The sequence below is a fragment of the Psychromonas sp. SR45-3 genome (genome assembly GCF_014163575.1).
GTDB lineage: Bacteria > Pseudomonadota > Gammaproteobacteria > Enterobacterales > Psychromonadaceae > Psychromonas > Psychromonas arctica.
Genome location: NZ_JACJDP010000016.1, coordinates 1 through 57,671, shown reverse-complemented (window position 1 = coordinate 57,671; position 57,671 = coordinate 1). Strand labels below are relative to the sequence as shown.

At 37.4% G+C, this 57,671-nt stretch carries 40 protein-coding genes (1 of these 40 running past the window's edge); 29 read left to right on the top strand and 11 right to left on the bottom strand.

Annotated elements, in window-relative coordinates; genetic code table 11:
* A protein-coding gene (locus tag H5084_RS10480; protein ID WP_182690407.1) for a sensor domain-containing diguanylate cyclase crosses the window boundary here: on the top strand, positions 1 to 412 show its final stretch. 545 nt of this gene lie to the left of the window's left edge; the window shows 412 of its 957 coding nt (coding positions 546-957); the start codon falls outside the window, past its left edge; the stop codon is at positions 410 to 412.
* A 155-nt stretch (positions 413 to 567) separates the two neighbouring features.
* On the opposite strand, the gene H5084_RS10475 is transcribed toward H5084_RS10480, so the two are convergent.
* Positions 568 to 1,161, bottom strand: a complete 594-nt coding sequence (locus H5084_RS10475; protein WP_028869593.1) for a phosphoribosyltransferase — start codon at positions 1,159 to 1,161, stop codon at positions 568 to 570.
* Positions 1,162 to 1,280: 119 nt separating this feature from the next.
* On the opposite strand from H5084_RS10475, the gene H5084_RS10470 reads away from it, so the two are divergent.
* Positions 1,281 to 1,859: a phosphoribosyltransferase gene (locus H5084_RS10470; RefSeq protein ID WP_028869594.1), complete on the top strand. Its 579-nt coding sequence runs from the start codon at positions 1,281 to 1,283 to the stop codon at positions 1,857 to 1,859.
* 543 nt (positions 1,860 to 2,402) lie between these two features.
* Positions 2,403 to 4,028: a methyl-accepting chemotaxis protein gene (locus H5084_RS10465; RefSeq protein WP_182690406.1), complete on the top strand. Its 1,626-nt coding sequence runs from the start codon at positions 2,403 to 2,405 to the stop codon at positions 4,026 to 4,028.
* A gap of 259 nt (positions 4,029 to 4,287) precedes the next feature.
* Here H5084_RS10465 and hflX read toward each other — a convergent pair whose 3' ends face one another.
* From hflX to H5084_RS10440, 5 genes are all read right to left on the bottom strand, one after another.
* On the bottom strand, positions 4,288 to 5,649 hold the full coding sequence (gene hflX, locus H5084_RS10460; RefSeq protein WP_182690405.1) for a GTPase HflX: 1,362 nt from the start codon (positions 5,647 to 5,649) through the stop codon (positions 4,288 to 4,290).
* A 350-nt stretch (positions 5,650 to 5,999) separates the two neighbouring features.
* The gene (locus H5084_RS10455) at positions 6,000 to 7,580 is read right to left on the bottom strand and encodes a BCCT family transporter (protein WP_028869597.1); all 1,581 of its coding nucleotides are present in this window, start codon (positions 7,578 to 7,580) and stop codon (positions 6,000 to 6,002) included.
* A 481-nt stretch (positions 7,581 to 8,061) separates the two neighbouring features.
* The gene (locus tag H5084_RS10450) at positions 8,062 to 8,307 is read right to left on the bottom strand and encodes a hypothetical protein (protein ID WP_028869598.1); all 246 of its coding nucleotides are present in this window, start codon (positions 8,305 to 8,307) and stop codon (positions 8,062 to 8,064) included.
* Positions 8,308 to 8,475: 168 nt separating this feature from the next.
* Positions 8,476 to 8,898: a hypothetical protein gene (locus tag H5084_RS10445; protein WP_028869599.1), complete on the bottom strand. Its 423-nt coding sequence runs from the start codon at positions 8,896 to 8,898 to the stop codon at positions 8,476 to 8,478.
* 17 nt (positions 8,899 to 8,915) lie between these two features.
* The gene (locus tag H5084_RS10440; RefSeq protein WP_051369207.1) at positions 8,916 to 9,230 is read right to left on the bottom strand and encodes a hypothetical protein; all 315 of its coding nucleotides are present in this window, start codon (positions 9,228 to 9,230) and stop codon (positions 8,916 to 8,918) included.
* Between the two features lie 259 nt (positions 9,231 to 9,489).
* Here H5084_RS10440 and H5084_RS10435 point away from each other — a divergent pair, with 259 nt between their 5' ends.
* The 5 genes from H5084_RS10435 (at position 9,490) to H5084_RS10415 (ending at position 14,907) form a co-directional block, all read left to right on the top strand.
* Complete coding sequence (locus H5084_RS10435; RefSeq protein ID WP_259396752.1) at positions 9,490 to 9,882, top strand: amidase family protein; 393 nt, start codon at positions 9,490 to 9,492, stop codon at positions 9,880 to 9,882.
* 946 nt (positions 9,883 to 10,828) lie between these two features.
* Positions 10,829 to 11,785: a TRAP transporter substrate-binding protein gene (locus tag H5084_RS10430; RefSeq protein WP_182690404.1), complete on the top strand. Its 957-nt coding sequence runs from the start codon at positions 10,829 to 10,831 to the stop codon at positions 11,783 to 11,785.
* Between the two features lie 68 nt (positions 11,786 to 11,853).
* A complete protein-coding gene (locus H5084_RS10425) occupies positions 11,854 to 12,333 on the top strand; it encodes a TRAP transporter small permease (protein WP_028869603.1) in 480 nt (159 codons plus the stop codon).
* Positions 12,334 to 12,353: 20 nt separating this feature from the next.
* On the top strand, positions 12,354 to 13,661 hold the full coding sequence (locus tag H5084_RS10420) for a TRAP transporter large permease (RefSeq protein WP_182690403.1): 1,308 nt from the start codon (positions 12,354 to 12,356) through the stop codon (positions 13,659 to 13,661).
* A 298-nt stretch (positions 13,662 to 13,959) separates the two neighbouring features.
* A complete protein-coding gene (locus H5084_RS10415; RefSeq protein WP_182690402.1) occupies positions 13,960 to 14,907 on the top strand; it encodes a LysR family transcriptional regulator in 948 nt (315 codons plus the stop codon).
* Between the two features lie 157 nt (positions 14,908 to 15,064).
* Here H5084_RS10415 and H5084_RS10410 read toward each other — a convergent pair whose 3' ends face one another.
* Entirely contained in the window at positions 15,065 to 16,072 is a 1,008-nt protein-coding gene (locus H5084_RS10410) for a zinc-binding alcohol dehydrogenase family protein (RefSeq protein WP_182690401.1), read from the bottom strand.
* Positions 16,073 to 16,501: 429 nt separating this feature from the next.
* Here H5084_RS10410 and H5084_RS10405 point away from each other — a divergent pair, with 429 nt between their 5' ends.
* The 13 genes from H5084_RS10405 to H5084_RS10345 all read left to right on the top strand — a co-directional run bounded on the left by H5084_RS10405 (position 16,502) and on the right by H5084_RS10345 (position 38,529).
* A complete protein-coding gene (locus H5084_RS10405; RefSeq protein WP_182690400.1) occupies positions 16,502 to 21,478 on the top strand; it encodes an alpha-2-macroglobulin in 4,977 nt (1,658 codons plus the stop codon).
* A 97-nt stretch (positions 21,479 to 21,575) separates the two neighbouring features.
* A complete protein-coding gene (pbpC, locus tag H5084_RS10400) occupies positions 21,576 to 23,921 on the top strand; it encodes a penicillin-binding protein 1C (RefSeq protein WP_182690399.1) in 2,346 nt (781 codons plus the stop codon).
* 257 nt (positions 23,922 to 24,178) lie between these two features.
* Positions 24,179 to 25,846, top strand: coding sequence for a methyl-accepting chemotaxis protein (locus tag H5084_RS10395; protein WP_028869609.1), 1,668 nt, complete (start codon positions 24,179 to 24,181; stop codon positions 25,844 to 25,846).
* Between the two features lie 198 nt (positions 25,847 to 26,044).
* Positions 26,045 to 26,464 (top strand): ATP-binding protein, encoded by a 420-nt coding sequence (locus H5084_RS10390; protein WP_182690398.1) that lies wholly within the window; start codon positions 26,045 to 26,047, stop codon positions 26,462 to 26,464.
* A 334-nt stretch (positions 26,465 to 26,798) separates the two neighbouring features.
* On the top strand, positions 26,799 to 30,197 hold the full coding sequence (locus tag H5084_RS10385) for an EAL domain-containing protein (RefSeq protein WP_182690397.1): 3,399 nt from the start codon (positions 26,799 to 26,801) through the stop codon (positions 30,195 to 30,197).
* Positions 30,198 to 31,313: 1,116 nt separating this feature from the next.
* A complete protein-coding gene (locus H5084_RS10380; RefSeq protein WP_028869612.1) occupies positions 31,314 to 31,889 on the top strand; it encodes a TerD family protein in 576 nt (191 codons plus the stop codon).
* Positions 31,890 to 31,981: 92 nt separating this feature from the next.
* Positions 31,982 to 32,587 carry a TerD family protein gene (locus H5084_RS10375; protein ID WP_028869613.1) on the top strand — a complete coding sequence of 202 codons (606 nt, stop codon included), beginning with the start codon at positions 31,982 to 31,984 and terminating at the stop codon, positions 32,585 to 32,587.
* A gap of 535 nt (positions 32,588 to 33,122) precedes the next feature.
* Positions 33,123 to 34,199, top strand: coding sequence for a sodium:calcium antiporter (locus H5084_RS10370; RefSeq protein ID WP_259396750.1), 1,077 nt, complete (start codon positions 33,123 to 33,125; stop codon positions 34,197 to 34,199).
* Between the two features lie 274 nt (positions 34,200 to 34,473).
* Positions 34,474 to 35,544 (top strand): phosphoribosyltransferase domain-containing protein, encoded by a 1,071-nt coding sequence (locus H5084_RS10365; protein WP_028869615.1) that lies wholly within the window; start codon positions 34,474 to 34,476, stop codon positions 35,542 to 35,544.
* Positions 35,523 to 36,302: an HAD hydrolase family protein gene (locus H5084_RS10360; protein WP_084296306.1), complete on the top strand. Its 780-nt coding sequence runs from the start codon at positions 35,523 to 35,525 to the stop codon at positions 36,300 to 36,302. The genes H5084_RS10365 and H5084_RS10360 overlap by 22 nt, the downstream gene beginning before the upstream one ends.
* A gap of 4 nt (positions 36,303 to 36,306) precedes the next feature.
* Positions 36,307 to 37,395 carry a cysteine protease StiP family protein gene (locus H5084_RS10355; RefSeq protein ID WP_182690395.1) on the top strand — a complete coding sequence of 363 codons (1,089 nt, stop codon included), beginning with the start codon at positions 36,307 to 36,309 and terminating at the stop codon, positions 37,393 to 37,395.
* On the top strand, positions 37,392 to 38,009 hold the full coding sequence (locus H5084_RS10350; protein WP_028869618.1) for an HAD family hydrolase: 618 nt from the start codon (positions 37,392 to 37,394) through the stop codon (positions 38,007 to 38,009). Before H5084_RS10355 ends, H5084_RS10350 begins: the two co-directional genes overlap by 4 nt.
* 64 nt (positions 38,010 to 38,073) lie before the next feature.
* Positions 38,074 to 38,529, top strand: coding sequence for a tellurite resistance TerB family protein (locus H5084_RS10345; RefSeq protein WP_028869619.1), 456 nt, complete (start codon positions 38,074 to 38,076; stop codon positions 38,527 to 38,529).
* A 199-nt stretch (positions 38,530 to 38,728) separates the two neighbouring features.
* Here H5084_RS10345 and H5084_RS10340 read toward each other — a convergent pair whose 3' ends face one another.
* The 3 genes from H5084_RS10340 to H5084_RS10330 form a co-directional block, all read right to left on the bottom strand.
* Positions 38,729 to 39,892, bottom strand: a complete 1,164-nt coding sequence (locus H5084_RS10340; protein ID WP_220485943.1) for a carboxylesterase — start codon at positions 39,890 to 39,892, stop codon at positions 38,729 to 38,731.
* Between the two features lie 76 nt (positions 39,893 to 39,968).
* Positions 39,969 to 40,394, bottom strand: a complete 426-nt coding sequence (locus tag H5084_RS10335) for a DUF4174 domain-containing protein (RefSeq protein WP_182690394.1) — start codon at positions 40,392 to 40,394, stop codon at positions 39,969 to 39,971.
* Between the two features lie 483 nt (positions 40,395 to 40,877).
* A complete protein-coding gene (locus H5084_RS10330; protein ID WP_259396748.1) occupies positions 40,878 to 42,329 on the bottom strand; it encodes a glyceraldehyde-3-phosphate dehydrogenase in 1,452 nt (483 codons plus the stop codon).
* A gap of 465 nt (positions 42,330 to 42,794) precedes the next feature.
* Here H5084_RS10330 and H5084_RS10325 point away from each other — a divergent pair, with 465 nt between their 5' ends.
* The 5 genes from H5084_RS10325 to H5084_RS10305 all read left to right on the top strand — a co-directional run bounded on the left by H5084_RS10325 (position 42,795) and on the right by H5084_RS10305 (position 51,427).
* Positions 42,795 to 43,928 (top strand): TerD family protein, encoded by a 1,134-nt coding sequence (locus tag H5084_RS10325; RefSeq protein WP_182690392.1) that lies wholly within the window; start codon positions 42,795 to 42,797, stop codon positions 43,926 to 43,928.
* A gap of 557 nt (positions 43,929 to 44,485) precedes the next feature.
* A complete protein-coding gene (locus H5084_RS10320) occupies positions 44,486 to 45,127 on the top strand; it encodes an RpiB/LacA/LacB family sugar-phosphate isomerase (protein ID WP_182690391.1) in 642 nt (213 codons plus the stop codon).
* A gap of 373 nt (positions 45,128 to 45,500) precedes the next feature.
* Complete coding sequence (locus H5084_RS10315) at positions 45,501 to 46,598, top strand: YcjF family protein (RefSeq protein ID WP_182690390.1); 1,098 nt, start codon at positions 45,501 to 45,503, stop codon at positions 46,596 to 46,598.
* Positions 46,585 to 48,234, top strand: coding sequence for a GTPase family protein (locus H5084_RS10310; RefSeq protein ID WP_182690389.1), 1,650 nt, complete (start codon positions 46,585 to 46,587; stop codon positions 48,232 to 48,234). The genes H5084_RS10315 and H5084_RS10310 overlap by 14 nt, the downstream gene beginning before the upstream one ends.
* A 253-nt stretch (positions 48,235 to 48,487) precedes the next feature.
* Positions 48,488 to 51,427 (top strand): UvrD-helicase domain-containing protein, encoded by a 2,940-nt coding sequence (locus tag H5084_RS10305; RefSeq protein ID WP_182690388.1) that lies wholly within the window; start codon positions 48,488 to 48,490, stop codon positions 51,425 to 51,427.
* A gap of 92 nt (positions 51,428 to 51,519) precedes the next feature.
* On the opposite strand, the gene H5084_RS10300 is transcribed toward H5084_RS10305, so the two are convergent.
* Entirely contained in the window at positions 51,520 to 52,899 is a 1,380-nt protein-coding gene (locus H5084_RS10300) for an ATP-binding cassette domain-containing protein (protein WP_182690387.1), read from the bottom strand.
* A gap of 492 nt (positions 52,900 to 53,391) precedes the next feature.
* On the opposite strand from H5084_RS10300, the gene H5084_RS10295 reads away from it, so the two are divergent.
* From H5084_RS10295 to H5084_RS10285, 3 genes are all read left to right on the top strand, one after another.
* A complete protein-coding gene (locus tag H5084_RS10295; RefSeq protein ID WP_182690386.1) occupies positions 53,392 to 54,396 on the top strand; it encodes an ABC transporter substrate-binding protein in 1,005 nt (334 codons plus the stop codon).
* Positions 54,397 to 54,535: 139 nt separating this feature from the next.
* The gene (locus tag H5084_RS10290) at positions 54,536 to 55,426 is read left to right on the top strand and encodes a proline/glycine betaine ABC transporter permease (protein ID WP_028869629.1); all 891 of its coding nucleotides are present in this window, start codon (positions 54,536 to 54,538) and stop codon (positions 55,424 to 55,426) included.
* 1 nt (position 55,427) lies between these two features.
* On the top strand, positions 55,428 to 56,660 hold the full coding sequence (locus tag H5084_RS10285; protein ID WP_028869630.1) for a glycine betaine/L-proline ABC transporter ATP-binding protein: 1,233 nt from the start codon (positions 55,428 to 55,430) through the stop codon (positions 56,658 to 56,660).
* Positions 56,661 to 57,671: the final 1,011 nt, after the last annotated feature.

The following is a 57,671-nucleotide window of genomic DNA, read 5'->3' as shown; positions in this document are numbered from 1 at the left end:
AAATAGTTTAAATCTAAGCGTAAGAGATGGAGTTACTTGTACACTTGTTTATTTAGATTTAGATGATTTTAAGCTTATTAATGATAACTTTGGGCATGAGGTTGGAGATAAAATATTACATTCATTTGCTGCTTTCTTAAATCGCTCGTTTCGTGATTCAGATATTGTTGCTCGACTTGCCGGGGATGAGTTTGTGTTGCTTTTAAATAATGCTTCACAGCAAGATGCACAAAAAATAATGGTGAACTTTAAGCAGTCGCTTTTAGACCACCTGCAACAAAGTGAAATGCGCTGTAATGTTTCGTTTTCAATGGGCTTTGTTGAGTTTAATCTTAATAAACATAGCTCCATAGACCTATTATTATCAGAGGCAGATCAGCAAATGTATGTCTGTAAAGGTGCTAAAAGGTAAAGCTTAGAATAGGTAGTTAATACAGTCGATTGAATATGAAAGTTTTACTAAACGCTGTCAATTCAACAAATAAAAAAGGACCAATATTATATTAGCCCTTTAGTAAGCTGTTATTAATGTTTGATTATTAATACTGTTTATTAATGCTTCATTAATTAACTTTTAACAAATGATTTAGTGTCTATATGGTTAAAAGCAAATGATTTATGAGTTTTTATCTCTTCAAGTGATAACCCTTGTAACTCATAGGGAAATACAACCCAATCATCTGTCTGATTGACAAAGTAGTCTGGGCCTATATTTTCCGGTAATGATGCTTTTTTCCAAACAGTTGCAATACGGACATCAGAAGGCATGTTTCGCTTGAGTCTGACTTTAAGCTCGTTGATCACGGCATCAGCATTTTTACCTGAACGATACATATCATCTACAATCAGTAATTTATCATCAGCATTTAACTGTTTTACTAAGTAAGTTAAACCATGCACATGGATGGGTTGGTTGACACTATCTTGATCATGATAACTATCAAAACCACCATAGGAAGTACGGATAGAGATATGATCGGTTTTGACACCTAGTGTTTGTAAACATTCCTGCACATAGATACCTACCGAACTACCTCCGCGCCATAAGCCAACAATAAAGGTCGGCTTAAAATCACTTGCCATAATTTGCGTTGCTAATTGAAAGGATTCTTCGATTAGCGTGTCTTCATCTAAAAAGATTTTTTCACTGTATTTAGCCAAGAAATTACCAACTTAATGTGTTAAATTTACAAAATAATTAATCGAAAAATTAGAACATAAACAAGATTTTAATTCAATCTTTAGTGGCACTATCTTTAAATGTTTTACTGGGAAATAACATGTCAGACAAACAGTATTTAACCGCACAAACCCTATTAGAAGATTCCTATGCTTTAGCGCGTAAAATTTTAGATAGCGAGTTTAAACCTACTTTTATTGTTGCTATCTGGCGTGGTGGGGCGCCAATTGGTATTGCGGTGCAGGAGTTCTTAGCCGTACACGGAACTCAATCGGATCATATTGCTATCAGAACCTCTTCTTATGCTGCTGCCATCGATCAACAACAAAAAGAAGTGCGTGTGCATGGTTTGAATTATTTAGTTAAAAACTTACAACATCACGATAAATTACTATTGGTAGATGATGTTTTTGATACGGGTCGCTCTATTGAAGCGATTATTCAAGAGCTACAAAGAAAAACAAGACTTAACATGCCTGAAGATGTAAGAGTTGCTGTTCCTTATTACAAACCTTCTCGTAATTTAACAGATCGTGTTCCTGATTATTATATTCATGAAACTAATGCTTGGTTAAAATACCCGCATTCACTTGAAGGTTTGAGCGCGCAGGAAATTTCAGCACAACGACCTCGTTTATATGAAATTATTAAAGACTTCTTACCATCAGAAGAGAAATAACCCACACCTAGATAGTACTGCGATATGTGACTGCTATCTACGTGGGGTTATTGGTTAAATTATCGTATCAATATTAACTATAGATACGATAATTTACTGAAATAAATTAATCCCATCTTAATGGCGATGTACCTCGCATTTATTTGGTTTATAAATATAGAGATTGACTAATACCATTAATCACACTAATTATTGATCTATTTTACTTGTTAAAATAACTTATTTCTTTGTTCTAATTTTTACATGTAGAACAAGCATTTAGCTTGATTCTAGCCTTGAGCTAAGTCATCTTTCCTAAGCAAAATTTAGATCACTTATTTCATGTAATCGATATAACATACGTTTTATCCGATGATTACACTCCACGTTTATCCTGCTCTCGCATTGTAAATAAAGCTTTTTTTGATTAATACCTTATGCGGATAACTTCATAAGTACTACTTTTGTTATTATTTTTAATATTTAATGGCGATATCTTGAATTCCACACTAGGCTAAAGCGATTAAAATCATTCACTTCTTTCCATTTTCTGAGTAAAACTATATGACTATCAATTTACGTTTAATTATTGGTTTTGGCGTCGTTCTTTTAATGATGTTAATTTTGACAGTTATCAGCACATTCCGCGTTAATTTTATCGATGCTAAGATCACCGAAATGACAGATGTTAATTCAGTTAAACAACGTTACGCTATTAATTTCCGTGGTAGTGTTCATGATCGTGCTATTGCCGTTCGAGATGTTGTGTTTGCAAGGACCGAAAGTGAACTGAATAACGATATTGCTAATATACAAAAACTGGATAAATTTTATCAAGTATCTGCAGTGGCGATGCGCTCACAAATGTCATCTGAACATGTTAGCGCAGAAGAAAAACGTATTTACACTTCAATTAATCAAATTGAACAGAAAACCATGCCGTTAATAGAGCAAGTGATCGCTGCTAAACAAAGTGGCAACCTTGCATTAGCAAATGATCTGTTATTGAATCAAGCGAGAGGCGCATTTGTTGAATGGCTTAGTATTATCAACGAATTTATTGATTATCAAGAAGCGTTGAATCAGCAGGCCACTAAAGAAGTCCGAGAAGTGGCAAGCTCATTTCAAAATTGGATGATTATATTAACTAGCATTGCGATAGCGATCGGTTTAGCAGTTGCTTACCGCATTAGTTTCCAAGTGAGGCAATCAGTGGGCGGAGATCCCCTGGAAGCAGCTAAAGTTGTGGCCAGAATTTCAAAAGGGGATCTTACGGGACAGATCAACTCATGTTGTCCAAATAGCATGTTGGCATCGGTTGGTTTGATGCAACAGCAATTAAAAACAACTGTGAATAGCATTGTGGCTTCCTCGAAAGAGTTATCTGAACGTGCAATATCAGTAACTGCTGGTTCTTTACAAGCATTAAATGCTGCTGATAAACAAGTTGTGCAAACCAATCATGCTAAAGATGATTTGGACTTAATGAGTTACAGTATTCACAATGTCGTTGATACCGTGAAGCAAACTGAAAGTAATTCTCAAGCCACGGTAGAGCTATCAAAACGAGGCCGAGAAGCAGTTCAAAATGTTGCTACTGAAATTGAAAAAATTTCAAGTACTGTGAAAGCGACGGTGACACAAGTTAACGTATTACAAGAAAGAGCTCGTGAAATTGGCGAAATTATTAACGTTATTCGCGGTATTTCCGATCAAACTAATCTTTTAGCTTTAAATGCAGCTATTGAAGCTGCCCGAGCTGGTGAAACTGGTAGAGGTTTTGCGGTTGTTGCCGATGAAGTTCGCCAACTGGCATTAAGAACAGGTGAGGCAACGGGGGAAATTGAAACCATGATTAATCAAGTACAGGGCGATACTCAAGCCTCTGTTACGGCAATGGAAACAACGGTACCGCAAGTAGAAAAGGGCTTAACACTGACTCATCAAGCAAATGAGTTATTGAATGATATCCAACGCCAGGCTGATGATTCGTTAGTTAAAGTATTAGAGGTGGTAGGTGCAACCAATGAGCAGGTTGCTACTATTGATAATGTAGCCAAAGGCATGGAAGAGATCACCTTAATGTCTAGAGAAACCAGTGAAACACTTAAAAGCAATGTTAACCAAGCTGAATTACTTGAAAACCTAGCTAAACGTTTGAAAAAAGATACTGACTATTTCACCGTTTAAATATATTTGAAGTGTAACTTCAGCAACACTTAAACGTAAATCAGAGATAGCTTAAACAATACATAAACACAGCTAAGTGATGGTTTATAGTATCTCTATTGTACCTATTCGCATTAGCATCAAACTATGTTGCTAATCATATTGCTACCTATTGTTAATAGGCAAATGGAAAGGCTTCAAGTAATACTGACTACTGATGAGCGGCAACTGCTACTTATGAAACTGCTACTTATATTGCAAAGCACTCAGTTAAACATGTTTAAAATGAGGATGTTTGTAACATTTTATGTAAACGTTCTAGTGCAATGGGGCTCGCTTTTAAAGTTATGCGAACACCATCTTCATTGTATTGCTCATCAGTTACCTGCATTTTGCTGTGAATTTCACCCATAATACCGGTCGCGGTATAAGGAATACTAAAGCAAGCCGCACACATCTTTTTCTCTAAAAAGTTCTGAATTTCTTGATGCACCATGGCAACATCTTTTTTATCACGAGTGCTTATTTGTAACGCGTTTGGATATTGTGTTAATAAGGTTAACTGCTGATCTTCAGTTAAACAATCCACTTTGTTCAAAAGTAATAATTTGTTACTAAAATCAACATCAAGTTCTGCAAGCACTTGGTCAACAACCGCTAATTGTGATTCGAAAAGTGGATCCGATGCATCAACCACATACAGTAATAAAGAGGCTTCTTTGGCTTCCTCTAAAGTAGAGTGAAAAGACGCGACTAAATCATGCGGTAATTTTTTAATAAAACCAACGGTATCGGATATTAGAATTCGTGGTTGAGTCACTGGCTGTAAGGTTCTTACGGTAGTATCTAAAGTCGCAAAAAGCTTGTCTTCAATTAATACTTCAGAATCAGTAAGGGCTCGCATCAGAGAGGATTTCCCCGCATTCGTGTAACCAACTAATGCCACACATAATTGCTCGATACGGCCAGTGCGTCGACCCTGCATCTCTTTTTGTAATTTCTTTAGTTCTTTCTTTAAGTCTGCAATTTTATCCCGAATACGACGACGGTTGATCTCAAAGGCTGTTTCACCTATCCAACGGCCTTTTTGGCGTTCTCGGTCTCCGCTATTTTCATCGCGTACTCGTGGTGTTAAATAATTAAGTCGTGCTATTTCTACTTGCAGTTTAGCTGTTCGAGTACGTGCATGTTTGCTGAAAATTTCGATGATGATACGCGTACGATCGTAAACCTCTACGCCTAATGCCGCCTCAACATTATGTAATTGATTCGGGCTCAATTCACAGTCAAATACAACGACATTGGCTTGTTTTTTTATATCGTCTGTTGCCAATAATTGGTTCAGTTCATCTTGGTCAAAATCAATACTTTCCAACTCTCTCTGATCTTCATCGTCTTCTATCAACTCACTGTCGTTAGTTAATGAGGCAAGCTCTTCTAATTTCCCTGAGCCTAATACCGATAACTTTTTAGTTGATTTTTGTCGTTGGGTTTTACTACCAACTACTTCAAAACCTAATGTATTTACTAGGCGCCCCAATTCAGATAAAGACTCATCAACTTCTTGTTGGGTCACATCGGGTGTGCGGATCGCAATTAAAAGGGCGCGGGTAATGCTTTCATCTGAGGTAGTAATTGACATGGAATGCTCATGACTTAAGGAGTTATAGTCACTATCCTACGCTGTTGTGTGGTGCAGTTATATTAATTTCGAGTATTGCTGTTGCTATTGACTAAAATGAAAAAATGAATGGCTATTTTGCTGATAGGGAATAAAAATAGCAGTGTAACAGTGTAGTGCGCTATAAAGCCCAGTACTTTGTAGAAAAGTACTCTGGGAGAAAAACGATGTAAAAGGAAAGTACTATCAAGATCTTCATTGATAGTACTTAATTTCATTGCTAGTGGTTAATATGGGCTTGCGCTAATATTTTAAACTAATCGCGATAGAGCAACAGGAGCTTTGCATTAGCAGCGATTAACTCGTGAACGTTACTTGTATAAAGCACGTTCACTATTTAAGCCTTTGATCAGACTCACACACATAATTAACAATACAAAAGTAAATGGTAAAGCCGTTGCGACAACTCCTGACTGTAATGCCTGCAGCGCTTCTTTACCACCAATCCACAGCATCACCGCTGCAATAGCACCTTCAGTTGTTGCCCAGAAAATACGTTGTGGCACCGGTGCATCAATTTTACCGCCAGCAGTAATGCTATCGATAACTAAGGAACCAGAATCAGAAGAGGTGACAAAGAAGATCAGAATCAATACAATTGATAATACAGAAATGGCATCACCAAAAGGTAACGAGTCATAGACATGGAATAAAGTTAATGAGATATCTGTTAAACCGTTAGCACCTAATTCACCGACTTTGTTAATCACTTGATCAATAGCAATACCACCAAAAATAGCCATCCAAATAATGGTCATAAATGTCGGCACAAAAATCACGCAAAATAGAAATTGACGAACAGTACGGCCTTTAGAAATACGGGCGATAAACATACCAACAAATGGTGACCATGAAATCCACCAAGCCCAGTAGAAGACAGTCCAGCCTTGCATCCAGGTCGTATCATCACGACCGTGCGGATTACTTAATGCAATAATATTCTCAGCATAAGCGATAAAGGTGTCTGGTATAGTCACAACAATAATATCGAAACCAACATAGGCAACAAATAAAAGCAGTGCAAATGCAAACATCATATTGATATTACTCAGTACTTTTACACCGCCTTCGATACCACGAATAATCGATAAAATTGCAATAAAAGTAACAAAAGCAATCACAATGAATTGCATGCCAAGGCCGCCATCGGTACCAAATACATGGTTGATACCACTAGTTGCTTGTTGCGCTCCTAATCCTAAGGACGTGGCTAAACCGAATAAGGTTGCTAATACAGCAAGAATATCGACAATATGCCCTAACCAACCCCATGCTCTATCACCAAATATAGGGAAGAAGACAGAACGAATGGATAAAGGGAGGCCTTTATTGTAAGCAAAAAAGGCTAACGATAATGCGACAATTGCATAGATAGCCCAGCCGTGAATACCCCAATGGAAAATGGTTGCACCCATCGCGAGAGATCTCGCTTCAGGCGTATAAGGTTCGACGTTAAATGGCGTTCCCCACCAATCAGTAAAGTAAGCCGTTGGTTCAGCAACTCCCCAAAAAAGGAGACCTATACCCATCCCTGCCGCAAATAACATGGCTAACCATGAAGGTGTTGAGTATTCGGATTTAGCGTCTTTACCGCCAATGCGAATTTTACCTAATGGAGAAACCATTAGTACTAATGAGAAGAGTAAGAAGAAGTTAGTCGCCCACATAAAGAGCACATCAAATTCTTTCATAATGCTATTTTTAACACTATTTAATGCTTCTTTAGCGGTGCCTGGTTCGACAAGTAAAGTCATTGCAATGAATAGGAAAATAAGCCCTGCACTGGTACCAAAAACAGGGTTATGAATATCAAATCCCCATTTTTGAAGGTTATCTTGACCGACCTGATAGTCAGTTGTCTCGATACTGTATTTTTGTTGTTGATTATCCATAATATTTTTTACTGTGTGCCTTAAAAACAGCGGTTAATTAGAAAGTAAATATAACGATCACGTATTTATTAATCGTTATTAAGCAGGTTATAAATTAAATAACAGTGCTTAATCATTTACTATTAGCAGACCCAAGTGTTCACTGTGGTGTCAGAGAGCGATAGTACAATGTAATGATTAAATGGCTAACTTATTTTGACTTATTGTTTTAACGTTTAATACTAAAGTGGGTTTGCATGATCAATAACTGCCTCTTTATGAGTTGTAAATGCTAACTCGCAGTCGATAAACAACGCAAGGGGACGATAAGCTATTCAATGACTACACGCCACTGCCAATTAAGTGAATGTTAATTCGTCATCTAATACCCAACAGTCATAATCGAATACCCATAACCAAAAACTAAAATCCCAAGAACCAAAAAAACAATACTAAATTGTTCCTTCATGTAGGTAATTAATAAATTGATTAAAAAAGTTGTTTATAGCTTCATTAACAGTTGTATTAAACTGGGTAACATTGATTTAGACGATGTATTGGGTTGGCTAACCATACCCTTTGCAAAACCGGCACCAAAGGAAGCCATCAGACCTTGTTTTGAGGCTAATAACGTATTGACATTATCTTTGGCGTCTAGGGTGGCTTGCTTATCTAAAATGCATGCGTTGAGATACTCTTGTTGTGTTTGCTGTACTGCATTTATTTCATCTTGAATAATAAATTTCATACTCTTTACCTGCTATCTTTTACTCGTTATGAGTTAAGCTCTTTTATCTGATAAGCTTTAGATGTTGCGCACGGTTCACTAATACTGGTTACTTATTAGTTGTTATTCATTAGTAGTTAACTAGTACGAGTAACTTGTTAGCTGTTAATTATGATTAGTTGCTAGTAGCTAGGTGTTTTCACTTATTACTTCAGTGATCGTTGAACGGAATCCAACTAATTTCCATATGCTTTTCAATTGCTTAAACAACCACCATGCTAATCCAGCATTGATTATTAATAACAATATAATAGGGACGCTTAGGGACAAACTCATATGGTAAATGAGTAAACCAAGCCCGATGTTTAATAGCATCCATACCATTGCTGTAATCACTACTAAGGTTAAGCTAATAGCAAATGATAATAAAATAGCGCTGAGGCTAAGTTTAGCCTCAGCAACAACTAAATTTTTTGAGGCGATTAGCTTGATTATTTTACTGCCTAATAGTGTCTCTAAACTGTCGAATGTCTTTTTAAATGACGCTGATTGTTCATCAACGTCACTATTAGGTTGTTGTTCAAACGTGTCATTTTGCTCTGGAATATCCATGCTAATCTACGCCTCGATTATTTTCTTTTTAATAGTGATGAAACTAGCATTCCTACTGTAAATGCAATACCTGCGGTCGCGATAGGGTTTTCACTTGCGTATTTTTTAACCGCCGACTGATTCCATTTATCTTCTATTTCACTTTGTTTCTTCGCTAATGTTTCTGAACTGCTGTGCGCGGTTTCGCGAATGGTTTCTTCTGCCGAACCCACTTTATCCGCTAAGGTATCCACTGAATCATGTAAAGTATCTTGTAACTTATCAGTAACTGGGTGATCTTCGTTTAATGTGTTTTTTAAATCAGCTTTAATTGCTTGTTTTGACTGTGCCATTTTTATTTTCCTCTTCAGTTATTGAAATATACAATATTGATTGTTTTATAATGTGTTCAATAAGGTAGTTGCAACTATCAGGCCGGATTTTTATCTTTTATTTATCAATTGCTTATGGTTTTTATGCGGTTTTTGGGTAATAATCAGTGTAATTTTTTCAAGATGATATTGTAAGATTTTCAAAAGCAAAATGAAGTTAGCTATTAGGTAAAGCTAATTTAGACCAATTTGCGACTGGGCTTGTTGGTGTGCGTAGCCCATGGGGGCGGTTAAAAATAGTTTTAATCCTGATTATATTTCTGGTGGTTCAAACCCTGGCAGCGCGATTGCTGTTGCTAATGGTAACGTGAGTTTCTCATTAGGTACGGATACGGTAGGGTCAGCTCGAGTGCCCGCTGCACTGAATAATATTGTAGGCTTAAAAGCGACCAAAGGATTATTGAGTTGTACAGTTGTTGTACCTGCATGTAAAAGTTTAGATTGTGTGACTTTATTAACGAATACGGTTGATGAGCTTAACCAGTTGTTAGCTATTACTGTTCAGCAAGGTAACAGTTGGGGCACTCGTTTTATTTGTGAAGGTTATGCAGTTAATGACGCGATCAATATTAGTGATTTAGGTAGTTGGCGTGCTTATGTTGCCTCAACGTAAAGATTAAATTAGCTTTAGAAGACGTTTCAATTAGTTACCTTTAATCACCTAATGTTACTCGCCATTTATTACTATTATTACTATTAATTCTATTTGTCATTAAAAAGGCTAGGAGTAGAGCTGCAACCTAGCCTTTTCTTATTATTCCTTAAACCTGTTTTTTATTCGCCTCATTATTATTAGCCTCATCACTTATTAATTATTCATTAATAATAATTGATGAACGGGTGTCGAAAATAACTTACTTCAAATAAATTCATGATTTCTATCCCACCTAACTCAACCTATTACTTTTTAATCACACCAGATTCACCCTTAATAATTATTTGAACAGAGTTGAAACATGCTTGTTCAATGTTCAATGTTCAATGTTACTTGTTAATTAAATATGGGGCGTTGATTTTAGAGAGTTAAAAACAAAGTGTGAAACCTGACTATAATCAACTTGCTGGTTCGCTATATTTCCCTTTTAAGTGCCAGTTAATATTATTGTTTTTACGGCTAGTTGTAATACAACTAATCCTTATGTGTTGGTTTTTATGATAATTTTATTAAATGTAATTATGTTGTATCTAAATTAACGGTTGTTTAAAAGGCAGTCGATCAATTAATCGTTTACATATTACAATTAAATCGTAAGTTATTGTTTTATATCTATTTGCCCTATGTTTCTTATTGTTATTTTTTAAACGTTATTTTCGCTGAGTTATAAAAAACAAGCGAACAGTGATTAAGATCTAACTTTCAGATGACTAAGCGTGACCTATGTCATATTGAAATATTTTCTTATTGTAATACTTAATGGGGTTTGTAAAATGCATTCATTGTTAATGAACACCGATACATTTTTAACAAAAATTTTTACCAAACATCGCAGTTGTAGCACATTTTCTTGATTGGAATGACGATTGCAAAAATTAATATTTTTAATAAGGAAGTGAAAATAATGAAAAAGATCTTATTACCTTTAGTAGCTACATTGCTACTTGCACCAAGTGCATATGCAAAGACACTAAACTTGGGGCATGCTATGTCTCTAGAAAGTGCCGCTCACCAAGGCATGGTTATCATGGCTGAGAAAGTTAAAGAAAAATCTGATGGCGACCTTACTATTAAGATTTTCCCAAATGGACAACTTGGTTCTGAACGTGATCAGGCTGAGCAAGTAGTAACGGGAGCTATCGATATGGCTAAAATCAACGGTGGTTTAGCAGAATCTTTCGAACCCACTTTTAAAGTTAATGCACTACCTTTCTTATTCCGTGATGTTCCACACATGAGAAAATTCATGAGAAGTGAAGCAGCACAAGAGATGTTAGTTTCAAGCGAAGGTAAAGGTTTCATTGGTCTTACTTTTTATGATTCAGGTACACGTAGCTTCTACGCTAAAAAACCAATTAACTCTCCAGCAGATCTAGCAGGCATGAAAGTACGTGTTCCAGGGTCTCCAACTATGATGGAAATGGTTAATTTATTAGGCGGTAAAGCGACACCTGTGCCATTCAATGAAGTTTACACTGCTTTGCAACAGGGTGTAATTGACGGAGCAGAAAATAACATTTCTAGCTTAGTTGAAATGAAACATAGTGAAGTTGCTAAATTTTACTCTATGGATCAGCATATGATGACCCCTGATGTGATTATCATTTCAGAAAATAAATGGAATTCATTAACAGCCGAAGAGCAAAAAATATTAAAAGAAGCAGCGGCAGAATCTCTTGAAGAACAGATCAAAATCTGGGACGAAACGGATAACATGAACAAAGCGAAAGGCATCAAAGAAGGCGTAACATTTATCGAAGTTGATAAAGCCCCTTTCCGCGCAGCTGTTAAACCAATGATCGATGAAGCTAAAAAAGATTCTAAATTAGCGTACTTCATTGATAAAATTGAAGCACTTTAAATAAGTATTAGTAAAAATATAATTTTGCCCTAGCCTTGCTAGGGCAAAATCCTTCGAGGTATAACTACATGTTAACATCTTTCAGAAACCTACTTGATAGGTTGATTCTCTTTATTTCTTCTTTTGCATTAATGTTGCTAGTAGTAACCGTCACCTGGCAAGTCTTTAGTCGTTATGTGTTGAATGACCCAAGCAGCTGGACTGGTGAACTTGCTCGCTATACGATGGTGTGGCTTGGATTATTAGGAGCCGGTTATTTATTTGGTGTTAAAGGACACTTAGCGATAACGCTATTAGATGGCTATCTTAGAGGAAAAGCACATACAGCATTACAATTACTCATCAATGGGATCTCTTTTGCATTTGTCTCTTTAGCAATGCTTAAAGGTGGTATTGCCCTGATGGGAAGAACCGGCCAACAACTATCACCTGCGCTGCAACTACCAATGTCTACCGTTTATTCAATATTACCTATTTCAGCCGTTATTATTCTTATTTATTTGACATTAAATACGATTGAACTTTTTTGTAAACCTAACAAAAAATAAATTTTAAAAGGATTCATATTATGGACTTGTCCATTGGTGTTTGGCTGCTAGGCCTATTTTTATTCATGATTGCGATAAGCGTACCAATTGCCATTGCTATTGCCATGTCATCTTTAACCATCATGTACTTCATTTTACCCTTTGATGTAGCAAGTATTACAGCCGGCCAAAAAATTATTACTGGTATTGATAGTTTCAGTTTATTAGCTATCCCTTTCTTTATTCTCGCTGGGAATATTATGAATGTCGGTGGCATTGCGGGGCGACTTATCAACCTAGCAAAGCTAATGGTTGGTTGGATCCCAGGCTCTCTTTTACACGTGAACATATTTGCTAATATGATGTTTGGTGCAGTTTCTGGTTCTGCAGTAGCTGCCGCTGCTGCAGTTGGTAAAACCTTAGGTCCAGAACTAGAAAAGGAAGGTTATGACAAAAATTTAGCAACAGCAGTCAATGTTGCATCTTGTCCTGCAGGCTTACTGATTCCACCAAGTAATTCATTAATCGTATTTTCAGTCGTATCGGGTGGAACATCCGTTGCCGCACTGTTTATCGCAGGCTATGTCCCTGGTATTTTAATGGGATTAAGTTGTATGGTTGTGGCCTATTTTATCGCTAAAAATAAAGGTTATAAAACAAGTGCTAATGACGGCTTCACAGCTAAAGATGTACTAAGAATTATTTGGCAAGCAACACCAAGTTTAGGGCTTATTTTTGTTGTTATTGGGGGGATTATTGGCGGTGTATTTACCGCAACAGAAGGCGCGTGTATAGCAGTGCTTTACTCTTTCACCTTGTCACTCTGTTACCGAACACTTAAGTGGTCACATTTCCCAATAATCTGTAAAGAAACAACACTGATCACCGGGATTATGCTGTTCTTGATTGGTGCATCAACTATTATGTCATGGGCTATGGCTTTTACAGGTTTACCGACGATGATAAGCGATTGGATGTTATCAATTTCTGATAATCCAATTATTATATTTATTCTAATGAATTTAATTTTGCTAATTGTTGGTATGTTTATGGACCTTACGCCTGCCGTATTGATCTTTACACCTATATTTATGCCAATTGCAGAGCATCTGGGTATGCATCCAATTCACTTTGCAATGATGCTTATATTTAATCTATGTATCGGTATTGCCACACCGCCCGTTGGTACAGCATTATTTGTTGGCTGTAGTGTTAGTGGCTCTAAGATTGAAGATGTTATAAGAAGTATTATGCCATTTTGTGCGGTATTGATTGTGACCTTATTATTAATCACTTTCATTCCTGAAATTAGCTTATTCTTACCGAGATTCTTTGGATTAATTTCTTAATCTAAAGGCTTAACCGAATCACTTGATTAAATTACTTAAGAAAGTACTTTAATAGATTAATTACTGTTCTATATGCCAACATCAGAAGCCTTATGGTGGGCTGATGTTGGCATTAAGTTAAAGTCTAATAAGCCAACTCCTGCCTTGTCCCATTCAATATTTTAGTCTCTCTGGTTTACTCTGATTATTATTTTCCCATAATACTTTGATCACTTATGGTGTGTGTCACACCGTGAATGGTAAGATATTAACTTTATAGATTTTAAAGTTATCCGTGATCCTTTGTAGGGAGTTTGAATTGTCAATTACTAATCAGTTAATGTTATTTATCGATGTGGTACAACAGGGCTCTTTTGCTAAAGCAGCGTCTATTCATGATATGGATAACTCTTCATTATCAAAACAAATTAAAAAACTAGAAAGTACGCTAGGTGTGCAATTGTTGAATCGCTCAACACGCTCATTTTCTTTGACTTCTGCCGGAGAAGAGATTCTGCATCAAGCCCATATTATGGTGGATACGCTGGATGATATGAAAAGTATTGCTGATTCCTATCAGGTGAAACCGAAGGGCATGTTACGTATTACTTCGGGGATGTTTTTTGGACAACAATATATCCAACCAGCAATTAACCAGTTTATGCAGCAATACCCAGAGGTAAAAATAACATTGATGCTAGATGATAAACGCAGTGATATTATTGCAGATCACTTTGATTTAGCCTTTAGAATTGGAAAATTGGATGATTCCAGCATGATCGCCAAAAAAATTGCCAATACACATTTTGCGTTGGTTGCATCTGACTGTTTTATCTCGCGTTATGGGGTGCCACAAACACCTGAAGCGTTAATTGCTTTACCTGCGGTTATTTACGGCAATGGTGATGTCAGCTTAGATCAAATCAAAATAAGTGAACAAGCACACAGCGATATTCAGAAAACATTTAAAATGCGCGGCAATTACAAAGTGAGTGATGTTCGGGCTATGATGGAAGCCGTGCAAGCTGGACTAGGTTATGCCTTAATTGATCTTTTTAATTTAGAAAAATCGATTGCAGAGATGGGGTTAGTTCCGTTGTTAACTGATTATAAACTATCAAATATGGATACCGCTATTTATGCTTTATATCCACATCGTAAACAAACGTTACTGGTCAGTGAGTTTATTAAAACGGTGCAAAACTATATCGGTGAGCCTGCTTTCTGGGTTGATCATATTCCTAATTATAAACAGCTTTATAAATAAACTCTGCTCGGGATAATGGTGCATTTTGCTTTGATTATTTGGAGCAGAGGTTAAGGTTATAACGGCGCAACTAAAACAATATAACAACCTAAATACTAGTCAATAAAGCGCATAACATGCGCTTTATTGTTAAAAAGTATGATTAAAGTACTTGTCCTTAAAAGCCTTCTAAAACAACTTTACCTTTTGCAGTTTGCGTTTCAAGGAACTGATGCGCTTTACGTAAATTAGCAGCATTAATTGGTCCTAAATTTTGACCAACTGTGGTTTTAATTTGTCCATTATCGATCATATTTGCGACATTATTTAAAATTTCATACTGTTTCTGCATATCATCTGTTTTGAAGATTGAACGTGTAAACATGAGTTCCCAGTGAACCGAAACCGCTTTAGTTTTAAAAGGTACGATATCTAATGTCTCTGGATCATCAATTAAACCAAACTTACCTTGAGGTTTAATGACTTTTTCAATCTCAGCTAAATGCTGCTCTGTATTATTTAAGCTAACAACATAATCGACATTTGCTAAACCTTTTGCTGCAAACTCTTCGCTTAACGGATTACGGTGATTAATGATGGTATCTGCACCTAAATCTTCTAACCAAGAAATAGTTTCTGCACGTGATGCCGTTGCAATTATTTCAAGTTTTGTTAGTTGTTTTAACAGCTGCACCATGATTGAACCGACACCGCCGGCTGCACCAATCACTAAAATACTTTTAGATACATCATCTTTTGCCACGTTAAGACGATCGAATAACAACTCCCATGCTGTTAGGCTAGTTAATGGCAATGCAGCCGCTTCACCGTAAGATAACGTACTTGGCATACCACCAACAATACGTTCATCAACGAGATGGTATTGTGCGTTACTACCTGAGCGAGTGATATCGCCAGCATACCAAACCTTATCACCAGGCTTAAATAAGGTTACGTTTTCACCCACAGATTTAACTACACCCGTCGCGTCATAGCCTAATATTTTGTATTCACCTTCAGGAGCAGGGGCTGTCTGACGAATTTTAAAGTCAGCAGGATTAACCGAAACAGCTTTAACTTCAACCAGAATATCCTGTCCTTGTGCAATAGGCATCTCTAATTCTATATCTTGTAGAGATAGCTCATTTTCTACGGGTAAATTTTGTTGGTATCCAATTGCTTTCATGTTTAATCCTCTTCAGTTTAATGAGTTACGCTCGTGAGTTAAGTTAAGGGAGGCATTTTGAAGCGATCTACTGCTATTGCACAGAGACGAAAGTTCCAATTATTATGGAGTAAATACTCCATAATTAATGTGACTATTTTTTAATTGAATTAAGATTAAGATTAAGATTAAGAGTTAAGTTGAATTAAATGATTTATATTCAAAGGTGATCGTTCAGAGAGCCTGCAATAAGGACTTACTATTATTTATTCTTGTGAATCGATAGTGACTGCCTCATTTGTTGTCACTTTTTGAACATGATTGATCACTGAATGGACACTTTTTCGTTAACAAAATAGTTTATGATAGAATTTTTAAGATAAACTTAATGTCATTTTTGTAATAACAGATAGCTAACAACTCATCGCTAACAGCAATTGGAGAGTATTCATGTGGTTCAATAAAGTATTAAATGTCAGCTTATGTTGTTTATTGTTATTAGGATGCCAGGAAAATACCGATCAACCATTAGTTGCTGAAGCATCGACTGCCAAACAATTGTCTGTACAGCAATTACCAGTTGAAAAATTAGCTGAGAAACAAACTAGCGCTGTCATTGCCACATCGAATGCTACATCAAATGCCAGCTCGACCGCTGCATCACTCGCATTAAGGTTACTGGATATATCCGAACGCGAAGTGGGTAATAGCAATGTCATCGAATTATTGTTTAATAGCCCATTACAAGCAGATCAAAACGTTGACCGTTTTATTGAAACTTCCCCTAAATTAGCCACTCCCGTATTGAGCAAAGATGGGAAAAAGTTGCAATTTTTTGGCATACAACCGCAAACCGATTATGAAATTAATGTGATTGCTGGATTAATGGCTCAAAATGATACCTCTCTTAGCAAAGCTTCACAATATTCAGTCACCACAAGAGCAATGCAGCCAGTTGTTAGTTTTAAAATGCAAGCTGGCGCTATATTAGTACCGGGACACTCTGAAAGTTTAGGCATTTATTCTGTCAATGTTGAAGCTGCGAATCTTAATATTTATCGCGTTAAAGCCGATCAACTTAGTCGCTTTATTGGTGATTTCAATTATATTGCTAATAGCGGTGCCTATCATTATCAAAATGCAAACCGTGAGGAGATGGTTGAACATATCTATACGGCTCGTATTGAAACTGCAGGTAAAGCCAATCAACGACATATTACAAAATTTGCTATTGCAGATAAAAATTGGGCTAATGAAAGCGGTGTTTATTTTGCCACTATTGGTAAACCGGGCGGCTTTGAATTCGATGCGGCGACTTGGTTCTCGGTGTCTGCGATTGGTTTACAAATACGTCAATTCCCGACAAAAACCTATGTGATTGCCCAAGATATTAAAACGGGGCAATTACTTACGAATATACAGATAGATTTTTTAGATAATAAATCAACACGGTTTTCTTCCTTAACTACCGATTCATCGGGTAAAGTCAGCATTAATAATAGTGAGCGTTTAGCGTTAATTGTGGCGCGTAATGACCAGCAAGTGACGGTATTACCTTACCAACATCCGCGTTTTGACCTCTCAGATTACAACGTCGCGGGCCCAACGCACAGCGATAGCCAAATATTTGTTTATTCTGAGCGAGATATTTACCGTCCCGGTGAAACCTTAAGGCTGAATATGCTGCAGCGTAATGCAGACGGACAAGTACTACCAACTGAATTAAGTGTGACATTGTTTAAACCTGATGGCAGTACTTACAAATCAATCTGGTTGAAAGCAACGGATAAAAAAAATGGTTACTATCAATATCAAGTTGATCTGCCAAAGTCTGGTCCGCTGGGTAATTGGCAAGCTAAAGTTAATGCTAAAGGTAACAGTCAATATAGTGCGCGTTTTCATTTTAAAGTAGAAGACTTTTTACCGGATCGTATGCGCTTAAGTGTTAACGGGGAAGACGCTTTAAAAACCACAAAACTAAATAGTTTCGATGCTACACAAAAGCTAACCGTTAATGTGTTAGGAGAATATATGTATGGCGCGGCCGCCGCGCGCAATAAATTACAAACTAAGGTTAGCGTGTCAGCCTGGGCTTACCCATTTAAACAATGGCCTGATTATTACGTGGGCGATATTAACGGCGCTCGACATGATAACTTCGAATTAGCAGATACTCAGTTAGATGACACTGGACACGTTGTGACGGTAGTGGATAAAGATTGGAGTGATTGGAGTGTACCCGTTAAAGTGCGCCTGCATTACAGCCTTTTTGAAACAGGTGGACGTGCAATTAATCGTTTTTACGATAATTTATTATGGCCTAAAGCCAGTTTTATTGCAGTTAAACCGGGCTTTGATAATAATCAATCTGTAAGCAATGGTCGCATTAATTTCAGTCTATTAAAGCTGAATAAAGCGGGGCAACCCGTTACTTCCGGTAATGTGAAAGCAGAGTTAATACGTGAAGAAAAACGTTATTTTTGGAGCTATGACGATAATAATGGTTGGCACTATCAACGTATAGAAAAAGAATATACTGTTGATGATCGTATACTTAACTTTGTTGATTCAACGCCACTGAACTTATCACAGCAAGTTGAATGGGGTGATTATCGATTACAACTTACTGACTTAACAACGCAAGCACGCACTGTTTATCGTTTTCGTGCTGGACAGGAATGGTATAACGATTGGCAAAATAATAGTGCGACGATCCGACCTGATCGCGTCAATTTAGCCCTAGATAAAGCCACTTACCTACCTGGAGAGGATTTAACATTACGTATTGGTTCACCTACATCAGGTAGTGCACTGGTAACAATTGAATCTGACCAAGTATTATGGCAACAGTTAGTGGAGGTGGACAAGGGCGAGTCAACGTTATCGCTAAGCGTACCGAAAACGCTTGCAAGGCATGATTTGTACATTTCTGCTTTTGTAATCTCAGCAGCAGACAATGCATCAAAATCCATCACTAAACGTAGTTTTGGTATTATTCCTTTGCCTTTGAATCGAAGTGAACGTCAATTAAATGTTGAAATTGATACTGCATTAAGTTGGATACCTAATCAGCAAGTGATGACCAAAGTCTTGGTAAAAGATGCACAGGGCAACCCTGTATCGGGAGACGCTAAAGTCACTTTATCCGCCGTTGATGCCGGTGTATTGAGCGTGAGTGGATATCAAGTTGAAGACCCACATCATTTCTTTTATAGCCAACGTGCTTACCAAGGTGCAATAACCGATGTTTATGATCAAGTGATGACTCCCTTATTGGGGGACTCGGCAAAAATACGTTGGGGAGGTGATGCTGCATTAACACGTGGTGGTGAACAAGCTCAAAGTGAAGTGCAAATTGTAAGTCTATTCAGTGGTTTAGTCTCAGTTAAACAGGGGATAGCGGAGATCCCGCTACAATTACCTGCCTTTGATGGGCAACTAAATTTGACGGCGGTAGTGTTCAATAAAGCGCAATTTGCTAAAGCAGAAAAAACCATCAAGGTCGCTTCGCCAGTGGTGATGCAAGTGGCGATGCCAAAATTTATGGCGCAGGGTGATAACAGTAAGATTGCGTTAGATTTAAGTAATAGCACAGATAAACCTCTTCAAGGCGAATTCACATTCAGTGTGGGTGGCCAATTATTAGCGCAGAAACAGGTTAAAAAAATCACTTTATTGCCTCATAAAAAGCAGACTCTGTATTTCTCTTTAGATGCTGAGCAAGCAATAGGGAACGGTGAAATTAATGCCAGTATGACCTTAGGGAAGGTCGTTATTAAGCGCCACTGGACATTACCTGTTCGCCCAACACAAGCTAGTGAATACCATTCCGAAAAAGCATTGTTAATGCCCAATGAGCAAATGACATTGCCAAAGGATGTGCTCTCTGCCTTTACTGATAGTAGTAAAAAACTACAATTATCAGTGGCATTAAACCCACATTTGGATGCACAGGTACACTGGCAATATCTCGCGGATTATCCTTATACCTGCCTAGAGCAAACCACCAGTAAATCGCGTCCTTTTGTGACAGCATTGCACAGTCCAGTAAGCAATATGGAAGCTGTTGATACACAGATGGCACAACAAAAAGTGCAAGATGCAATTCAACGATACAGTCAATTGCAGCGCGCTGATGGTAGTTTTGGTTTATGGAGTAACCATTCCCCAGAGCAGCACTGGTTAACTGTTTACGCCACCGACTTTCTTTATGATTTGCAAGCAAATGGAGTGGTGGTGCCAGAGGAGTTGTTGGATAAAGCGACACAACGTTTGCAAAGTTATTTAAGCTCTCGTAGTCGTCATCATGTTAATACTTGGTCTACTAATCCGCAGCATTATGATGCCGCTTATCGTGCCTATGCCGCCTATGTGTTGGCAAAACAAAATAGCATTACCCTTGGGCCATTGCGTGATATTGCTGAAAAAGATATGCCAGCGGCAATCGGCAAATTGCCAGGTGTTCACCTTGGTTTAGCGATGTTAATGACCGGTAGTGAACAAGAGGGGACTGCTTTAATTAAACAAGCATTAACGCAACAACGTGGACAAGATTACCTCGGTGATTACGGCAGTGAATTGCGCGACCAAGCAATGGCTATTAATACGATATTAACCTCTGCTTCAGTGAACGCGTCATTACAACAAATAGCATTAAAGATGGTGCCTGATTTAGCATTAAACATGCAGCAAAAACAGTGGTTAAGTATTCAAGAACGCAGTGCTATTTTGTCCTTAGCAATGACCATGAAAAAGCAATACACAGCACACAAATGGCAGGGTGAACTGCTCATTAATGATAATAATATAGCGCTACAAACAAGTGGTGAATACCATCAAAATATAACAATCGATAATAATCAAAGCAAAGGAATTCAAGCTAGCTTTAAAAATACAGGCACTAGACCTATTTATGCTTCTTTTGATTGGTCTGGTGTAAAAAAACAGCCTGATTATGACCTTGACCAAGGTATTAAAGTGACTGCACAACATTTCTTAGTGGACAAAAATAGTGCAATAGCGTTGCTTGATAATAGTACTTTACAATCAGGGCAATTATTATTAACACGTATTACTGTGCGCAGTGAGCAAAGGGTCGCAGATGCCTTACTGGTTAATTTAATGCCGGCAGGCGTGGAGTTAGAAAACCAACAATTAAACAACAGTTTAAAATTGTCAGATCTTATGATTGACGATGAGCAGGTGGAAGTGACTGCGAACATTGTACATCAAGAATATAGAGATGACCGTTATGTGGCCGCGCTTGATTTACGTGCGCAACAGATTCAAACATTATATGTGCTGTCACGCGCAGTGAACCCCGGCAAGTATGTGGTTCCTGCGGTACGTGTAGAATCCATGTATCAACCTGCTGTGTACGGTGTTGGTGGTAGTATTAAACATGTTAACGTGAATGCACTTGATTAACGTTGTATTTCAGCGGCTTACAGGTTTAGTGACAAAGACAACCGATCGAAGTTTGTTAAAATGGCGATGGCTTTGTTTAGCATGGTGCTTTGTATTTATGGTTTTAGCGCTGTGTAGTTTATGGGGGGCTAATCGTTACTATCCATTACTACTGTCTGAGCAGCAACAGGATTTTGCTAGCGTGGTATTAGATGACCAAGGTTACCCGTTGCGTGCCTTTGCAGATCAGCAAGGTGTATGGCGTTATAAAGTCGATATAGAGGATGTTTCTGAGGAGTATTTGGCTGCCTTAATTGCTTATGAAGATCGTTACTTTTATCAGCATCCCGGTGTTAACCCAATTAGTTTTTTAAGAGCAGCATGGCAATATTTAATCCATCAACGTATTGTTTCTGGTGGTTCAACTATCACCATGCAAGTTGCACGCATTTTGCACCCTCATCCACGTACTTTGTTGGGAAAATTACAGCAAGTATTGCGTGCTTTGCAATTAGAATGGTATTTGAGCAAACAAGAAATATTAAATATTTACATTAATTACGCCCCATTTGGTGGAACTTTAGAAGGAGTGCAAGCCGCAAGTTATCAATATTTTCGTAAGCCAGCCTTGGCGTTGCGACCTGCTGAAGCTGTCTTATTAGCGGTTTTACCACAAGCCCCCTCGCGATATCGACCAGATCGTTACCCTCAGCGTGCCACACAAGCACGAAATAAAGTCATCGATCGGTTAGTCAAGCAAGGCAATTGGAGTCCACAAAAGGGAAAACAAGTAAAACAAGAGCCAGTGGTGGTATGGAAACCTGAGCAACCTTTTGTAGCGCCGTTGTTAGCAAGGCGATTACATCAAGAAAACCCCAGTAAAGCGGTTATCAATACGTATATTAAACGTGATTTACAACTACAAATTAGTAGTTACGTCGGAGAATACGCCATGTTACAGGGAGCAGGTGTGTCGATGGCGGTGCTGGTGGTTGATAATCAGACACAGCATGTAGTCAGTTATGTGGGCTCTGCCTCGATGTTGGATGCAAGTCGTGCTGGCCACGTTGATATGATTCAAGCTATTCGCTCCCCTGGGTCAACGTTAAAACCATTATTATTCGCTTTAGCGATTGATGACAACTTAATCCATTCACAATCTTTATTAGCCGATGTGCCTCGTTTGAATTCTCGTTATCAACCCGGTAATTTTGCTAAAGGGTTTGATGGTCCTGTGACAGCAACGGATGCATTACAACGTTCTTTGAACATTCCTTTTGTACAATTAATTGAAGCTTATGGAGAACAAAAATTTGTAAATAAACTTGCACATGTATTGTATCCATTACGTATTCCCAATGGTCAAGCTAATGCGTCCGTTATATTAGGAGGCGCGGGGATTTCATTACAAAGTCTAGTAACTTTACATAGTAGTTTTGCTAATCAAGGGTGGGTTAAACCACTTATTTTTAAAAAGCATGAAACTGAGCCTAAAAATCCTAAAAATAATGTAGTTAAAGGACGTAGATTGGTTAGTGATGAAGCGGCTTGGATCACTTGGAAAACCTTAACCGGATTAACTCCTCCAGCACAATTTAGTTGGGGCCTTTCAAAACAAGTGCGTCCATTACTTGCTTGGAAAACTGGTACAAGTTGGTCGAGTCGGGATGCATGGGCAATTGGTAGCACTGAACAATATAGTATTGGTGTTTGGGTTGGCAAACCCAGTGGAGAGCCATTAAAAGGAGCATTAGGAGTGACCACCGCAGCGCCGGCGTTATTTTCTGTGTTGAGCATGTTAAATAATGCAAAACAGGGGAGTTATCAATCTGTCTCAGCAATGCCTGAACGACCATTTAACGTACAAGAAAAAGAGATTTGTTGGCCCGATGGTAGAGCGCGCCACTTAAGTGAAGGTACCTGTGATCGCCGTTTTGTTGCACTTACTAAAGGTGGGGTCACACCGAGAACGCTACAAATAGAATCGAGATTAGCTTTTCATCAAGTGATAGAAAACATTATGATTGATCCCGTTAGCGGTCTGCGTTTATCGGGCCATTGTGGAGCGTTAGTAGCAAAGCATAAAAAAGTCAGTGTATGGCCTCGACAGCTAGAACCTTGGCTTGCCGTTAATGAAAAAAGAGGACACCGTATTCCCATGTATTCTCCTCATTGTTTAGTGATCCCAAAACAAGCTGATGCGCTCACTATTGTGGGGTTATTAAATCACCAACAAATTTATCGGCGGCAACAGAGTTTAATCCAACAAACTGTCTATGCATCTGGTGCTTCAGGGCAAGTTAGCTGGTATTTAAATGGGCAATGGCTAGCAACACAAGCCGGTGCATTCACTTTAAAGCTATTACCTCAATTACAAGGAAAAGCTGAACTCGTTGCCATCGATCAACATGGCGTAACGGGACGAATCACTTTTACCATGAAAGATGATTTAATTTTACTCTAGGTCAGATGTACGTCCGTGTTTATTTTGTAAAGGTGAACTGCCTTAATAATCCTCTAACAGCTTTATGAAAGCCCAACAAATTGTCTTCTCATCATACGCTTAAGCAAAGTAAGTTGAACCTAACTCTAAAATGGGCTTAAATTGATTATTTTTTTATATTTAAAGTGAGAAAAAATGTGCAAATTGCTTATACTCAGCGAAAACGTTTGCCCCTATGCATTATCTTCACTCCCTTAAAAAGAGGATCAGGACTGAGTATGAATAAATTTAATCTTCTTCAAAAGCTGTTATTACTAACACTATTACCATTAGTGATCATTATTGTTTCACTTTCTTCTGTCTCTTACTCTGTAGAAAAAGAAGGACTTGAGCGAGATGTTGCTGAATTTCGTCAATCCTTGATGAAAGAACGTAAGCAAGCACTAAGAGAAGTTACTGAAATTGCGTTAGAGATTATTGCTTATCAAAAATCGCTACCTAATGGTGGTGATATTGATGCTGCATTACGTGATATTCGATTTGGTAGTGCGGGATATTTTTATATTTATGATACCGAAGGTGTTAATATTTTTCATGCTGTAAAACCTGAAATGCAGGGTAAAAACTTTATTGACTTAAAAGACACTAAAGGTAATAAATTAATTGTTGGTTTATTAAATGCAGCTCAAAAAGGGGATGGCATCTATTCATTTTATTTCCAAAAACCAGGTTCTTCTGAGCAAATAGAGAAAATTGGTTATGCCACTATGATCCCCAATAGCAATTGGATGATAGGAACAGGCGCTTATATTGATGATATTGAAAAAGCGATCGCTAACTACTCCGCTAAAGATGAGAAAGCGTTATCTGAGAAAGTGATGTTTACTTTCATGATTTCGGTCGCCTTAATCATTGTTACTTCTATTATCATCTATATCGTCGCAGTTAAAATGGTAAGACCGATTCAACGTATGGCTGATAACTTAAATGATATTGCTAAAGGCGAAGGAGACTTAACACGACGCCTTGAAATTCATGGGAACGATGAAATTGCACAATTAGGTCGTTCTTTTAATTTGTTTGTTGATAAATTGAAAAATATCATAGCTGATATTAGTGAAGCGACGATTGGCATCAATCAAGCTGGACGTGATATGGACCAACAAAGCCGCGGCATTGCGACACAATTAAAAGATCATAACAATGAAACCGAGCAAGTGGTATCTGCTGTTACTGAGATGTCATCAACGGCTAATGAAGTTGCTAGCAATACTAATCAAGTAGCGGAAGCCACACATGCGGTTTCAGAAGATGTGAATCATGCACAAAGTTGTGTTGAAACTTCATTAACAGAAGTTTCTGCTTTAGTAGAAGAAATTAATGGTGCCGCAAGCAGTATGAATGCTTTAACGGAACAATCGCAAGAAATTAATAAGGTGTTGAGTGTGATTGGTGCGATTGCAGATCAAACTAATCTATTAGCATTGAATGCAGCCATTGAAGCAGCGCGAGCAGGAGAACATGGACGCGGTTTTGCTGTGGTAGCGGATGAAGTAAGAAGCCTAGCAAGCCGTACACAAAAAAGTACCCTTGAAATCAATGAAATGCTTGGTGAGTTACATCGTTTAGTAGAGTTATCTGCTAAAGCGATGTCATTGAGCCAGCAGCGAAGTGTACGCTCTGTGGATTCATCTCGTGCGATTTCAGACAGTCTACACTCGGTTACCTCTGGCATTACCGCTATCAATGATATGAGTACTCAAATTGCTACTGCGGCAACACAACAAAGCTCTGTGACGGAAGAGATCACGCGTAATGTTTACCAAATCCAAAGCATTGTGAATTCATTAACTGAAGGTAGTGGTGAAGCTGAAAAAATTGCACGTGGTGTATTAATTGAAGGCAACAAACTAAACCAATTAGTGGGGCAATTCAAAATAAAGTAACAGGATGACGCGCGACGAGCATATTATGCATATGCTTGTTTGCGTTACACTGCTAATTAACTGGTTAGAGCTTTAGTATTTTCATCGCGAGCATGATCTCCGCTTTTATAAAATAAGGTATTCTGATCCCACATTAACCATTTTTTGCTTGTTGTTTGTTATGATTACAAGGATAAAAATACAGAAAAAGAGTCATCTATGCCCCCATCTACACTTTCACCTATTCCTTCATTAACGCTGACACTTATTCGTGGTTTACCGGGCAGTGGCAAAAGTACATTAGCTAAAAAAATGAGAAAAGAAGCACAACATACAACGCAGCATTTAGAAACTGATATGTTTTTTGTTGATGACAGTGGCTGCTATCTATTTCAACCAGCCTTACTCACGCAAGCTCATCATTGGTGCCAACAACAGTGTCAGTATTTCTTAAAGCTACAGCACAATGTCGTGGTAGCAAATACCTTTGTGGAGCAATGGGAGATGCAGCCTTATCGACAATTGGCCAAGCAATATAATGCAACCCTAGAAATTAAAGTCTGCACAGAAAAGTTTATAAGTATTCATGATGTTCCTGCTGAAACAATTAAAAAAATGCAAAAAAAGTGGCAACCCTAGATGCTTGCAATTCAGCGTGCTATCACAGTACCTTTTTAGTCGTTAAATATTTTTAAATAGCAAAAATATGTCACAATTTATTATATGGCAACACAAATATAGTGTCATTCCTCACGCCTCTGCTATTACCTACTACATAGTTTCTACTTTATAGATAATACTGTAGGTCTCTGTTTCTTTTTTAATTTTATGGTTACTAGTTGTTCTTTTTTATTACTGGTTTACGATATAGAAAGCACAGTATTGCCGATTAATTGACTTTTTTCAGATTGAATAAAGTAAACAGACTTACTTTTAGCTCGATGGTAAGGCCTTAAATTAAGGAAATAAGTCTATGCATAACCTCCACGCCGATGAGCAACATATTTTAAAAAATGGCCGCCCGACCATTGCCGTATTAGTTGGCTCAATGTCATCTGCGTACCAAGAGGGGATTATGCGTGGAGCAGCTCATGTGGCAGAAAAAAATGATTATAATGTGATCGGTTATTGCGGCGGAGCGGTTAATTCTACTGACCCTTTATCATTAGTGCGAGATCGTATTTTTGGGCTTGTTGATATGGACTTGATTGCGGGTGTGATTGGTCCCTTTAGCTCCCACTTACGTTTTTTAGATGATCTCTCTAGTCAGGAATTGATCAATCGGTTTGCTACAGTACCAACGATCAATATCGGTAGTTATGTGCAAGAACATAGCAATGTCATTACCGATTATGCAATAGGTTTTGAACAGTTATTCGAACACTTTCATGTTAAACATCAGTATCGCCATATTCTTTTAATGAGAGGCCCTAAGTACCATTCTTCTTCAAATAGTCGTACTGAAATTTATCAGGAAATGTTAAATAAGCATCAGCTGCCCTTTGATCAAGATGCCATTTTATATGCCGATTTAAATCGCTTGTCTGCAAAGATCTCCTTTGAAAAGTTTTTAGATGAAGTAGGTAAACCCGTCGAAGTTGTGATTGCAGTGAATGATAACCAAGCCCTAGGGGTTATTGACGCCTGCAAGGAACGAGGTATTTCTGTTCCCGAAGAGATAGCAGTAATAGGGTCGATGGATACATTAGAAGGCGCCTTTGCTTCGCCTGCTTTAACCAGTGTACAAGAACCGCTGTTCGAACTTGGTAGCGTTGCTGCTCAGGCTCTCATTGAACAAATTGAAGGTAAATCACAACGGGTTGATATTTACGTTTCTACATCATTAGTGATAAGACAATCATGTGGGTGTTTACCTGAGGCTCATTTTAGACCCAATAAAGAACAATGTGACCTGACTAAAGCATTAGGAAAGATAAAAAATAAGGATCTGGTTTTTAAAGAAATTGTGGACTATTTTGAGTCTAAGGTAGTCCCTTATAAAGGCGGAATTATTCGCACTGATGTTGCCTCAGTGATTCATTTATACCAACAAGCCGTCCATGAAAAAGATTTTGATGGTTTTTTAAAAATATTACAAAGCCACTTACAAGACGCAATGAAAACAGAAGAAATTATTCTATGGCTTGAATTGACTGACCGTATACAATTTAGTGCATTACAGTATTTAGAACAGGACAAAGAAGCACTGGATTTGGTTGGTTTTATAGGGCAATTGATCTCTTTAAAAAATAAAATTGAGAAAGTGGCTATTAATTTTCAGCGTTTTGAAGCTGAGTACTATTTGAATTATTTTAGGACTATCGTTAATAACCTCAACTCCTCATTTGATTTAACACGAATAAAAGAATATGCCGTTGATATTTTAAATCTATCAGAGCTACACATCTCTTTGTTTAATGAACTTAATAGCGACCCCCTCCACGCTACTAATATTGTATCTGTTCGTAATAATCAATTTATGCAAATCGAGAATAAAGAATTTGTTGCTAAAAAACTATTGCCTAATGGCCTATTAGATTATCAAGATCGGTTTACATTGATGGTTTTTCCACTGTCTTTCAGAAAAAAAGCATTGGGTTTTATGGTATTGAATTTAAGTAATCGTAAAGGCACTGCCTTTGAGAATCTGCGCGCTATTATTAGTGCTGCATTAAAAAATGAAATTTTGATCCAAGATTTAAAGAATGAGCAAGAACGGTTTAGTGAGATTGCACATAGTTCATCTAATTGGTTATGGGAAACCGATAAAAATAATGAGTTTACCTATTGTTCAAACTCAACGAGCGAAATCATTGGTTATCCACCTGAATTATTGATGCATAAAAGAATTGATGAATTTAATGTCGAAGAAGAGGGATATTTTATCAATAGAATGCATAGTCATGAAGTGATAATTGATTTCGAGTGTTGGTATCAACATAACAATGGCAATGTTATTTGTCTGTTAATTTCAGCTAAACCTATTTTTATTAACCAGGTATTTACTGGTTATCGTGGACTATTTGAAGATGTAACTGAAAAAAAACTACAAGCAGAGAAAATTCAAAACTTAGCGAATTTAGATATTTTAACCAGCTTACCAAACCGCAAGTTATTTCAACATAAACTAACTGAAGTGATTGAATCTTGTCGTGCAGAGAATAAAAAGTGTGCAATTATATGTATCGACGTTGACTACTTTAAGCATGTTAACGATACACTTGGGCACGAAGGAGGTGATTTATTACTTGTTCAATTAACGCAACGTTTACAAAATGCGCTTTCTAAAGAACATATATTAGCGCGAGTAGGTGGCGATGAATTTGTTATTATTGTGCCTGATATACAGAGTGAAGAAAATGTTATTGAGGCTGTCCTATCTATCTTTAATCATATAAAAGCACCTATTTTGATTAATGATAAACCTATTTACAGTACCTTGAGTTTAGGTATTAGCTTGTACCCCAATGACGGTAATGATGTGCAAACATTATTGCAGGCTGGGGATAATGCAATGTATCAAGCAAAATCTCAAGGACGTAATGGTTATGTTTTTTATGATAAATTTTTAGAGCAAAAGAATATACTACGCAATAAATACGAAGATATTTTACGTGAAGCGATCTTGAAGCAGCAATTTGTTTTATATTATCAACCTCAAGTTTCAGTTAATACGGGAAACATTGTCGGTTTTGAAGTACTGGTTAGAATACAAAATAAAGAGCAGGAAATTATTGCGCCCAATAACTTTATCCCATTGGCTGAAGAGCTAGGATTAATTGGTCAAGTCGATGAGTTAATCTTTGAAGAGGGATGTAGACAATATGCTTCTTGGCGTAACAATGGCCATCAAAATATTCGTTTATCTATCAATTTATCGGCACTGCAATTACGTAATGAAAAATTGTTGAATACTTACATAAAGATAATGAAAACACACCATGTTGACCCTAAAGATATCCAAATAGAAATTACTGAAAATGCTTTAATTGAAAATGAACAACTAGCATTGACTATTTTACAGGGATTTAAAGACTATGGTTTGAGCATCGCTTTGGATGATTTCGGTACCGGTTATTCCTCGCTTAACTGTATTAACCTTTACCCTATTGATACGATTAAAATAGATAAAACTTTTGTTAAAGATGCGGTAAATAACCCAAAAAATAAAGCAGTTATTCAAGGTATGGTCCTGATTGCTAGTAGTTTAAATTTAAAAATCATTGCTGAAGGTGTAGAAACCCTCGAACAATATGAATTTATTAAGCAATTAGGATGTCATGAAATTCAAGGTTATTACTTTTATAAACCTTGCCCCGCCGCACAAGCCGAGCTGTTATTGCAACAAAGGGCGGTAACACCTCTTAAATAGACTCTGTAAATAAAATTTTTAGTTACTCTGTGGCGTAAATCATTGGCTTAAAACATTAAATTTACACTCTACTTTAACTTACTGACAGCGCACTATGATTGGTTTGATGCGCTGCTGGCTGCTTGTTTACGGCTATTTTCTGCTCTCCCTTTCAAGCAGTCACTTATCTCCCTCGGCATGCTTTTCATTCGCGCTTCCTTATATAAGTAGCTTGCTGTCTTGCAAGTCCTTACCTTTGCTACTAATTAAACACCCTCAATGGCAGTGACATTAATATTGAGTTACTTTCCAACTAACCTTTTAACTTTCATCTATTTTTAAGACTTATCTTTGTGCCTGTAAAACATGTCAAATAAATTATTTTTGTGATTAAAATTGATTGCTACCTTGCTTTTTGTAATTAAGTCACCATCTAATGAGAGTAATCAATTTTTTCTCTATTAACTAACGCCAGAGAAACGATAGATATGCTAACAATGAGATAAAGGGGTGAGTCGAGGTTAAACAACAGTAGAAATTGTTAAATTAGTGTTTTAAATAGATTGTTTTAATGCTACTGTTTCGACATAATATGCCTGTGGTTATTTTAATGTATGTTTTCATGTGAGTGTTAATTTGATTGTTAATCACAAAAAATAAATAGTCTCTGGGCAAAGAATGAATGGATAAGTTGAACTATTTGTTCAAGTTAAGACACTAATTAAAGTGAGTAAGTAACGGCGATATTGGCGTGAATTAAAAGGCCAAAATACGATCTTTTATAGACTTGATTTAAGTCTGCATAAATAGCGAAGTAGTTGAATATTATCGCGAGTTCTTTGTTCATTTTTAATGGTGAAAAGAGAGTTGATAAATGCATTGAACTTTGAGTGATTTAATTAATCAAAGCGCATTTTAAAGCCCTCTGTAAAGTAGTACTTATACTAGATGGGATGATTGGCTTTTTTATAAGTAAAATATTGATTATAAATAGAATTTAACTTTTTTCAGGTCTCATTTTTAGGAAAAGTTAGGTTTCTAACATGTTAATTTTTTTACCCCTATAGTATATTGAGTATTGACGCTTTATAGGCGTCTGTAATGTTAAAATAAACTTTTATTAAGTGGAGAATTAATATGGCTGTTTCGTTACAAAAAGGTGGAAATGTTTCTTTAGAGAAAGTTGCTCCTGGTATGACCAAATGTTTATTGGGATTAGGTTGGGATTCTAGAGCGACTGATGGCGCTGATTTTGACTTAGATGCTTCTGTGTTTCTACTAACGGCTGATGGTAAAGTTAAATCAGATAAAGGCTTTATATTCTTTAATAATTTAATGTCTGAGTGTAAATCTGTTGAACACACGGGTGATAACTTAACGGGTGAAGGCGAAGGCGATGATGAAGCTGTTAAAGTTGATTTAAGTTTAGTACCTGCTGATGTTTCAAAAATTGTTATCGCAGTGACTATCCATGAAGCTGAAGCAAGAAAACAAAACTTTGGTCAAGTATCAAATGCCTTTATTCGTATCGTAAATCAAGCTTCTAATGAAGAAGTGGCACGTTACGACTTATCTGAAGATTATTCTATTGAAACTGCATTAATTTTCGGTGAGTTATACCTACATAATGGTGCGTGGAAATTTAAAGCGATTGGACAAGGTTTTGAAGGTGGTTTAGGCCCTCTAGCTCGTCAATATGGCGTGCAGGTTTAGTATCTGATCAAGTTTTAATAAAAGATTGGCTGACTTGGTTAGCCAATCTTTATTTTTAAATAAACATTTTAAATAACATTGTGGAGTTTTAAATGGCAATTTCATTACAAAAAGGCCAGAAAATAAGCCTTGAAAAGAGTAACGGTACTGGCTTAACGAATATCTGTGTAGGTGTTAACTGGGGCGCGATCACTAAAAAAGGCTTTTTTGGCGGCGAGAAAAAAGTTGCTGTTGATTTAGATGCTAGCTGTGCTGTTTTTGATGCAAGCGGGAAAACATTAGATGTTGTCTACTTTGGTAAACTAACTAGTACGGGAATTAAACATTCTGGTGATGACCTAGAGGGTGATTTAGACGGTGATGATGGTTTAGATAATGAAATCATTAGCGTGAATCTACCGCAATTGCCTGCTAATGCAGAGCAAGTTGTTTTTGTACTGAACTCATTCAGCGGAAACGACTTTAAAACCATCCCTTTTGCTTCTATCCGTTTATATGAAGGTACACCGAGTCGCGTTGATTCTGTTCATGCCATCTATGATATTGCTAATGATCCACAGTTTGCAGGTTCTGTTTCTATGGTACTTGGTAAACTTTACAAGCATAATGGTAGCTGGAAGTTCTCTGCGATTGGCGAAACAACAGCAGATAAAGGCCTAGAAGGTACAATTAAAACTGTTGCAAATGGTTATCTTTAATATTTAAAAAGTGGCGATGTAACTTTGGCAAGGTAGTGCTACCAATGCAATTTAGCCAATTTCACAGTAACAATATAACGTTTTAGTCATCAAACAAATATTCGATACAGCCTGTCTTGCTATTAGCAAATATTTAGCTTGAGAGGGTGGGGCAAAGGCTGTTCGAGAGAAAGGAATTCAATAAGCTGTTTACAAATTGATTAAAACTGACTCACAGATTGATGACTAAATATAAAAGTAAAAAATAAATCTAAGCCGTTAATTGTATGACTGTTAATTACAGAACTGTTATTTATAGAACTGGTAATTATAGAAGTTAGTTATCGCAATAGGTTCACAATAACTTGTCTGAATTTAACTCCTCATCCTGCATCTATATTTACTAGTGGCCAATATCACTATTGATAGAGTGCGGTTAATGGAATTTATATCGATTTTTCTATATCAACAATTGATATTATTAGACAGCAGTAAAAATTAGTTTATTAGCCACAAGCTACGGCATACAAGTAGTTTATTAATTTTGGAGAGTATCTTGGATACAATATTACCGTTTTTTTATATCATTATTTCATGCTATTTACTTAAATATGCCTGTGATACGTTTGAACAAGCAGCTGGTTACTTAGGCCGTAATTTCGCACCCGGTATAAAAGGCGCAACCGTTAATGCTATCGGTTCTAGCATGCCAGAAATGTTTGTTGTTATTGCTTGTTTGTTTTGGTTTAACGACCCATCATTAGTGATGGTTGCTTTAGGTGTAACAGCGGGCTCTGCTATTTTTAATGGCTGTGTGATCCCTGCTTTATCTATCCTAATGGCAAAAGATGAAAGCGGCAAAAAAGTCGATCATATTGAACTTGATAAGCGCACTTTGTTAAGAGACGTTTTTTGGGTATTAGCGGCAGAAATTGCATTGATCGTGTGTTTAGGTTTTGATCATTTCACTATCTGGATGGCGATTATTCTTAATCTTATCTATGTAGGTTACGGTGCTCATTTATATTACGACTCTAAAAAATACAGTGAAGAAGATGAAGAGTATGAATATGAAGAAATCGAAGATAAAGGCGTGATCGGTAACTTATTTACTTTTAACTTCAATGCATTGTTATTTTCAAATAAAAGTTTTACTTTAATCAGCTCCCTAGTCGTTTTAATACTCGCTATTTTAATCATATCAGGCGCATCACATGTACTGGTTGAAGGTGTATTAGGTAGTGCGACAGTATTAGGTGTTCCTGAGTTTTTTGCTGGCTTAATATTTGGTGCTGCAGCGTCTTCTATTCCTGATTTAATCCTATCGGTGAAAGATGCTCAAAAAGGTGAATATGAAGATGCCGTTGCTAACCCATTAGCTTCTAATACTTTTGATACAACGGTTGCCTTTGCATTACCATTATTAGCATGGTTCCTTATTAATGGGGTTAATTCATTACCATTAGAGCAAGATGCTAACTTGACTATTTTACGTTGGTCAATTGTTGCCATTACTGGCGCAGTAGCAGCAAGCTTATTGTTCAAACATAAGAAAGTAACCAAAGGCGTTGCATATTTCTTATTAGCAATGTTCGGTATTTGGGCTGCTGCAATGTACTTTGTTATTCAATAAAAGTACTTAATGCTCGCAAAAAAGGCTTATTCTTGAATAAGCCTTTTTTTATTGAGTTGCAATAAATTTACACCGAAATGCAGTTTAACAATAAGTGATGTTATATCATTGAGTATAGCTTTAAAATTGCAGCGTCTCGCTGCGTATGGTTTTTTTTAGGTGTAATTTATTCATCACTGATGCTTGTAATAATAATATATGGCGGTCTTAGCTCACGCTGAGCCGATACGATGATTATAAATTTTAAACGTTTAAATATAATTTAATGGTTAATATGAAACATACTTATACAACTGCAGCGGGAGATATCTCCTTAAAGACCGATAATGACAAAGAATGTTTAGATAACATTTTGTCATTTGCCTGCAGACAGAATCCTAAAAGACATTTTATTATTATTAATAAGTTAATTGGTCGATATACGCCTACGGCTCCGAAGGTAATGCGTGAAACTTACGAGCAACTTGTGGAGCAAATCAAACCCGGAGCAAGCAGTTATGTCGTTAGTTTGGCTGAAGCGGCAACGGGGTTAGGTGCTGGCGTTGCAGACAGCTTATCTAAAAGACAAAGCAAGGTTTATTTTCAGCATACGACTAGACAAAAAATAGATGCTAAATTGTGGTTTAGTATTGATGAGGCTCACAGTCATGCCGTCAGCCATCTTTTTTACCAACCTAAAGATGAATTATTAACGGCCATTGCGCAGGTAAAAAGATTGATCCTAGTTGATGACGAAATTACCACTGGGCGAACGATTAAACAATTACTTATTAATTTGATTGATTATCTACCTTGTTTAGAGGAAGTGATTGTGACTTCAATCATTAATTTAGGTGGTCAACAAAGTTTAATTAATAGCGCAGATATCGGTTTACCTATTCGTTATGTATCCTTAGTTGATGCTGACCTAAGCATTGAAAAAAATCCAGAATTTAAGCCGCAATTACCACAACATGCAGATACAACATTAAGCACTTCAAGGGCTTCTTCTGCCGTTGGTAGACGTGGTTTAGCGATGCCCTATGTTAGCGAGTTGAATGAAATTAAATCTGCAAAAAGCACGATTGTTATCGCTGATGGGGAGCATCAATATATTCCTTTTTTATTGGCTGAAAAATTAGAAAAAAGTGGGGTAGATGTCGTATTTCAATCAATTAACCGTTCACCTATTTTGCCCTGTGAAGTGATTCAAAACCAATATAAAATTGAAACCGAATCTAATACCGCGGAACATTATTTGTATAATTATTTTCCTGAAAATAAATCAGTATTTGTGGTCAGTGAGCACCAGTACGAAGGGTTAGAATTTGCCGATGGAGTTAAATGTCACCCATGGAAGTCTTAACCAAAAACAATGATCGCTTATTTGTATTTACTGACTTAGACGATACATTATTTGCGAGTGTAAAAGGGCAAGTTAGTGAACATATGATCCCTTCTACAGTGGGCGTGAACGGTCAACCCTATGCTTATTCTTCAGTACAACAACAAAAATTATTAAACGTAATGATCAAATCAGATGCGATCATTATCCCTGTTACAGGGCGAAGAAGTAGTTCATTTTTGAATTGTAAGTTACCTGCGATCACCAATACTGATTACGCTATTGTTTCACATGGGGCTGTTATTTTAGATAATAAACATCAACTGTTAGATGAATGGAAAGTGTTTTTAGAACAGCAGTTTAGCCTACAACTATGGCATAATAAATTAGTTGAATTGTATGAAAAATTATCTCATTACTTTGAAGTGATCAATAGTGGTGTGCGGGTTAGATTGATTATCGATCATGGCATTAGCACCTATCTTTGCTTAAAAATAAATAAAGATTATGCAGACGCTAAAAAAATGGTACAAGTGAATGACTATCTAGAATCTACCTTACCTAAAGAGATGTTTTTACACGCTAATGGTCGAAACTTTGCCATACTACCTCCCTACGCACGCAAAAAAGTAGCTGTTGATTTCTTAAAAAAAATGATGAACGTAGGTGAGTTGGATACGGTTTTTGCAATGGGTGATAGCCACAGTGATTTGCCATTTATGCAGGACTCCGATTTTTTAATTGTTCCGCAACAAGCACAAATTTTTAAGCAGGAATAAAATAATGAAAGAGCCATTATTAGGCAGTTATTCAAAACAAGATTGCCAGTTTCTATTGAAACAAATTGAGCCTAACTTCTATACAGTGGAAGATAAAGAAAGGTTGATTCAAACAGGGCAATTGCATTATTCACAAATGGTCAGTCAAGAATCAAAGCCCACTGCTGCATATGAACAACTATTTCTTTCACTGACCGCGCAGTATAAACAACAATTAGCCAATGAAATTCTACAGCTGGCCTATTTAATAGAACACAATATTCAACAGGATGTTTGTATTGTGTCTTTAGTGCGCGCGGGCACGCCTATTGGCGTATTGGTGAATAAAGCCATGACTCAATATGCAAATGTCAATGCTCAACATTTTTCGATCAGTATCGTGCGTGATAAAGGCATTGACGTTAATGCCCTTGATTACCTTATCTATGATCTAAAAATACTACCTGAAAGTATAGTGTTCATTGATGGTTGGACTGCAAAAGGCGTGATCACAAGAGAGTTAAAGCAAGCTATTGTTGAATATAATAACAGTCGACAAGTGAATATTGGCGCACAACTTTACGTGATTTCAGACATTGGCGGTACAGCAGATTATTCGGTAACGTTACGTGATTATACTATCCCTAGCGCACTTATGAACTCAACCGTGAGTGGGTTAATAAGCCGCTCTGTGATCAATGAGCAAATTGGTGAAGAAGACTTTCATGGCTGTATTTCTTATCAGCACCTAGAGGATTATGATTATTCAAATTGGTTTATTGAAACAATTTCAGCGTGCTTTGTAGCAAAAGAATATCGACAGGCAGAGTTGATAAGCTTTGAGGAGCGTCAATTACGTCATCAACAAACACAGCAAGCGATTTCTCAACTGATGCAGGAATTCAATGTCAGTGACATCAATCGTATTAAGCCAGGTATTGCAGAAGCCACGCGCGTCATGCTGCGCAGAGTCCCAGACTTGTTAATTGTGAATGACCCGAATAACCCAGATATAAAGCATTTATTACGTATTGCTAATGAAAAAGAAATTAGCATAATTACCTTTCCAGCGATGCCTTTTGGGGCATGCGCATTAATTAAAGATGTCATATGAATACAAAAAAAGTTGCCCTATTTGATTTTGATGAGACCTTAGTACATGAAAACTCACTGAGCTATTTATTTAAATATTTGTTAGGTAGAAAACCCTTATTTTTTTATCTATTTGCGCTTTTTTGGGATCTTAGAGTCTATCGTGGACAGCTTAGATCCCTGATTAAACACCGCCTTTATAAAAAATCATTAGAGGGAAGGGATGCAGAACAAGTTTATCAAGCTGGGTTAGTGAGTGCGGCAAAACTCTCTCAAATAAAAGAAGTGGTGCAACAGATGCATGATCTGCATGAAAAAGGCGTTGAAGTTTGGATCATCACCGCTTCACCACAACCTTTTATTGAAGGTATCGTGGCACAACTAAAATGGCCAGTAGCGCGCGTGATTGGAACATTACTGGAGTCTGAAAAAGGAAAATTAACTGGAGAAATCGGGCCTGAGTGTCAATTAGAAGAAAAAGTACGTCGCTTTAATATGACCATTGAAGAAGATGCTTTAGACTATTGTGTAGAGGCATCCTATGGTAACTTACCCGTAGACATCCCGATGTTAAACCTTGCTCAACATAAGTTTTTTGTAGAAAACGGTAAATTAGATCCCTTTGTAGGGAATTGATATTAATACGCTTAATGCTAAACCTATCACTGGTTTAGTTTAATTTTAATTTGGAGAAGTAAAAATGAGTTTTTGGAATAATATTAAAGAAAAATTAAATGAGGCCAATGAAAATTTACAAAAAAATGTGGGCCAGTTTAAAAATAAAAAATTTGCTGATGCGTCAATGGCAATCTGTGCATTAGTTGCTGCTGCTGATGGTGACATCGATGCAGACGAGCGCAAAAAAACAGCCGGTTTTATTATGGCTAACGATACATTAAAAGTGTTTTCGCCTTCTGACCTAAAAGAAAAGTTTGATTTCTTTTGTAACAAATTAGAAGCTGATTACGATTTTGGTAAAATTGAAGCGATTCAAGCGCTAGGTGCATTAAAAGGCAAACCAGAACAAGCACGCGCTTGTATTCAGTTAGGTATTATTATTGGTGGTGCTGATGGCGAGTTTGATGCTGATGAAAAACAAGTCATTAAAGAGGCTTGTAACGCAGTGGGTATTGCCCCATCTGAATTCGATTTATAATCATCAATTGATATGCAGTCATCAATGCTCAACTGACCAATGACTGCTAAACTAATCAATGACTGGTAGTTAATAAAAGGCTGAAATCTTTCACTAAAGATTTCAGCCTTTTTTATAAGCAGATTTTATCTAAAATGCTAATTAGTTTTTTAAAGCATCTTCTAAAATAGGTTTAAACAAATAAGCTATCCAGTTAACTCTATAATTGCCCCTTCATCATCGTATCTAGTTTTTCCATACTTTGTTCAAAATAGGGGTTGTAGGTTAAGCGTGCCAAGGTTTTACCTTCCTCTCTTGAACCGTAAGAAGAAAACCAAACATCAGCGCCTTGTTCGCAGGCTTTTTCTTGTTCTTTGCTTTGTCCGTTGTTGCATATTCTGATCGCTGCTTGTTGACCATATTCGGCGTTATTAGGTGAAAACAATAATCCCATGTGAGAGCCATTAACAATCTGTAAATCGGGACGATACATGCTGAATCTTGTCGTTTTTTCAATTGATAAATCACGCTCACCTTGCCATATCAATTGATTATTATTATTGATAAATTGCTTTTGAAATACGCTGGTAGGAAATTGAGTATCAATAACGCTATCACCTTCACTTATCATCATAAAAACAGGTTTGTTGTAGGTCGTATTTTTTAAATCATGTTGCACAACTTTCACTGTATCGTAATAAACAGCGGCGCCGTTCATTGGCAAAGAGTTATAGCGTGTATAATTGGTTTCAGGATCTCGGTCTGCCCATGTCATCAGATAACTGGCAGCTTTAGCCCATTTCACTACTGCTGATTCTGGTTTAAAAGCTGGTGAAAATAGTAATAACCCTTCGATACCATCATCATTTAATGCCTCTGATGTCACTAGGTTTGCACCTGTTGAATAACCTCCAAGCCAGAGTTTGTTGGCTTTTGGTTTTAGTAACGCAACATGGTGGCTCACCACATTTTGCCAATCTTTTAATGTTGGTAACATTAAATCTCCAACTTTACTGCCATGTCCGGGTAATAATATTGTTCTAACAAGATAACCCTGCGCAACGAGGTGTTGCGCCACATCCATAAAAGAGTAAGGGGAGTCGCCTAAACCATGTACCAATAATACGGCATCTCCATTCTGATTTTCAGGGATTAATTCAAAGGGGGCATTCGCTTGTAACTCTTTTTCAATATTATCTGTTTTAAATATGCGATGCTGGGATAACCATTGTTTTGTTTCATTAATATACTGTTGAAAATTGTCTTGAGAGTAGCTAGGTAATGATGCCGAAGCGACATAATTAGGATCTGTCTTGGATTGGCTACAGGCCGTTAAAAGAGCAACCGCGCTAATCAAAGCAATACGATAGAAAGATGAAGTCACGATAAAGTCCTATTAAAAATGAATATATAATTAATAACTAAGTAGTTTATTTACGCTCAACTTATTTTCATTTAATTTATTGAGTGCGCATCTCAGCTTGTCGCATTGGCATCGCATCAATCTCTGAAAATAGTACTGCTAAATCAAGGTGTTGTGCAGTCCATTTTATAGCACCGTCTTTACCAATTAAGAGCACTTTATCTTGCTCCACCTGCGTATTTATTTTGTAATGTTTCACTATGTTAGATACAAGGCTGTCGGTCATATTACCGTTGAAGTTGCTACTTATGGTGTCATTTTGCATGATGAACCAAGCAATATCACGCTCATTAAGCTCAGTTTCATGTTGCTCAAATATGTTAAATATTCTGTCTTGGTTATTGATGGTACTAACGACAATGATCCTATTTTCCCACCTTAGTGGAGAGAGGTCTGTAAGCATCACTAACTCCTTAGCCTGAATAGACAAACTAAAGATAAAAAAACAAATAATGTACTTCATATTTTATTCCCTGCTCAATAGATACCCATTACGTTAAATAGCTGCTCTTTGTTGTATTATTTCTGCGTTATAAAATGTAGCAAAGCTAACAGGCCTAAAAAAATTGTTAGCTGTTGTTAGAGCATGTTCTGTTTTTAAATACGTAATGAAAGCGTTATAAGATCAAAAAGAAGGTCATCGATAAAGCCATTTCGCTACTTGCTGTTAGATAGTAGATAGTAGATAGAAGAAAGGGGGGCATATATTAAAATGTTTGATGCTCTGTGGCCGAGTCGCTTCTAGGGCGTTCGAAAGTGGAGATAATATCAGCTCAAATTATTCACATATCACTTGAATCTAAGCCAATCATGAATAAGCCATTACAACAGTATTTGCTTGGTTAGCACAACTCGCTAATAGCCACATATTTCATTCATCACACTAAAATATCAGTGTTTTGTCTAAAAATATGTGGCCAGCTTATGGTTCTCTTGGTTTTAATTGCTATTTCACAACAGGGTACATTGGGTAAAACACTCCGCACATTTGCTGTGCAATACGAATAACTTGGTGGCTATAACCAAACTCGTTATCATACCAAACATATAAATTAACACGTTTATCACTAGTAATCGTTGCTTGCGCATCGACGATACCGGCGTGAGAATTCCCCACGAAATCGGTTGATACCACTTCTGAAGAGTTAACCCAATCAATTTGCTTCTGCACGGAAGAATACAAAGACATTTTACGAAGAAAATCATTAACTCCTTCTGTAGTTACATCACTCTTTAGATTCAAAGATAAGATGGCCATCGATACATTAGGGGTGGGTACACGAATAGAGTTACCCGTTAATAACCCTTTCATTTCAGGGAATGCTTTTGCAACGGCAGACGCAGCTCCTGTTTCAGTAATAACCATATTCAATGCCGCAGCACGACCACGTCGATCACCTTCATGATAGTTATCAATTAAGTTTTGATCATTAGTATAAGAGTGGATAGTTTCCACGTGACCATTAACAATGCCAAATTCATTATCAATCACTTTTAATACAGGTGTTATTGCATTAGTTGTGCACGAAGCGGCAGATAATATAGTATCCGATGCTTCAATGACGTCATTATTAATACCGTAAACGACGTTCTTAATATCTCCCTTACCTGGAGCCGTCAGTAAGACTCGCGAAGCACCTTTCGCTTGCAAGTGACGCTCTAATCCAGCTTGATCACGCCAGATACCGGTATTATCAATGACTAAAGCATTTTCAATGCCGTATGCTTGGTAATCCGCATTTTCAGGCGCATCTGAATAGATAACTTGAATATAATTACCGTTAGCAATAATCGCATTTTTTTCTTTGTCTATAGAGATAGTGCCTCGAAAAGAGCCATGGATAGAATCTCGACGCAATAGGCTTGCACGTTTCTCAAGGTCACTTCCTTTACCTTTACGAACCACTATCGCACGTAAACGCAAACCATTACCGCCACCTGATCTTTCAATAATAAGGCGTGCTAATAAACGGCCAATACGACCAAAACCGTAAAGCACCACATCACGATTTTCTTTTGTCGCAGGACTATTTTGACCAAGTGCACCTTTAAGTTCTTCATTCAAGAAAGTCTCAAGATCAGTTGCATTCTCTTGATTACGGAATTTAACAGCAAGCTTACCTACATCAACGTGAGCGCGATCTAGATCCATCGACATCATCGCATTAATGATGGGAAAGGTTTCTAATACAGAAAGTTCTTGGTCTTCCATATGGCGAACAAAGCGATGAGCTTTTAATAAGTCAATAACAGAACGATTTATAATAGGGCGGCCGTATACAGAAGTCACAATGTTCTTTTTACGGTACAAAGCACCAATCATTGGTATCATGGTTTCTACTGTCGACTCGCGATCCGACCAATCTTGCATACAGGTATTAGAAATAGCTTGGTTCATGCGTTTACCTTTCATTTATAATATTATGTTTCTGCAAAGGAAAAGAGCCTTGCTCAATCCCTAAAAATGAGGCCTAGATTATGCTCGTTTGACTCGTATTGACAAAGCAAAAGCTTGAATGTGTTATGAAAAATGAGATCGCGTAGATGTTAAAAGAAATAGCTTATATTGTTAAATATTTTTTATGTGACTTATAATTTAATTATCAATATTATCAGATTAGATATTTCTTTTGGTTCTTATCGCCAAAGCCAATATTAGCCCTGAGAGTGTTAAATTTTGGTTTTATAACTCTTCTGCGCTGGTCTGTTCAGGTTGATGCTTATTTTAAGTGATGTCGCTTTGTCGGCGACACACCTTTTTACTTTTTTGTAGATAGCAAACCCTAAGATTTATAAACACTTTTTGTAATAAAAATGGTAACTTAAATCATCTCTATTTATACATTATTAGAAGGAATTTAAGGTGACAAATCTACCGATCGGTGGCAATCAGCAGCTTACTCAGCATGCCTTTACATTAACGCATAACTTAGCGGAGCCTATAGACGTATCCATATTTTTACTGGATGCGACGGCAAAAATTGCTGTCGACGAGGATATGATTTTTTATGGTCTTCCGACTTCACCTTGCGCAGGGGTTAAGATTGTTAATCAGACGATTGAATTTAATCTTGATAAAATCCCTAGTCGTATTGAAAAGCTTGCTATTACTGCGACGTTAGAGAGCGTAGCATCCTGGGGAAAAAATACTGCGTTAAGCACTGCTCAATTTAACTGTGTGGTTGATACGCTAGATCGCCCTGAAAAAGCACTGATCTTATTGGAGTTGTATAAGCGTAATGAGCAATGGAAAGTGAGGTTTGTTGCACAAGGTTTTAATGGTGGTTTAGCGCCACTAGCAGAACATTTTGGCGTGGAATTAGAAAAGCCAAGTACAAATGATGCACAGCCAACACCAGCTAAACCTTCTGCAGAAAATGGAGTTGCTACATCTACTACATCGAGTGCATCTGCAAAGGTTAATTTGAGCAAAATAAGTTTAACAAAAGCACAACCCAAGGTGGATTTAACTAAGCGTGCCGGTACGTTAGGATTAATTAAAGCGAATTTGAATTGGACGCAGGCATCAGGCGGTTTTTTCAGCTCAGCTATTGATTTAGATTTAGGTGCTTTTGTTGAGCTTAATAATGGACAAAAGGCGTTGGTCCAAGCGCTAGGTAAGCGCCTTGAATTTACACCCTATGTGGAACTGTTAGCCGATGACCGAACGGGGAAAAGTGTCGATGGTGAGTGGTTGCATATTAATGGCGATAAAATTCAAGATGTTAAACGGATAATCATTTTTGCTTTTATCTATGAAGGTTCACCGAACTGGGAAAAAGCCAATGCACAGGTAACAATACATGTACCTGATATGGCTCCGATCGAGTCAAAACTTACCGAAAAAAGTAAATCAAAACGATTTTGTGCGATCGCAGAAATAAAGGTCACTAATGGCAATGTGCAGGTTGAACAGTTAAATAAATTATTTGATGGCCATAAAGATTGTGACCAACACTTTGGTTGGGGATTTACTTGGACCGAAGGGCGTAAGTAAACATTAACAATGTAAATCAATGAGGAGCGTTAGTCATTCAGTGTTGTTTTGGCTAACGTTACTTTTTAAATAATTTGTGAGGTAGCGGTTATACGCTCAAATCAAGCCTCCATGACTACAGCGAATTGGTAGCTTGTTCTTATTACCCTTTCTCTAAAGCTTATAAAGCTTAAATTGAATTCATAAACGTTAAGTTTTAATGGCTAGGCTTTAATTGCTTATCTTAACCCCCTACATTTTGATTAAATATCTTCTGTATCTAAACCAGTATCACCAATATTAATAACATTTGATGTATAATAAAACACTGTTTTAAAATTTATTGCTGTGAATTCCATTTGTCTGTATATTTAAGTTATTGACCTTTAATATCTATATCGTAATTAAACCGTAATTAAACAGTATCAAAGCTAGAAACATTTAATTAACGGAATTGGGATAATGTATTTTGATATAAAAATTATTTATTATTTAAAAATGAGTAAATACAGGCGAATGAATTTGGCCTTATTAAACCTTATTGACAAAACGAACGGCGAATAGCACAGGAGTAAAATATGAAAATAGCGTTAATGATGGAAAATAGTCAAGCAGGTAAAAATGCGACCATTTTAAATGAATTAAATACAGTAGTCGGGCCGCTTGATTATCCTGTTTATAATGTTGGAATGAGCGATGAAAATGATCATCATTTAACGTATATCCACCTTGGTATTATGGCGAGTCTTTTACTCAATGCTAAAGCCGTTGATTTTGTTGTTGCCGGTTGTGGTACTGGTCAAGGTGCGATGATGTCATTAAACATACACCCAGGAGTGGTATGTGGTTATTGCTTAGACCCGTCCGATGCTTTTCTATTTAATCAAATCAATAATGGCAATGCGCTGGCTTTGGCTTTTGCAAAAGGTTACGGCTGGGGCGCTGAGCTAAATGTACGTTATATCTTTGAAAAAGCATTTACCACGGGAGAGCGTGGCCAGGGTTATCCTTTAGAGCGTGCAGCACCGCAACAAAGTAATGCGAGCATTTTAAATGATGTTAAGGCCGCGGTTGTTAAAGAAAACTATTTAGACACATTACGTGCTATTGACCAAACATTGGTTAAAACGGCAGTATCGGGCGAACGTTTTCAACAATGCTTTTTCGATAATTGCCAAAATCCCGAGATTAAAGAATACGTACAATCTCTTCTTGCTTAGCTTAGTTGGATTGTTAAAGGTTACCTAGTCTTATAAGGCCCTAGCAGGATAGAACGACTTTATAATATTGATATAAGTACCTATTCTAAGTATCTATAGTAAGTACCTATATTAAATACATATAGTAAGTAGTAAGCCTCTGCATCACTATCTACATAAAATGGCGATTACAGTAAATTTTTCATTATTAATCGCCATCGCCACTCACTATTTTTTTTATAAAACAAGAAAATTACTGTCAATCAGCAAGTAATTAGCATTAACACCGCTAGCCACTCCTTTCTACTCAGGTTATTCTAGTCAAACAAGATCGCTTTAATTTATCCATATTAGTTTAATCTATTCAATCTCACTTAGTCACGGGTCCGCTGCTATGTTTGAACAAGTAAAAGAGTTTATTAACCCCAGTAAAAATCCTGATCTCAGCCAAGCGCAAAAAATTCAGCATGAGTATTTACCAACGCTATGGTTAGTAGGCAAAACAGGGGCGGGTAAATCTTCTTTTATTCAAGCGTTAACTGGACTGTCGTCGGTAGAAGTGGGTAACGGTTTCGAGCCTTGCACCATGACTGCACAAGTTTATGACTTTCCGCAACAAAAAGCTGTGATGCGATTTTTAGATACACGCGGCTTAGGCGAGGCAGATTATGATGCCAGCGAAGATATAAAAGAGATCAGTAAGTCTGGTAATGCGATTGTGGTGGTGATGAAAGTTGATGAACCAGAACAAAGCGCGGTGTTGGATGCTTTAAAACAAATTAAAAAAAGCAAAAATATTGAGTATTTATTATTGATCCATAGTGCGGTTTTATTAACTAATGAAGCGGATAGAAAACGACAAATTGCATTTAATGAAATGCAAGTGCGCGACATTTGGAATAACCCCTTTAACTCGGTCAGTGTAGACTTTGAGGCTGCTGAAGGAGGGGTTTATAATGAGCAGTTATTAATTTCAGAAGTCACAAAAATACTACCTATTTTAGGTTTGCTGGTGGAAGATAAAGCACATTCCGATATTGAAAATGCAAACTTTAATCAAGTACAAAAAGAAGTGCTGTGGTATTCCGGTAGTGCTGCTGCTAGTGATTTGATTCCGGGTCTTGGTTTGGTGACTGTGCCAGCTATTCAGGCGAAGATGTTACATAGTTTGGCTAATCAATATGGTGTGCAGTGGAATAAACGCACATTTACAGAGCTAACCGGCTCATTAGGCAGTAGTTTTGCCTTACAGTATTCAGCTAAACTGGGTGCAAGACAGCTTATTAAATTAATTCCCGTGTATGGACAAACGATTGGTGCCGCTGCGGCAGCATCGATGAGCTTTGCTACAACCTATGGATTAGGCCGCGTTGCCTGTTATTATTTTTACCATAAGCGTAAAGGTGAGCCGATATCTGAACAGGTGATGCAAGATTTATATAAAAATGCCCTTAAACAAGGTAAGGCGGCGGTAGGATATGAAAAAAATTAAACAACTCTTTTTACTTTTATCGCAGTTATCTGGTGGGCGTTGGGGGATTGCTGTCGTATCGGCTATTTTACCTGTGTTGGTGATGGTGGGATTTGGTTTATTTTTGGCTATTCAATACGATTATCTGCTTTTTTTATCTGTTTGTATTGCGGTTAGCACGCTGCTGATCAGTCTGCCTTTATGGCTAATTAATCGTCATCAAGAAAAACATCGTGTTCAAGATAAACAAAATAAGCTCAATAAAAATAGTGCGCAGGTTGATGATAGTTTGGTTAAGGTTAATAACGATTGGTCGACGCATGAAGTGGCTATCTGGGAGCAGTCTAAGATCCAGGCTCGTCAATTGTTAGGTGCTGATACAGAGTGGCGAGTGTTGGATAAAGTTGCCTATCAGCTGATGAGTTTTGTTGCACATGCATTTGATAAAAAAGGGTTAGATTTTTCAATTCCCGAAGGTTTGCAGTTATTAGAGGAAATAAGTCGACGCTATCAATTAGTGGTTAAGGAGTATATTCCTGCCATCGAGTTGGTTAAAATTTCTCATTTAACAAGTGGCTATAAAGCTTATGACCAATATGGTGAAGTAGGTCAAAAAGCGATTAAAGTAGCTATTTGGGCTAATTATGCAAAAAACTTATATTTAAATCCTGCTAAATTTGCCACTGATATTATCAAAGATCAATCTACCTCGGGCATGACTAAAGGTTTATTTGAAAATATACAGATGCAAGCCAAGCAAGCTCTATTGGATGAAGTGGCCTCTGTTGCGATTGATTTATACAGTGGCCGATTTAACTTTGAGCAGGGCAGTGTCACCGCTTCTAACATTGCGACGCAGGATGCTCAGCGAATGGCGGCTGATTTAGAGCCAATACGTATTGTTATTGTCGGGCAAACTAATGCAGGTAAATCATCGGTTATTAATGTACTCAAAGAGCAATTAATGGCCGAAGTGGATGTTTTACCTTGCACCGACGGCACGGTTGCTTATCAAGCAAGGTTAGATGGCATTGATATTCGACTGATCGATTTACAGGGCTTAGATGGTAAGCCTAAAACAGAGCAAAGTATGCTGGTTGAAATGACTAGTGCAGACCTTATTCTTTGGATCTTAAAAGCTGACCAGCCTGCACGCGCATTGGATAAAAACCTTAAAACTAAGTTTGATGTCTATTATGACGATGTAAAGCATATCTCTCGTAAAAGAGCGACGGTAGTTGGGGTAGTTAATCAAGTTGATAGGCTTAAACCGGTTGATGATTGGCAACCTCCCTATGATTTAATACAACCGGACTTAGTTGAAGCAAAGGCAGCCAAAGCGAAGATCATTAAGCAAGCGATGGATTATAATCAAACCCTATTAACGCCGGATAAAATAATTGCACTTTCAATTAGCCCGAATAAACCACACTTTGGTATAGAAAATCTGAAAAACATGCTGCAAGCAGAGATTGAAAATGCAAATAATGTGCAGCGCAATAGGCAGCGACGGGAAGCAATAGGCAAAAGCATTGGTATCAAAAAGCAGTTTGATCGTGCCCTGCATAGTGGCAAAAAACTTTATCCTAATTTGTTAAGAGCCGCTGCACCAAAGTTAAATGAAATAGTGATTAAAAAATTGAAGAAGAAACCTTAACTTCTATTATCGTCCCATCAAAACACAAAAAATGAGTATTTAATGCGGTGAGTATCAGAAGACCTTGTAAATGATTTACAGGGCCAAAACATTAAACACTTTTATTCTCACGGCTTTCATTGGTTTTAAAAGTCATTAAGCCCCAGTATCATGCCTTAATTTTGTGCGCCGTGTTACTTGCAGCTGACTTGCATTTCTTATATTAAGTTGTACTTTAAGCGCTCTTTGACCTTCTATCAGGCTATTTATCATCATGACATCAATCACTTCAAGCATTTTCGGTCGCCTCTTTGGTCACCGTACGGAAATTAACTTTAATGCCGAAGGGGTGATTATTTGCGTTGATAAAGTTAAATCAGAAGCTAATTGGACCGCGTTAACTAAGCCACCTGTGTTCATTTCAGCATGGCTTGGTCAAACTTTAATTGTTGAATCTAACCATAAATACTATCACTTAAGTAAATTAAGCTATGACGCCGCTAAGTGTTATAAGCATCAATGCCAGCAGTGGTGGATAGAAGCGAATCAACAGTCACTGATACAACTAATAGTTAAGATAGAACCTTTTATTAGTCGTCAATACCTTCGACAATCAGTGCTAAAGCGACTACTCAAGGCAGTAACCCTAGAGTATGAAAAGTGGTTTCCCTGGGTTTTATCTGCTAAACGAGTACCTATATCACTAGCACCTTACTTAGAAAAACTATCACGCTACCGCCATTGGCAAGTGGCGCAGATTAACGCGTTTCGTGACGCTTATATCAAGCAACAACTTCAACAATATCAATCATTTTTTGATGCAGTTGAATCTAATCCATTAACTGCAATGCAACGTCGAGCTTGTGTGATTGATGACGATAACAATCTGTTATTAGCAGGAGCTGGTACAGGTAAAACCAGCGTGATGGTGGGGCGAACAGGGTATTTACTTAAAAGCCAACAGGCAAAAGCTAGTGATATATTATTATTAGCCTATGGCAGAAAAGCAGCGCTTGAAATGGATCAGCGTATTAAAGATAAGTTAGGCATTGATACAATCAAAGCTTCTACGTTTCACCATTTAGGCTTGAGTATTATTGCCAAAGTAGAATCTGCACAACCTAATCTATCGCATTTTGCTGAAGATCAGCACGCTAAAGCTAAATGGGTACAAGACTGTTTTGAGCAATTAATTAATCAACAAGCAGAGTATAGACAAGCTGTATTCACTTATTTTAGTCGCTATTATTTTGCAGAAAAAAATCACTTTGAGTTTGCTAGTTTAGGTGATTATTACCAATACCTCACAGACAATGATATTCGTACTTTGAAAGGCGAACAGGTTAAAAGTTTTGGTGAATTGTATATTGCCAATTGGTTATTTAATCATGGCATCGACTATCAATATGAAGCTCACTATGCGCTTGATGTACGCACTATTGAGCGTAAACAGTACCAACCCGACTTCTTTTTGCCCACGTTTAATCTGTATATTGAGTATTATGGTATTGATGAAAATGGCGATACTGCACCCTATATTGATAGGGAAGATTACCATGCGTCTATACAATGGAAGCGGCAAACTCATCAACAACATAATACTGAGTGTATCGAATTAACCTATGCGATGCATAAACAGGGGATGCTATTAAGCCACTTAAAAAAATCCCTTTCAGCTCAGGGTATACAGTACCAGCCGTTACCTGAACAAGTGATATTAGCTAACCTCAAAGAAACCGGGCGTATTAGTGTATTAGCTGAGCTTTTTTCCTCCTTGGTGGGGTTGTATAAAGCGGCTTGTTTAGATCCATTATTAGAAAAAAAAGTTATTGCGAATGCAGCTGACCCTACGCAAACCAGTAAAGCCTTACAGTTATTGCAACCTATCTTAACCGCATATCAAGCATTACTAGACGCTCGTAATGAAATTGATTTTGAAGATATGATCAATAAAGCTTTGCGGTATATTGAAAATGGCCAATTTCGTTCACCTTGGCGTTATATCATGGTTGATGAATTTCAGGATATTTCTGAGCCACGTGCTCGCCTTGTGAAGGCTTTACGTGATAATCGTAAAAGCTGCTCAATATTTGCAGTCGGTGATGATTGGCAGGCTATTTATCGTTTTAGTGGTGGGGATGTGTCATTAACAACTGAATTTGAGCAGTATTTTGGCGCCAGTACACAAACACAGCTGGATCAAACCTTTCGATTTAATAACAGCATTGCAAGAGTGGCGACTGAGTTTGTTAGTAAAAATCCATCACAGTTAACTAAAACTATCGATGCAATTAAACAGGTTGATAAACCAGCTGTCTCTATTTTACGTAAAAGTGTCGTGAATCAAGGTGTTAATAATGGTTTCACTGCTAATAAACAACAAACACAAAGCATTGCTGAAGTTGCCAACGGTGCACTAGCGGAAGTATTAACTGCCATTGCTAATAAACCTCATCAACACGACAAAATAAGCGTATATTTATTAGCACGATATTGGTTTCAGTTACCCGATAAGCAAACCTTGGCTCAGTTCAATAAACAGTACCCAACACTGTTTATTGAAAATCAAACTTTTCATGCTTCCAAGGGGAAAGAGGCGGATTTTGTTGTGATCATGGGGATGACATCGGGCAAACTTGGTTTCCCTTCTCAAAAAGCCACTCCTGCCATTATTGATGCTTTATTAGCTAAGCCTGAAGATTTTGAATATGCGGAAGAAAGGCGTTTAATGTATGTGGCATTAACACGGGCTAAAGAGCGCGCTTATATTATTGCAGATATGCTTGATGGCAGTGATTTTGTTAAGGAGCTGGTGGATGGTTACGATGTTGAATTAAATGAATTCGGTATATCAATTAGTCAGACATTAGTGGATAAAATTACCTGTATGCTGTGCGAAACTGGCACGCTAATACCGCGTAAAGGACGTTTTGGACACTTCTTTTCATGCTCGCATTTTCCTCGTTGTGACCATAAAGAAAGAGGCTGTCGTCAATGTGATACGGCAATGACAAAAAGCAAATATACTGGTTTTAAAACATGCCTTAATCCAGCTTGTTCTGAAATAGTGCCTGTATGCGATCAGTGTGGCGCAGAAATGGCGTTAAGGAAAAGCAAAAAAGGTGAATTTTGGGGATGTCGGAACTTTAAAGGTAATGAGCCGATGAGTTGTAAAAATGGTATTGATAAAGCCAAGTTACAGTGGCCAAATTAACTGACTGAAATTAGTTTTCAGCCGGTTATTTTTCTAATCATTAACTATTTTATAAACTTTATTGTTTTAGCGGATTCAACATTGAAGTTCAACTAAAGGGTAATATGTTGTTCAAAAATAGGTAAAAATTCATCCCTTCTATGGCTGACTAATAACATGGTGCTGTGTTGTTGAGTGGCTAGGTGCTCTAGGAAATTAAGAACACGGTGTCTATTTAACTCATCTAGACCCTGTGTTGGCTCATCTAATATTAATAAATAAGGTGATTTAACTAGGGCTCTGGCAATTAAAGCCAGTCGTTGTTCACCGTAACTTAAACTCTGAAATAGGCTTTTCTGCTGATCCAATAAACCAATCTTTTCTAGCCATTGCTGTGCAATGTTAACTTCGTGAGCTGTGGCCTGTTGATACATACCAATAGAGTCATAAAAACCCGATAATACCACGGTTAACAATTCGCCATTAACACGGTACTGGCGGTGTAATTCAGAGCTAACTATTCCCATGTTCTTTTTAACATCCCAGATAGTTTCTCCAGAACCTCTTTTGTAACCTAGTACATGAATATCGTTGCTATAACATTGTGGGCAATCACCAGTAATCAGCTGCATTAAGGTTGATTTTCCACTACCGTTAGCCCCTGTTATCAAGGTATGTTGCAGTGGTTTTATTTCAACGTCTAAATCCTCAAAAACATTAACGCCGCCATAATGGACAGTACCTTTGTTTAGTTTCACTAGATAAGGATGATTATAATCAGATAATTGCTGTATGTTTTCTGGCCAAGGAATGTGGTCAGGCACTGGACTTAATAATGCATCTAATTGATTTTTAGTTTCAATATCATCGAGCTGGCCAATTACATCTACTCGGCCACGCTCAATAAAGGCGATGTTATTACACCACTTTGGAATATCTTGGCGATTACTTAGCATCAGCACAATGGTGAAGCCTGTATGAGATAAACGTGCTAGCGCATTGGATAAAGTTTCACAGGATTGTACGTCTAAACTATCAAAGGGATTGTCACAAATTAACAGTTCAGCACCGCTAAATATAGCTTGTAGAATTAATAACTTTCTACTTTCACCCGTGCTCAATTGAATGTAGCGTGTTTGCATACGATGGCTGAGTCCGAACTCGCTAATCAGTGGGTCGTTCCATCTATCTTGCGGTAAAAAATCTTGCGCTTTGGTGCCAACATCGTTTGCATCCACATAGTCTGGCGCTTCCATTGCTAGCGTGTTTTCATAGGTTTGTTGCTGTGCTTCAAAAGAAATAATACCTACTTTTTCTTTACTCGGCAGAGTGAGTTGATCCACTTTGTCTATTTGTAGATCGCCAGTTAAAAGCTGATCAATATATTGTTTTCCTGAGCCATTACGGCCTAATACGCACCAGCTTTCATTGTTGCGTATTTGCCAATGATCGATGGTTAATTTTTCATGTGCTAAATTTACAATATTTATCATAGAATTATTCAGTCTGGTAAAGTGATTAAAAATTTATTCTGCCACAAAGTTAAATAAATGAGTAAGTTATAATTACTAATTTTAAGAGTGATTTTTGCTGTCATTACCGTGTTTTTCATTACTAGCTCAGTCACAAGCGCTGTTGATTTTACTGTTTATTGATAGCTGTTAACGCAAGAATAGTGGTATTAGTTGGCTTCCTTTCTTGTAAATAAGGTTATTTCAATATCGCTAAGAGATCATGAAAGGGGACATTTAACCATGCCATAAATGTTTACATAGCATACTGATGAAAATTAATGTGACTCAATTCAATAAATTAAAGCATGGTCTCATTTATCGCTTGCGAACCCTGTGATTATGGTTAATACCTTCAAATATAAGCTTATTTAATGTACTATGTTGTTTCGTTTGCTATGTTAATCCTCATCTTTTAGTCATAAATTCTAATTTTTAACCGTAAATGCAAACTTCATTAATAAGGATATTAATATGCGTAAACTCATCTCATCTTCATTACTACTTGCCTGTGCTTCTTTCACTTTACCTGCTGCGGCAAGTGAGTGTGGCAAAGTAACTATTGCTGATATGAACTGGGCTTCTGCAACCGTTATTGCCAATGTTGACCGCTTTATTGTTGAACATGGTTTTGATTGTGATGCTGAGCTTGTACCTGGCGATACCATGCCAACCGGTGCTGCAATGATTGAAAAAGGGCAACCTGATATTGCACCTGAATTCTGGAGTAACTCAATGCGTGAAGCATTAGATAAAGGAGTTGCTGAAGGTCGAATTCGCTATGCTGGCACAACACTGACCGATGGTGGAGAAGAAGGTTTTTGGGTACCTGCCTACATGGTTGAGAAAGACCCTACATTAGCCACTATTGCTGGTATTAGAGCCAATGCAAAATTGTTTAAACACCCTGAAGATCCAACTAAATCTGCCTTAATGGGCTGTCCTTCAGGTTGGAACTGTCAAATTTCAACTAGCCAATTGTTTACAGCACTTGATTTAGAAGCTTCTGGTTTTGAGTTATTAGATCCAGGCTCAGGTGCAGGTTTATCTGGTTCAATTGCTAAAGCTTATGAGCGCAAAGAGGCTTGGCTAGGTTACTACTGGGCGCCAACATCTGTTTTAGGTAAATACAAAATGGTTAAAGTAGATTTTGGAACGGGTATCGATAAAGAAGAGTTCGTAAACTGTACCACTCAAATCGATTGTTTAAATCCTAAAGTGACTATGTACCCGCCTTCAGCAGTGGAGTCAGTTGTCACTGAAGATTTCGCGAAAAGAGCGCCAGAGGTAGTGGCTTATCTTGCTGGTCGTTCATTTACTAATGAACAAATGAATGCGTTATTAGCTTGGAAAGAAGACGAACAAGCCGATGGTGATTATATCGTTGAGTATTTCCTAACTAACCATGAATCAATATGGACGCAATGGGTTGATGCACCTACCGCTGCAAAAGTTAAAAAAGCATTAGCAGAATTATAATCCTTCCTATAAAGCCTAGTTAAACTAGGCTTTATTACCTTCTAGGCAAGTAAATAACTTACACTGTATCAATTTTAGCGTTCTACTTAGCTAGATATTTACCTAGGTCGGTTAGAATTTTTTCAGGAGAAAAAATAAAATGTCAGACAAGTCATGGATGTCAGAAATCCCGCAGCTTGATCGTCAAGAATTAAGAGATTTTAAAAAATTATTAGATGGTCTATTTCGTGACTTCTCACGTGAATACGGCGATGCTATTCAATCTTTCTTTGACCCATTATTAAGCACCCTCATTTGGTTTGAAAAATTACTATTATCAACTCCTTGGTGGTTAGTTATCGCTGTTCTAGCTGCTTTCTCATACGCAGCCAGTCGTTCGTTTAAACTAACTATTTCAGTCGCGGCAGCTTTTGTCATCATTGGTTATTTCGGTATGTGGGAAGATACAATGCGCACCATGAGCATGATCATTGTTTCTACCTTGTTGGCGATTCTAATAGGGATGCCGATTGGCGTCGCTATGGCGCGATCTAATCGAGTGCAATCGCTTGTTACCCCCATTTTAGATGTTATGCAAACGATGCCTGCTTTTGTTTACTTGATTCCAGTGGTTATGTTACTGGGTATCGGTAAAGTGCCGGGTGTGATTGCGGTGATTATCTATGCGATTCCTCCAGTAATTCGTTTAACAAACTTAGGTATACGCCTTGTTGATAAAGAAGTGTTAGAAGCTGCCACCGCTTATGGTGCGAGCCCAATGCAGCGATTATTTGGCGTGCAAATTCCGTTAGCAATGCCGACTATTATGGCTGGTATTAACCAAACTATTATGATGGCATTAGCCATGGTAGTTATTGCATCAATGATCGGGGTGAAAGGATTGGGACAACCAGTATTACAAGCGATTAGTAACCAGTACTTTACACAGGGTTTATTAAATGGTCTTGCGATTGTGGCATTAGCGATCATTTTTGATCGAATTTCACAAAGTTATGCAAAACGTACGTTACAAAATTTTGGGGGGCATTAAGATGAGTTCGAATGAAAATAACGCTCCTTTAATTAGTATTAAAAATCTATATAAGATTTTTGGTAAAAATGAGAAAAAAGTTTTAGAGGAAGTAAAAGCAGGTAAATCTAAAGAAGCTATTTTAGCAGAAACAGGACATACCGTTGGCTTAGCGGATATTAATTTAGATATTTATCCCGGTGAGATATTTGTGATCATGGGCTTATCAGGCTCTGGTAAATCAACATTGATTCGTCACTTTAATCGTTTAATTGATCCAACAGCAGGTGAAATAGTGGTTGCTGGTGATGACGTGATGCAGTTAAACGACAAAGACCTACAAAACTTCCGCCGTCAAAAAATGGCGATGGTATTTCAACGTTTTGGTTTAATGCCGCACCGTACTGTTCTGCAAAATATTACTTATGGCCTACAAGTTCAGGGTGTGGCTAAGAAAGATCGTGAAGAGCGTGGTAATGAATGGTTAAAAACGGTGGGTTTAGACGGGTATGCAAAACAATACCCAGGCCAACTCTCTGGTGGACAACAACAACGTGTTGGCTTAGCGCGTGCACTATGTACTGATGCTGATATCTTATTAATGGACGAAGCCTTTTCTGCACTAGATCCTCTTATTCGAAGTGAAATGCAAGATCAGTTAATTGAACTGCAAGATAAATTACATAAAACCATTGTGTTCATCACCCATGATCTAGATGAAGCATTACGTATTGGTGACAAAATTGCGATTTTACGAGATGGATTACTCATTCAACAAGGTACACCTGTTGATATTTTATTGAATCCCATCGATGACTATGTTGAAGCCTTTGTAAAAGATGTAAATAGGGCACGTGCGTTAACCGTTGAGACTGTTATGCAACCACAAATTTGTCGGATCTCTAGCGAAAATATTGGTGAAGCTGTCGCACAAATGCGTAAATCTAAACAAGAGTATGGTTACGTTGTAAATGATGATGGTTATCAAGGTATGATCACACAAGAAACATTAGAGAATGTTGAAAAAAGTGATTATGGCAATGCGATTACTGATGAGTTATTAGAAGATGTGCCATCGGTACAAAGTGATGCACTATTGGAATCTGTTATTTCTGACATGTTAGATAATGAGCATCCTTTAGCTGTTTTAAATGCCGAAGGTGAAGTAGAAGGGCACTTATCACGTACCACGTTAGCGGAAGTACTCAGCGACAGCAATGAAGAGAGTAAAGATCCTGACCCCCAAAAAGAGTAAATAACGCTGGTTTGAGTTAAGAAAAACTAGCATCATGATCTAAGTTGAAATTAAAAGCTCATTTTTTACAGAATGGGCTTTTTTACTTATATCGCTTACTTTAAGAAATCTTGCAATTTGAGTATGCGGTTTACCCTCTTTAGAATGTGCTAAAACGAGCTGTCACATGTCATTTTTATCGCACTTTGAGTACGGAAAAGTGACTTTAAATCACCACTATTTATATTACCCATTCCTCAATATCTTTATGATTAATAGTAATGTGTAAATTTAACTGATCAGATTCATCCAGTCCTTTGTGCACGTTTCTATTGCTCTTTTACTGGCCCTATAAAGCTATTCTATGCGTGACCAACTTCATCGATTATATTTATCATATCCTTTAAAGCTGCATTTTCTTATTCGTTAAAACTGCGATTTGCTAATGATGCTGACACATCCAACTTCATACTTGCTCTATAGGATTTAGTTCTGGCGAATAGCGAGGGCGTTTTATTATCGAGACATTCCCGAAGCTTACTTCCATCCGAACACTATGCCTGCTTGTACATCCATGATAACGACAACGTGCCTATTCTCTTTTGTGGCCTTTGATATTTGTGAAAAGTATTGTTCCATTATATTTTGACTTACAAAGGGAGCGACCATCGCCATTGTTTACAGAGAGTTGAGCCCGACGAGATGCTAGACTGCTTTATCGTGTATCAATATTGGGAATTTTATTGTTTTTTATTTTGGGATTTATCTTCTAAATGAATTAGAAGTTGGTTGCGAGAGCAGGACTTGAATCTATGACCTTCGCCATTGTTTACAGAGAGTTGAGCCCGACGAGATGCTAGACTGCTTTATCGTGTATCAATATTGGGAGTTTTATTGTTGGGTTTTATCTTCTAAAAGAATTAGAAGTTGGTTGCGAGAGCAGGACTTGAACCTATGATCTTGGCAGTGGTTTACAGAGAGTTAAGCCCGACGAGATGGTAGACTACTTTATTGTGTATCAATATTTGGAAT

Excerpts from the sequence above, each read along its gene's own strand:
- H5084_RS10470 (WP_028869594.1), top strand. The coding sequence starts at position 1,281 with ATGTCAGACAAACAGTATTTAACCGCACAAACCCTATTAGAAGATTCC.
- H5084_RS10465 (WP_182690406.1), top strand. The coding sequence starts at position 2,403 with ATGACTATCAATTTACGTTTAATTATTGGTTTTGGCGTCGTTCTTTTA.
- hflX (WP_182690405.1), bottom strand. The coding sequence starts at position 5,649 with ATGTCAATTACTACCTCAGATGAAAGCATTACCCGCGCCCTTTTAATT.
- H5084_RS10455 (WP_028869597.1), bottom strand. The coding sequence starts at position 7,580 with ATGGATAATCAACAACAAAAATACAGTATCGAGACAACTGACTATCAG.
- H5084_RS10450 (WP_028869598.1), bottom strand. The coding sequence starts at position 8,307 with ATGAAATTTATTATTCAAGATGAAATAAATGCAGTACAGCAAACACAA.
- H5084_RS10445 (WP_028869599.1), bottom strand. The coding sequence starts at position 8,898 with ATGGATATTCCAGAGCAAAATGACACGTTTGAACAACAACCTAATAGT.
- H5084_RS10440 (WP_051369207.1), bottom strand. The coding sequence starts at position 9,230 with ATGGCACAGTCAAAACAAGCAATTAAAGCTGATTTAAAAAACACATTA.
- H5084_RS10435 (WP_259396752.1), top strand. The coding sequence starts at position 9,490 with ATGGGGGCGGTTAAAAATAGTTTTAATCCTGATTATATTTCTGGTGGT.
- H5084_RS10430 (WP_182690404.1), top strand. The coding sequence starts at position 10,829 with ATGAAAAAGATCTTATTACCTTTAGTAGCTACATTGCTACTTGCACCA.
- H5084_RS10425 (WP_028869603.1), top strand. The coding sequence starts at position 11,854 with ATGTTAACATCTTTCAGAAACCTACTTGATAGGTTGATTCTCTTTATT.
- H5084_RS10420 (WP_182690403.1), top strand. The coding sequence starts at position 12,354 with ATGGACTTGTCCATTGGTGTTTGGCTGCTAGGCCTATTTTTATTCATG.
- H5084_RS10410 (WP_182690401.1), bottom strand. The coding sequence starts at position 16,072 with ATGAAAGCAATTGGATACCAACAAAATTTACCCGTAGAAAATGAGCTA.
- H5084_RS10405 (WP_182690400.1), top strand. The coding sequence starts at position 16,502 with ATGTGGTTCAATAAAGTATTAAATGTCAGCTTATGTTGTTTATTGTTA.
- pbpC (WP_182690399.1), top strand. The coding sequence starts at position 21,576 with ATGGTTTTAGCGCTGTGTAGTTTATGGGGGGCTAATCGTTACTATCCA.
- H5084_RS10395 (WP_028869609.1), top strand. The coding sequence starts at position 24,179 with ATGAATAAATTTAATCTTCTTCAAAAGCTGTTATTACTAACACTATTA.
- H5084_RS10390 (WP_182690398.1), top strand. The coding sequence starts at position 26,045 with ATGCCCCCATCTACACTTTCACCTATTCCTTCATTAACGCTGACACTT.
- H5084_RS10385 (WP_182690397.1), top strand. The coding sequence starts at position 26,799 with ATGCATAACCTCCACGCCGATGAGCAACATATTTTAAAAAATGGCCGC.
- H5084_RS10380 (WP_028869612.1), top strand. The coding sequence starts at position 31,314 with ATGGCTGTTTCGTTACAAAAAGGTGGAAATGTTTCTTTAGAGAAAGTT.
- H5084_RS10375 (WP_028869613.1), top strand. The coding sequence starts at position 31,982 with ATGGCAATTTCATTACAAAAAGGCCAGAAAATAAGCCTTGAAAAGAGT.
- H5084_RS10365 (WP_028869615.1), top strand. The coding sequence starts at position 34,474 with ATGAAACATACTTATACAACTGCAGCGGGAGATATCTCCTTAAAGACC.
- H5084_RS10360 (WP_084296306.1), top strand. The coding sequence starts at position 35,523 with ATGTCACCCATGGAAGTCTTAACCAAAAACAATGATCGCTTATTTGTA.
- H5084_RS10355 (WP_182690395.1), top strand. The coding sequence starts at position 36,307 with ATGAAAGAGCCATTATTAGGCAGTTATTCAAAACAAGATTGCCAGTTT.
- H5084_RS10350 (WP_028869618.1), top strand. The coding sequence starts at position 37,392 with ATGAATACAAAAAAAGTTGCCCTATTTGATTTTGATGAGACCTTAGTA.
- H5084_RS10345 (WP_028869619.1), top strand. The coding sequence starts at position 38,074 with ATGAGTTTTTGGAATAATATTAAAGAAAAATTAAATGAGGCCAATGAA.
- H5084_RS10335 (WP_182690394.1), bottom strand. The coding sequence starts at position 40,394 with ATGAAGTACATTATTTGTTTTTTTATCTTTAGTTTGTCTATTCAGGCT.
- H5084_RS10330 (WP_259396748.1), bottom strand. The coding sequence starts at position 42,329 with ATGAACCAAGCTATTTCTAATACCTGTATGCAAGATTGGTCGGATCGC.
- H5084_RS10320 (WP_182690391.1), top strand. The coding sequence starts at position 44,486 with ATGAAAATAGCGTTAATGATGGAAAATAGTCAAGCAGGTAAAAATGCG.
- H5084_RS10315 (WP_182690390.1), top strand. The coding sequence starts at position 45,501 with ATGTTTGAACAAGTAAAAGAGTTTATTAACCCCAGTAAAAATCCTGAT.
- H5084_RS10310 (WP_182690389.1), top strand. The coding sequence starts at position 46,585 with ATGAAAAAAATTAAACAACTCTTTTTACTTTTATCGCAGTTATCTGGT.
- H5084_RS10305 (WP_182690388.1), top strand. The coding sequence starts at position 48,488 with ATGACATCAATCACTTCAAGCATTTTCGGTCGCCTCTTTGGTCACCGT.
- H5084_RS10300 (WP_182690387.1), bottom strand. The coding sequence starts at position 52,899 with ATGATAAATATTGTAAATTTAGCACATGAAAAATTAACCATCGATCAT.
- H5084_RS10295 (WP_182690386.1), top strand. The coding sequence starts at position 53,392 with ATGCGTAAACTCATCTCATCTTCATTACTACTTGCCTGTGCTTCTTTC.
- H5084_RS10290 (WP_028869629.1), top strand. The coding sequence starts at position 54,536 with ATGTCAGACAAGTCATGGATGTCAGAAATCCCGCAGCTTGATCGTCAA.
- H5084_RS10285 (WP_028869630.1), top strand. The coding sequence starts at position 55,428 with ATGAGTTCGAATGAAAATAACGCTCCTTTAATTAGTATTAAAAATCTA.